The sequence below is a fragment of the Asticcacaulis sp. YBE204 genome (assembly GCF_000495855.1).
GTDB lineage: Bacteria > Pseudomonadota > Alphaproteobacteria > Caulobacterales > Caulobacteraceae > Asticcacaulis.
This window is the reverse complement of the sequence record NZ_AWGF01000017.1, coordinates 1-54,612: the sequence shown is the minus strand read 5'-3', so window position 1 is coordinate 54,612 and position 54,612 is coordinate 1. Positions and strand designations below refer to the sequence as shown.

Annotated in this window: 59 protein-coding genes, 1 pseudogene and 1 riboswitch (1 of these 61 only partly in view); of the genes and pseudogenes, 29 read left to right on the top strand and 31 right to left on the bottom strand. The window is 60.6% G+C overall.

The features are described from left to right. On the top strand, positions 1-316 hold the 3' portion of the coding sequence (locus AEYBE204_RS37280) for a hypothetical protein (protein ID WP_023463762.1). It extends 107 nt beyond the left edge of the window; 316 of the gene's 423 nt are visible here — the last part of the coding sequence; the start codon falls outside the window, past its left edge; the stop codon is at positions 314-316. Between the two features lie 512 nt (positions 317-828). On the opposite strand, the gene rnhA is transcribed toward AEYBE204_RS37280, so the two are convergent. Together rnhA and ispH are read right to left on the bottom strand one after the other, a co-directional pair. Beyond that, positions 829-1,266 (bottom strand): ribonuclease HI, encoded by a 438-nt coding sequence (rnhA, locus tag AEYBE204_RS37275; RefSeq protein WP_023463761.1) that lies wholly within the window; start codon positions 1,264-1,266, stop codon positions 829-831. 1 nt (position 1,267) lies between these two features. Beyond that, positions 1,268-2,221, bottom strand: coding sequence for a 4-hydroxy-3-methylbut-2-enyl diphosphate reductase (gene ispH / locus AEYBE204_RS37270; protein ID WP_031231471.1), 954 nt, complete (start codon positions 2,219-2,221; stop codon positions 1,268-1,270). A gap of 296 nt (positions 2,222-2,517) precedes the next feature. Here ispH and AEYBE204_RS37265 point away from each other — a divergent pair, with 296 nt between their 5' ends. Further along, the gene (locus AEYBE204_RS37265) at positions 2,518-3,183 is read left to right on the top strand and encodes a hypothetical protein (RefSeq protein WP_023463759.1); all 666 of its coding nucleotides are present in this window, start codon (positions 2,518-2,520) and stop codon (positions 3,181-3,183) included. A 112-nt stretch (positions 3,184-3,295) separates the two neighbouring features. Next, entirely contained in the window at positions 3,296-4,060 is a 765-nt protein-coding gene (locus tag AEYBE204_RS37260; RefSeq protein ID WP_023463758.1) for an NYN domain-containing protein, read from the top strand. On the opposite strand, the gene AEYBE204_RS37255 is transcribed toward AEYBE204_RS37260, so the two are convergent. Genes AEYBE204_RS37255 through AEYBE204_RS37245 form a run of 3 tightly spaced genes read right to left on the bottom strand, consistent with a single transcriptional unit; the run spans position 4,057 to position 5,739 of the window. Then, a complete protein-coding gene (locus AEYBE204_RS37255) occupies positions 4,057-4,500 on the bottom strand; it encodes a DUF488 family protein (protein WP_023463757.1) in 444 nt (147 codons plus the stop codon). The two genes, AEYBE204_RS37260 and AEYBE204_RS37255, sit on opposite strands and share 4 nt — an antisense overlap. Then, positions 4,500-5,084 (bottom strand): DUF488 family protein, encoded by a 585-nt coding sequence (locus AEYBE204_RS37250; RefSeq protein ID WP_023463756.1) that lies wholly within the window; start codon positions 5,082-5,084, stop codon positions 4,500-4,502. The genes AEYBE204_RS37255 and AEYBE204_RS37250 overlap by 1 nt, the downstream gene beginning before the upstream one ends. Further along, positions 5,077-5,739, bottom strand: a complete 663-nt coding sequence (locus AEYBE204_RS37245; protein WP_023463755.1) for a hypothetical protein — start codon at positions 5,737-5,739, stop codon at positions 5,077-5,079. Before AEYBE204_RS37245 ends, AEYBE204_RS37250 begins: the two co-directional genes overlap by 8 nt. A gap of 120 nt (positions 5,740-5,859) precedes the next feature. Beyond that, positions 5,860-5,950: riboswitch (glycine riboswitch) on the top strand. A 164-nt stretch (positions 5,951-6,114) separates the two neighbouring features. Here AEYBE204_RS37245 and gcvT point away from each other — a divergent pair. From gcvT to AEYBE204_RS37225, 4 genes are all read left to right on the top strand, one after another. Next, positions 6,115-7,227: a glycine cleavage system aminomethyltransferase GcvT gene (gene gcvT / locus AEYBE204_RS37240; RefSeq protein WP_023463754.1), complete on the top strand. Its 1,113-nt coding sequence runs from the start codon at positions 6,115-6,117 to the stop codon at positions 7,225-7,227. Between the two features lie 10 nt (positions 7,228-7,237). Beyond that, positions 7,238-7,606, top strand: a complete 369-nt coding sequence (gene gcvH, locus AEYBE204_RS37235; protein ID WP_023463753.1) for a glycine cleavage system protein GcvH — start codon at positions 7,238-7,240, stop codon at positions 7,604-7,606. Between the two features lie 157 nt (positions 7,607-7,763). Then, positions 7,764-10,601, top strand: a complete 2,838-nt coding sequence (gcvP, locus tag AEYBE204_RS37230; protein ID WP_023463752.1) for an aminomethyl-transferring glycine dehydrogenase — start codon at positions 7,764-7,766, stop codon at positions 10,599-10,601. Between the two features lie 265 nt (positions 10,602-10,866). Further along, positions 10,867-11,355: a PGPGW domain-containing protein gene (locus AEYBE204_RS37225; RefSeq protein ID WP_023463751.1), complete on the top strand. Its 489-nt coding sequence runs from the start codon at positions 10,867-10,869 to the stop codon at positions 11,353-11,355. A gap of 124 nt (positions 11,356-11,479) precedes the next feature. On the opposite strand, the gene AEYBE204_RS37220 is transcribed toward AEYBE204_RS37225, so the two are convergent. The 6 genes from AEYBE204_RS37220 to smc form a co-directional block, all read right to left on the bottom strand. After that, a complete protein-coding gene (locus tag AEYBE204_RS37220) occupies positions 11,480-11,986 on the bottom strand; it encodes an ATP synthase subunit B (protein ID WP_023463750.1) in 507 nt (168 codons plus the stop codon). A 10-nt stretch (positions 11,987-11,996) separates the two neighbouring features. Continuing rightward, the gene (locus AEYBE204_RS37215) at positions 11,997-12,647 is read right to left on the bottom strand and encodes an ATPase (protein WP_023463749.1); all 651 of its coding nucleotides are present in this window, start codon (positions 12,645-12,647) and stop codon (positions 11,997-11,999) included. A 130-nt stretch (positions 12,648-12,777) separates the two neighbouring features. Beyond that, a complete protein-coding gene (locus AEYBE204_RS37210) occupies positions 12,778-13,002 on the bottom strand; it encodes a F0F1 ATP synthase subunit C (protein ID WP_013478623.1) in 225 nt (74 codons plus the stop codon). Between the two features lie 50 nt (positions 13,003-13,052). Continuing rightward, entirely contained in the window at positions 13,053-13,814 is a 762-nt protein-coding gene (locus AEYBE204_RS37205) for a F0F1 ATP synthase subunit A (RefSeq protein ID WP_023463748.1), read from the bottom strand. A gap of 105 nt (positions 13,815-13,919) precedes the next feature. Continuing rightward, a complete protein-coding gene (locus tag AEYBE204_RS37200) occupies positions 13,920-14,213 on the bottom strand; it encodes an AtpZ/AtpI family protein (protein ID WP_023463747.1) in 294 nt (97 codons plus the stop codon). Positions 14,214-14,375: 162 nt separating this feature from the next. Then, on the bottom strand, positions 14,376-17,843 hold the full coding sequence (gene smc / locus AEYBE204_RS37195) for a chromosome segregation protein SMC (protein WP_023463746.1): 3,468 nt from the start codon (positions 17,841-17,843) through the stop codon (positions 14,376-14,378). Between the two features lie 143 nt (positions 17,844-17,986). On the opposite strand from smc, the gene AEYBE204_RS37190 reads away from it, so the two are divergent. Beyond that, complete coding sequence (locus tag AEYBE204_RS37190; RefSeq protein WP_023463745.1) at positions 17,987-18,901, top strand: TraB/GumN family protein; 915 nt, start codon at positions 17,987-17,989, stop codon at positions 18,899-18,901. Between the two features lie 21 nt (positions 18,902-18,922). After that, a complete protein-coding gene (locus AEYBE204_RS37185; protein WP_023463744.1) occupies positions 18,923-19,378 on the top strand; it encodes a hypothetical protein in 456 nt (151 codons plus the stop codon). Here the strand turns inward: AEYBE204_RS37185 and AEYBE204_RS37180 are convergent. The 4 genes from AEYBE204_RS37180 to AEYBE204_RS37170 all read right to left on the bottom strand — a co-directional run bounded on the left by AEYBE204_RS37180 (position 19,359) and on the right by AEYBE204_RS37170 (position 22,052). After that, positions 19,359-20,066, bottom strand: coding sequence for a thioredoxin domain-containing protein (locus AEYBE204_RS37180; RefSeq protein WP_023463743.1), 708 nt, complete (start codon positions 20,064-20,066; stop codon positions 19,359-19,361). The genes AEYBE204_RS37185 and AEYBE204_RS37180 overlap by 20 nt on opposite strands. Before the next feature lie 5 nt (positions 20,067-20,071). After that, complete coding sequence (locus tag AEYBE204_RS0120780; RefSeq protein ID WP_023463742.1) at positions 20,072-20,728, bottom strand: thioredoxin domain-containing protein; 657 nt, start codon at positions 20,726-20,728, stop codon at positions 20,072-20,074. Between the two features lie 4 nt (positions 20,729-20,732). Further along, positions 20,733-21,374, bottom strand: coding sequence for a DsbA family protein (locus tag AEYBE204_RS37175; RefSeq protein ID WP_023463741.1), 642 nt, complete (start codon positions 21,372-21,374; stop codon positions 20,733-20,735). 105 nt (positions 21,375-21,479) lie between these two features. Next, positions 21,480-22,052, bottom strand: coding sequence for a DUF721 domain-containing protein (locus AEYBE204_RS37170; RefSeq protein WP_023463740.1), 573 nt, complete (start codon positions 22,050-22,052; stop codon positions 21,480-21,482). Between AEYBE204_RS37170 and AEYBE204_RS37165 the strand changes: the two genes are divergently transcribed. Beyond that, complete coding sequence (locus tag AEYBE204_RS37165) at positions 22,051-23,166, top strand: A/G-specific adenine glycosylase (RefSeq protein ID WP_023463739.1); 1,116 nt, start codon at positions 22,051-22,053, stop codon at positions 23,164-23,166. The genes AEYBE204_RS37170 and AEYBE204_RS37165 overlap by 2 nt on opposite strands. A gap of 124 nt (positions 23,167-23,290) precedes the next feature. Here AEYBE204_RS37165 and AEYBE204_RS37160 read toward each other — a convergent pair whose 3' ends face one another. The 8 genes from AEYBE204_RS37160 to AEYBE204_RS37130 all read right to left on the bottom strand — a co-directional run bounded on the left by AEYBE204_RS37160 (position 23,291) and on the right by AEYBE204_RS37130 (position 29,969). Then, complete coding sequence (locus tag AEYBE204_RS37160; protein WP_023463738.1) at positions 23,291-24,703, bottom strand: hypothetical protein; 1,413 nt, start codon at positions 24,701-24,703, stop codon at positions 23,291-23,293. A 296-nt stretch (positions 24,704-24,999) separates the two neighbouring features. Beyond that, complete coding sequence (locus AEYBE204_RS37155; RefSeq protein ID WP_031231463.1) at positions 25,000-26,112, bottom strand: site-specific DNA-methyltransferase; 1,113 nt, start codon at positions 26,110-26,112, stop codon at positions 25,000-25,002. Between the two features lie 178 nt (positions 26,113-26,290). Continuing rightward, on the bottom strand, positions 26,291-26,674 hold the full coding sequence (locus AEYBE204_RS37150; RefSeq protein WP_023463736.1) for a VOC family protein: 384 nt from the start codon (positions 26,672-26,674) through the stop codon (positions 26,291-26,293). Then, positions 26,674-27,099 (bottom strand): NUDIX domain-containing protein, encoded by a 426-nt coding sequence (locus AEYBE204_RS37145; RefSeq protein WP_023463735.1) that lies wholly within the window; start codon positions 27,097-27,099, stop codon positions 26,674-26,676. The genes AEYBE204_RS37150 and AEYBE204_RS37145 overlap by 1 nt, the downstream gene beginning before the upstream one ends. Continuing rightward, positions 27,086-27,697, bottom strand: a complete 612-nt coding sequence (locus AEYBE204_RS37140) for a ribonuclease HII (protein ID WP_023463734.1) — start codon at positions 27,695-27,697, stop codon at positions 27,086-27,088. Before AEYBE204_RS37140 ends, AEYBE204_RS37145 begins: the two co-directional genes overlap by 14 nt. 31 nt (positions 27,698-27,728) lie before the next feature. Further along, entirely contained in the window at positions 27,729-28,547 is an 819-nt protein-coding gene (locus AEYBE204_RS37135) for a DUF805 domain-containing protein (RefSeq protein WP_023463733.1), read from the bottom strand. A gap of 55 nt (positions 28,548-28,602) precedes the next feature. After that, positions 28,603-29,127, bottom strand: coding sequence for a DUF805 domain-containing protein (locus AEYBE204_RS39715; RefSeq protein WP_023463732.1), 525 nt, complete (start codon positions 29,125-29,127; stop codon positions 28,603-28,605). Between the two features lie 17 nt (positions 29,128-29,144). Beyond that, on the bottom strand, positions 29,145-29,969 hold the full coding sequence (locus AEYBE204_RS37130; protein WP_023463731.1) for a folate-binding protein YgfZ: 825 nt from the start codon (positions 29,967-29,969) through the stop codon (positions 29,145-29,147). A 36-nt stretch (positions 29,970-30,005) separates the two neighbouring features. Between AEYBE204_RS37130 and AEYBE204_RS37125 the strand changes: the two genes are divergently transcribed. Continuing rightward, positions 30,006-30,971 carry a glycosyltransferase family 9 protein gene (locus AEYBE204_RS37125; protein ID WP_031231457.1) on the top strand — a complete coding sequence of 322 codons (966 nt, stop codon included), beginning with the start codon at positions 30,006-30,008 and terminating at the stop codon, positions 30,969-30,971. A gap of 120 nt (positions 30,972-31,091) precedes the next feature. Continuing rightward, complete coding sequence (locus AEYBE204_RS37120; protein WP_023463729.1) at positions 31,092-32,417, top strand: dihydroorotase; 1,326 nt, start codon at positions 31,092-31,094, stop codon at positions 32,415-32,417. Between the two features lie 175 nt (positions 32,418-32,592). Here the strand turns inward: AEYBE204_RS37120 and AEYBE204_RS37115 are convergent, their stop codons facing one another. Further along, a complete protein-coding gene (locus tag AEYBE204_RS37115) occupies positions 32,593-33,978 on the bottom strand; it encodes a hypothetical protein (RefSeq protein ID WP_023463728.1) in 1,386 nt (461 codons plus the stop codon). Between the two features lie 252 nt (positions 33,979-34,230). On the opposite strand from AEYBE204_RS37115, the gene AEYBE204_RS37110 reads away from it, so the two are divergent. The 6 genes from AEYBE204_RS37110 to AEYBE204_RS37080 all read left to right on the top strand — a co-directional run bounded on the left by AEYBE204_RS37110 (position 34,231) and on the right by AEYBE204_RS37080 (position 39,143). After that, the gene (locus tag AEYBE204_RS37110; protein ID WP_023463727.1) at positions 34,231-34,977 is read left to right on the top strand and encodes an enoyl-CoA hydratase-related protein; all 747 of its coding nucleotides are present in this window, start codon (positions 34,231-34,233) and stop codon (positions 34,975-34,977) included. A gap of 143 nt (positions 34,978-35,120) precedes the next feature. Then, positions 35,121-35,654: a GNAT family N-acetyltransferase gene (locus tag AEYBE204_RS37105; protein WP_023463726.1), complete on the top strand. Its 534-nt coding sequence runs from the start codon at positions 35,121-35,123 to the stop codon at positions 35,652-35,654. Continuing rightward, complete coding sequence (locus tag AEYBE204_RS37100; RefSeq protein ID WP_023463725.1) at positions 35,651-36,169, top strand: DUF1285 domain-containing protein; 519 nt, start codon at positions 35,651-35,653, stop codon at positions 36,167-36,169. The genes AEYBE204_RS37105 and AEYBE204_RS37100 overlap by 4 nt, the downstream gene beginning before the upstream one ends. A gap of 165 nt (positions 36,170-36,334) precedes the next feature. Then, positions 36,335-37,534 carry a CCA tRNA nucleotidyltransferase gene (locus AEYBE204_RS37095; protein ID WP_023463724.1) on the top strand — a complete coding sequence of 400 codons (1,200 nt, stop codon included), beginning with the start codon at positions 36,335-36,337 and terminating at the stop codon, positions 37,532-37,534. Positions 37,535-37,579: 45 nt separating this feature from the next. Further along, on the top strand, positions 37,580-38,290 hold the full coding sequence (locus AEYBE204_RS37090) for a type 1 glutamine amidotransferase (protein ID WP_023463723.1): 711 nt from the start codon (positions 37,580-37,582) through the stop codon (positions 38,288-38,290). Between the two features lie 448 nt (positions 38,291-38,738). Then, positions 38,739-39,143 (top strand): VOC family protein, encoded by a 405-nt coding sequence (locus tag AEYBE204_RS37080; RefSeq protein ID WP_023463721.1) that lies wholly within the window; start codon positions 38,739-38,741, stop codon positions 39,141-39,143. Here the strand turns inward: AEYBE204_RS37080 and hemF are convergent. Further along, the gene (gene hemF / locus AEYBE204_RS37075) at positions 39,130-40,017 is read right to left on the bottom strand and encodes an oxygen-dependent coproporphyrinogen oxidase (protein ID WP_023463720.1); all 888 of its coding nucleotides are present in this window, start codon (positions 40,015-40,017) and stop codon (positions 39,130-39,132) included. The genes AEYBE204_RS37080 and hemF overlap by 14 nt on opposite strands. Positions 40,018-40,026: 9 nt before the next feature. After that, positions 40,027-40,506, bottom strand: a complete 480-nt coding sequence (locus AEYBE204_RS37070) for a tRNA (cytidine(34)-2'-O)-methyltransferase (RefSeq protein ID WP_031231449.1) — start codon at positions 40,504-40,506, stop codon at positions 40,027-40,029. A gap of 261 nt (positions 40,507-40,767) precedes the next feature. Between AEYBE204_RS37070 and petA the strand changes: the two genes are divergently transcribed. The 9 genes and pseudogenes from petA to AEYBE204_RS37030 all read left to right on the top strand — a co-directional run bounded on the left by petA (position 40,768) and on the right by AEYBE204_RS37030 (position 47,091). Next, a complete protein-coding gene (gene petA, locus AEYBE204_RS37065) occupies positions 40,768-41,313 on the top strand; it encodes a ubiquinol-cytochrome c reductase iron-sulfur subunit (protein ID WP_023463718.1) in 546 nt (181 codons plus the stop codon). 10 nt (positions 41,314-41,323) lie between these two features. Beyond that, complete coding sequence (locus tag AEYBE204_RS37060; RefSeq protein ID WP_023463717.1) at positions 41,324-42,613, top strand: cytochrome b N-terminal domain-containing protein; 1,290 nt, start codon at positions 41,324-41,326, stop codon at positions 42,611-42,613. Between the two features lie 5 nt (positions 42,614-42,618). Next, a complete protein-coding gene (locus AEYBE204_RS37055) occupies positions 42,619-43,488 on the top strand; it encodes a cytochrome c1 (RefSeq protein ID WP_023463716.1) in 870 nt (289 codons plus the stop codon). Between the two features lie 239 nt (positions 43,489-43,727). Further along, positions 43,728-44,405 carry an HD domain-containing protein gene (locus AEYBE204_RS37050; protein WP_052019508.1) on the top strand — a complete coding sequence of 226 codons (678 nt, stop codon included), beginning with the start codon at positions 43,728-43,730 and terminating at the stop codon, positions 44,403-44,405. 233 nt (positions 44,406-44,638) lie between these two features. Next, positions 44,639-44,908: a hypothetical protein gene (locus AEYBE204_RS37045; RefSeq protein WP_023463714.1), complete on the top strand. Its 270-nt coding sequence runs from the start codon at positions 44,639-44,641 to the stop codon at positions 44,906-44,908. Between the two features lie 9 nt (positions 44,909-44,917). Then, a pseudogene (locus AEYBE204_RS41010) lies at positions 44,918-44,971 on the top strand (hypothetical protein); the annotation flags it as partial. Next, positions 44,963-46,063: an LGFP repeat-containing protein gene (locus AEYBE204_RS37040; RefSeq protein WP_023463713.1), complete on the top strand. Its 1,101-nt coding sequence runs from the start codon at positions 44,963-44,965 to the stop codon at positions 46,061-46,063. The pseudogene AEYBE204_RS41010 and the gene AEYBE204_RS37040, both read left to right, overlap by 9 nt. A 96-nt stretch (positions 46,064-46,159) precedes the next feature. Then, positions 46,160-46,642 carry a hypothetical protein gene (locus tag AEYBE204_RS37035; RefSeq protein ID WP_023463712.1) on the top strand — a complete coding sequence of 161 codons (483 nt, stop codon included), beginning with the start codon at positions 46,160-46,162 and terminating at the stop codon, positions 46,640-46,642. Further along, positions 46,642-47,091: a hypothetical protein gene (locus tag AEYBE204_RS37030; protein ID WP_023463711.1), complete on the top strand. Its 450-nt coding sequence runs from the start codon at positions 46,642-46,644 to the stop codon at positions 47,089-47,091. Before AEYBE204_RS37035 ends, AEYBE204_RS37030 begins: the two co-directional genes overlap by 1 nt. A gap of 54 nt (positions 47,092-47,145) precedes the next feature. Here AEYBE204_RS37030 and ychF read toward each other — a convergent pair whose 3' ends face one another. Next, on the bottom strand, positions 47,146-48,258 hold the full coding sequence (ychF, locus tag AEYBE204_RS37025; protein WP_023463710.1) for a redox-regulated ATPase YchF: 1,113 nt from the start codon (positions 48,256-48,258) through the stop codon (positions 47,146-47,148). Between the two features lie 121 nt (positions 48,259-48,379). On the opposite strand from ychF, the gene AEYBE204_RS37020 reads away from it, so the two are divergent. Next, on the top strand, positions 48,380-48,838 hold the full coding sequence (locus tag AEYBE204_RS37020) for a hypothetical protein (protein ID WP_023463709.1): 459 nt from the start codon (positions 48,380-48,382) through the stop codon (positions 48,836-48,838). 121 nt (positions 48,839-48,959) lie between these two features. After that, complete coding sequence (locus AEYBE204_RS37015; protein ID WP_023463708.1) at positions 48,960-50,480, top strand: serine hydrolase; 1,521 nt, start codon at positions 48,960-48,962, stop codon at positions 50,478-50,480. Here AEYBE204_RS37015 and AEYBE204_RS39710 read toward each other — a convergent pair. From AEYBE204_RS39710 to AEYBE204_RS40590, 4 genes are all read right to left on the bottom strand, one after another. Beyond that, entirely contained in the window at positions 50,477-51,766 is a 1,290-nt protein-coding gene (locus AEYBE204_RS39710; protein ID WP_023463707.1) for a glycosyltransferase, read from the bottom strand. The two genes, AEYBE204_RS37015 and AEYBE204_RS39710, sit on opposite strands and share 4 nt — an antisense overlap. Before the next feature lie 10 nt (positions 51,767-51,776). Further along, on the bottom strand, positions 51,777-52,385 hold the full coding sequence (gene pth / locus AEYBE204_RS37010; RefSeq protein ID WP_023463706.1) for an aminoacyl-tRNA hydrolase: 609 nt from the start codon (positions 52,383-52,385) through the stop codon (positions 51,777-51,779). Between the two features lie 199 nt (positions 52,386-52,584). Continuing rightward, the gene (locus AEYBE204_RS37005; protein WP_023463705.1) at positions 52,585-53,178 is read right to left on the bottom strand and encodes a 50S ribosomal protein L25/general stress protein Ctc; all 594 of its coding nucleotides are present in this window, start codon (positions 53,176-53,178) and stop codon (positions 52,585-52,587) included. 286 nt (positions 53,179-53,464) lie between these two features. After that, positions 53,465-54,612: hypothetical protein (locus AEYBE204_RS40590; protein ID WP_023463704.1), on the bottom strand; the 1,148-nt coding region annotated here is incomplete at its 5' end.

The following is a 54,612-nucleotide window of genomic DNA, read 5'->3' as shown; positions in this document are numbered from 1 at the left end:
TATGCTGCTCAAGGGCGTAGACATCCATGTTCTAGTGAAAGCGTATCAGGATACATACGATCTGCAATCGTACTACTCACCTGTTCAATACGTTGAGAACATGATGGTGCTGCACTTTTACAATCTGCGTTGCAAACAAAAATGCACTCAATTCGACTATTTCGTTTCGGGTGATGCCAGTCGCATTCAGCTTAATCACCTGAATATCGTCCTTGATGGAAAACGCTACAAATCAGAAGTGAAAGGCGACGAACTTTGCCAGATCACTAGAGACATTTTAGCTGGGAAAAAGGTTGAAAAAGTAGAGGGTGAATAATGACGAAATGCAACTTTACGCTCGAAGAGGTACGCTCAAGCTATTGCGCGTGATTGGAGAAAGCTTGATTCTATGGGGCATCATTCCCACATCAAAATGGCCTAGAAATTAGGTGAACCGATAGGGTGTGGAAGATCCTATCGGTTCTATTTTCAATAACCGTAATGATCGGAAAGGCCATTGAAAAATTCTGAGATTTTAAATGAAGCTATTCGTCTTGTTGACGAAATCTATGCAAGCACCCAGAGCGTTGAAGCCAGAATGGCAGCGGCAAATTTGCTAATGCCATATCGACAGAAATTGATGGCTAAATTGCAGAGTGCTTTGATTATCGAATCTACGTTACCAGCGTAATCTGCTAAAATTTAAATTGTTATGTTACCTTAGCTGCGAAGCAGCAAATTAGGCCCGCAAGGGGCAACGCGATAAGCAAGAGAGGGACGTTCAATGAACGTCCCTATTGTTTTGCAAGCGTTTGACTTTTATGCGTTATCGACTTTTGAAACAGTCTCTTAAGCCATCGCCTCGGTGATCGCCTTATTGGCCAGACCGTCGGCGCGTTCGTTCATCTCGTGTCCGGCGTGTCCCTTGACCCAGTGCCAGTGGATCTTGTGCCGCTGGCGGGCTTCGTCGAGGCGTTTCCACAGGTCGTCGTTCTTCACCGGCTTCTTGTCGGCGGTCTTCCAGCCACGCGCTTTCCATGAGTGAATCCACTCCTTGATGCCCTTGAGAACGTACTGGCTGTCGGCGTGAAGCTCGACCTCGCACGGCTCTTTCAGGGCCTCAAGCGCCATGATCACGGCCATCAGCTCCATGCGGTTATTGGTCGTCGCGGCCTCGTAACCGTAGAGTTCTTTCTCGTGCGGCCCAAAGGTGATGATCGCGCCCCAGCCGCCCTTGCCGGGATTGCCCTTGCAGGCCCCGTCGGTGAAAATCGTCACCTTTTTCATGCTATTCGGCAGCCTCGGTCAGGACGCGCGGCAGCTTGAAGGTCACGGTTTCCAGCACGCCATTGGCTTCGCTCATCGTCACGTCGAAACGTGCCTGAATGGCCGCGATCAGATCGGTGATCAGGTTCTCCGGCGCCGAGGCCCCGGCGGACAGGCCCATCGTGGTCACACCTTCGAACCAGGTCCAGTCGACCTCCGACGCGTCGTCGATCAGGTGCGCGACCTTCGCCCCGGCGCGCAAGGCAACCTCGACCAGGCGCTGAGAGTTCGAGGATTTCTTCGAGCCGATGACGAGGAACAGGTCGCAGTCTTCGGCCACCTGCTTGACGGCGTCCTGCCGGTTGGTCGTGGCGTAGCAGATGTCTTCCTTGTGCGGGACGGCGATCTGCGGAAAGCGCTGCTGCAATATGCCGACGATTTCCGACGTATCGTCGACCGATAGGGTGGTCTGCGTCACAAAGGCCAGATTGGCCGGATCGACGGGCTCAAAGGCGCGGGCGTCTTCGGCGGTTTCAATCAGCCGGACGACGCCGTCGGGCAGTTGCCCCATCGTGCCGATGACCTCGGGGTGACCCGCGTGGCCGATCAGGATAATCTCGCGGCCAGACGCGTGATGGCGCTCGGCCTCGACATGGACCTTGGAGACCAGCGGGCAGGTGGCGTCAAGGAAGAACATTTTGCGCTGCGTCGCATCGGCGGGGACCGATTTCGGCACGCCGTGCGCGGAGAAAACCACCGGGCGATCCGGCGGACACTGATCGAGGTCCTTGACGAACACCGCGCCAAGACCTTTCAACCGGTCGACCACGTGCTTGTTGTGGACGATTTCGTGGCGCACATAGACCGGCGCGCCGTAAAGCTCGATGGCGCGTTCGACGATTTGGATGGCGCGGTCGACGCCGGCGCAGAAGCCGCGCGGCGTGGCGAGATGCAGGGTGAGGGCAGGTCGGCTCATGTGTCGATACATAGGCCTATTCCCGGCGCATTTCCAGTTCCAGATCATTATGTTTTATAATGATCTGGATTTTTTAGTCCCTCGCCGGGCGGTGGCTCCGCCACCTTGGCCGCCGCCTCAATGGCGGCTTGAGCGGAATGAAATCATTCCGCTCTAACCCTGCATCATGCACAACACGGCTTCGCCTTGATCTGGCCTTTATGGCTATTTAAACCCTTTAAAAAATCCGGGCGAGGCGCTACTAAGTGGGGACGCGTCGTCGCGTTTCTCTCACTCCGCCTATCACAGGGGCCTCTATGTCTTCGAAATTGCGTGCGCTGGTGTTCGGTCTGTCGCTAGCTGTGGCCTCCGCCGCCGTACTGCCGGGAATCGCCTCGGCTCAGAACCGCGACCGCGACCGTCAGCAATCCGAAGACGGCGCCGAAGATCGCGCCAAAAAAGAAGAAGAATGGGAAACCAAGGATCTGCGCATTGCCAAACGCCGCGCTGATGGCCCGTGTCCGTTCGTCAAGGTGCTCTATGACGCCGCCCGTTATCAGGACTTCGAAGCGGGCAAGGAAGCTTCCGCCGAAGCCAAGTGGACCGGTCAGATCAACGGCGTGGCGTCCGATTGCGCCTATAAGGGTGGCGAGCCGATCGAGATCGAGATGATCGTCGGTTTCTCGCTGGGCAAGGGCCCCAAGGCGGGTGCCGATTCGAATACCTACCGCTACTGGGTGGCGGTGACCGACCGCGACGAGACCGTGCTGGCCAAGGAATATTTTGATCTGCCGGTGAATTTCAACGGCAAGACATCGGTCGACGTCGCGACCCGCATCGAAAACATCGTTATTCCGCGCGCTGCCGCCAGCGTGGCCGGCGATAATTTCGAAGTCCTGATCGGCTTCGACGTGACGCCGCAGATGGTCGAATTCAACCGTCAGGGCAAGCGCTTCCGTTTCGCCAAGGTGAAAGCTCAGTAGTTTTCGTTCGCGGGCTGACGGGAATTTTCAACTGTCACCGGAAAGATACTGACAAACGGCTTCACATGCGCTTAAGTGTTAATGAGGGTTAACGCTTGCGTTATTGGGGCCGATGTCAAACGCTGAAAAAGCTAAGAAAAATGGCGCGACATCCGGCAGCCCGAATAGGGGGCTGAGCGGTTTTGGCCTACCGTTTCTGCGCAAGCGCGCGGCCATCTATTACGACGGTTTCAACCTCTATCATTCGGTCGATGCCTATAAGCGGCCCTATCTAAAATGGCTGGACCTGCGCGCTTTGGCCGAGGCGCTGGCGCCGAAATCCGAGGTCGTCAAACGCGTCGTCTGGTGTTCGGCCTTCCGGCCGCAGTCAAAATCCAAACTCAAACGCCACGAAGACTATATGAATGCCCTTAAAGCGCGCGGCGTGACCTGCCGCATCGGGCATTTCGTTTCGGCCATCGACGGGTGTAACGCCTGCGGCCATCAGTGGCATCTGGCTATCGAGAAGCAGGGCGACGTCAATCTGGCGCTGTCGATTGCCGCCGACGCCGAGGATAACCTGTTCGACGTCTGTTACCTGGTCACCGCCGACGGCGACCACGCGGCGACCGCGCGCTATTTCAAGGAACGCTTCCCGAAGAAGCAACTGGTGCTGGTCTGCCCACCGGGACGTTATCCGAACAAGCATATCGTGCCGTTCGTCGACCGCGTGGTGGAAATCGAGCGCGAACATCTGGAGGCGTCGCTGCTGCCGCAGATGACGAAATACCGCACACGGTTCTTGGGCCCGCACAAGCTGATCGAGCGCCCGGAAGCCTACGACCCGCCCGAACTGCGCGAAAAGGGCCACCTGAAGGTCGTTGTGAATAACGGCTAGAGGTGCGTTACTTTCAATGTATGTCCCCATTTGTCGTTGAGGTATTCGCTCAACAGGCGGCGGTGGCAATGGTGCGGGGTGGCTTCTGAACAGAGCAGGCAGGCACCGTCGAAATCCTCGACCTTGAAACGCGTTTCGACCTTGCGGTCAGCCATCAGATTCAAAAAACGCGACTGAAACTGCCCCCAGTCGCCTTTTTCTTTCTTGAAGGCTTTCAGAATGTCGTCGGTGGGGGCCAGAACCGGGTGGTGAGAATAGTCGATTCCGCCCAGCGATTTCAGAAACCACGCCAGATCCTCCGATTTGGCGAAACCGGCCAGTTGCGAACTGTTGTGCAGGCGGATGTCGATCACGCGCTTGACCCCGACATTTTTCAGGCGGGTAAAGAAATGCACGGCGGTGGTTTGGGTAAAGCCGATCGTATAGAGCGAAACACCCATCAGGCGGCTTCCGAAAAGGCGACCTTGCGGGCGCGCTGCGCGTAGGCATGAGCGAGGAGGGTGTCGGCGTCGGCGAACAGGTCGTCCTGCGTCTTGTTGGCCATCAGCAGCAGTTGCGCCTCGATCTCGGTCTGGGTGATCTGCGCGCCATCTGGCAGAATGTGCCGCGTGTCCATGGCCTCACGCAGCAAGGCGCGCCCGACCAGCAGGCAGCGATGGCAATCGAGCGGATGCTGTTCGGAACACATCATGGCGACGCGATAGGTCTGGGCTCCGCCGATCAGGCGCTTCATGCCGGAATGGAAAGACTCTTCACGGGCCATGGCTTCGTAATCGGCCACGCCGTCGCACATCAGGCGGCGTTCGGGGCGTCCGCCGAGTTCCTTACCCAGATAGACATAGGCAATGTCTTCGCTTTTGAGTCGGGCCTTGAGGATATCAGAATTATAGTCGGCGGCATGACGCGAATAGGGCTGGGTGCGCACATCGGCGATGGCGGTGACATCGGCCTGTTTCAGCAGATCGATGAACTGCCCGATCTCATGATTGGAATGGCCGATGGAGAACAGGTTCATTTTACGCATAAACTCCATTCAGCATGACGAAGCACTTGTCGGGGTGGTCTTTAAAGGCGCGGGCCAGCCCCAACCGTAAATGCAGGCGAGGTGCGTCCGGCCACAGGGTATTTATAGCATCGACTCCGCGATTCCTCCACACCTCCCGCAAAGCGTGACTGCTGACCGGCAGGCTATAAACACGTTCGCCGTCATCGAGCCGGGCTTTCAGCCGCTCGGCGTCTTCGTAGAAGGTCAGTTGCGCCGGGGTCGTCGCAAGCCCGCTCAGGGAGGGCGCCTGACCGTCGTGCGGTACATAGACGTGGGCTTCGCTGTGCCACACGGAACTGATCCGGGTCTGATGCGCAAAGGCCTGAGCTACAGTCGAGGCTGCCGGTGGGGCAGCGACGGCCCAATCGATCGGCTGGGCCGATAACCTTTTTATTTTGAACGCATGAATCGGCGTATCTTCGTTTTTGTGCGGAAAATGCGTGGGTAGCGCCGGACCTTCGGGTGCAAAATAGTAGGTGTGACCGGGTTGAAAGCCGTGCCGCTTAAGCAGAGTGGGCGACCAGTGCAGTTGACCGGGCAGGGGGCGCACCATCCGTTTGCGGTGGATATCCCATCCGGCCACGCAAAAATGACCCAGCTTCATTTCCGTAATGTCTGTCAGCAGCACTTGCATGATCGGCCCCCGCCTCTCGATATATGCACAACATACGGGAATTGTGCCGGATTGCAATTTTTGACTGCATTGAGGCATTAACTCCCGTCTTGACTCTTTTCGCGTCCTCCCGCACAAGCGAAGAATCTTGCGGGAGAGTGCATGACCAGATCATGCCGCCGAAGGCGCAACCGCCCCGGAAACGCTCAGGCCCACGGACCGCAAGCCGAACTAAAACGCTGGAAAGTGGCGCGTCCGTAGGGATGAGCGCCTACCGACGGAGCAAAGCGTGGTTTTTGCCGCGCCTAAATCTCTCAGGTCAAAAGAAGACAGCGGGGGCAGGATGTTATCGAACCTTCTGCGTATCCCCGTGTCCGTCATTTTGCCGAGGCCCTCATGTCCGACGTCGCGTTGAAATCCACCCCGCTTGAAGACCGTCATGTAGCGCTTGGCGCGCGCATGGTGTCGTTCGCCGGTTACAACATGCCGGTGCAATACGAAGGCGTCATGGCCGAGCACAAATGGACGCGGTCCGAGGCCGGTCTGTTCGATGTGTCGCATATGGGGCAGGCGCGTCTGACTGGGACGGGCGCGGTGGCGACTCTGGAGGCTCTGACCCCGACCGATTTCGCGGCGCTCAAGCCCGGCAAGCAGAAATATTCGCTGCTGCTCAACGAGCAGGGCGGTATCCTCGACGATTGGATGGTGTCGCGTCCGACCGCCGAAGGTTTCATGCTGGTGGTCAATGCCGCGTGCAAGCATCAGGACTTCGCTATCATCGGCGAAAATCTGAAAGACGACACCAAGTTCGATATCCTTGGCGACCGCGCGCTGCTGGCGCTGCAAGGCCCCAAGGCCAAGATCGTCATGGCGCAGGTCTGCGCGCCCGCCTGTGAGATGTACTTCATGGACTGCGGCACGTTCGAGCTTCTGGGCGAGACGGTGTTTATCTCACGTTCCGGCTATACCGGCGAGGACGGTTTCGAGATCAGCATCCCCAATGCCCGCGTCGGTGAACTTTGGGACCTGCTGCTGACGTTCTCAGAGGTGAAGCCCATCGGTCTGGGGGCGCGCGACAGTCTGCGCTTAGAGGCCGGGATGCCGCTCTACGGGCACGAAATGGACGAGACCTATGGCGTGGTCGAAGCCGGCCTGAGCTTCGGCATGTCGAAGTCGCGTCTGGAGCGCGGGGATATCCGCGGCATAGATCGCATCCGCTCTGAGCGCGAGAACCCGCAACGGACCCGCGTCGCTTTGCGCGTCCTCGAAGGCCCGCCCGCGCGTGACGGCGCGAAAATTCTCGCTTCGGACGGTGAAGAAATCGGCATCGTCACCTCCGGCGTACCGTCGCCGTCGCTCGGTTATTCCATCGCCATGGGTTATGTCCCGGCCACCCAATCCGCGGTCGGCACCAAGCTCAAGCTGGAAGTGCGCGGCAAGGCCTATGCGGCCGAAATCGTCTCCATCCCGTTCGTCGCGAACGGCTATCATCGCAAACCCAAAGCATAAGGGCATCGTCATGAAATTCACCAAGGAACACGAGTGGGTCAAGGATCAGGGCGACGGCACGGCCTTCGTCGGCATTTCGGCCTATGCTGCCGACGCGCTGGGCGATGTGGTCTTCGTTGACGTGCCTGCCGCCGGGACCGTGCTGAAAAAGGGCGACAGTTTCGCCGTGGTCGAGTCGGTCAAGGCCGCCTCGGACGTCTACGCGCCGGTCGATGGCGAAGTCGTCGAAGGCAATCCGGAGCTTGGCAACGCGCCGGAAACCGTCAACGCTGTACCGGAAGCCGGTGGCTGGTTTGCCAAGATCAAGCTGACCGATCCGTCGCAATTGGACGCCCTGATGGACCGCGAGGCCTACGAGGCGTTTTTGGCGACGTTGTAATAGAATCCCCTCTCCCTTGAGGGAGAGCCGGGCGGCCGGTGCCCGTGGCCTGAAAGCCGGGTGAGGGGGTGCTGGTGTCACACCCTCACTATTTTGAAATATTTCCCCCTCACCCCAGCCCTCTCCCTCAGGGAGAGGGGGTTAAGTAGTGATATCCATGTCCCGTTCAAATCAGTCCACGCCCGGTCCCTTCGTTCGCCGCCATATCGGCCCGTCGGAAGGCGAAATCGCCGCCATGCTCGACACGCTCAAGGTGGGCGATATCGACGCGTTGATCGACCAGACCATCCCCGTCGCCATCCGTGAGCGCACGCCCATCGGCATCGGCGCGGGCCTGACCGAGGTCGAGGTGCTGGCGAAGCTGCGCGATATCGCCGATCAGAACACGCCGCTGATCTCGCTGATCGGGCAGGGCTATTACGGGACACTGCTGCCGGGGGTCATTCAGCGCAATATCCTCGAAAACCCGGCCTGGTATACGGCCTATACGCCGTATCAGCCGGAAATCAGCCAGGGCCGTCTCGAAGCCCTGCTCAACTATCAGACGCTGCTGTGCGACCTGACCGGGCTTGATGTGGCCAATGCCTCGCTGCTCGATGAGGCGACCGCCGCCGCCGAAGCCATGGCGCTAGCCCGCCGCTCGTCGCGCGTCAAGGCCGACCGATTCTTCGTCGACGCCGACACGCACCCGCAGACCCTCGCGGTCATCCGCACCCGCGCCGAGCCGCTCGGCTGGGAGGTCGTCGTCGGCGATCCAGCCACCGCCGAGGGCGACTATTTCGGCCTGCTGCTGCAATATCCCGGCACGTCGGGCGAGGTGCGCGACTTCCGCGCCGTCATCGCCGACTTCAAGGCCAAGGGCGCTATCGTCTCCATGGCCGCCGATCCGCTGGCCCTGACGTTGCTGACCTCACCCGCTGAACTGGGTGCCGAGATCGCCATCGGTTCCATGCAACGCTACGGCGTGCCGATGGGTTACGGCGGTCCGCATGCGGCCTATATGGTCGTCAAAGACGCGCTCAAGCGCTCTATGCCGGGCCGTCTGGTGGGCGTCTCGGTCGACAGCCGCGGTGAGCCCGCTTACCGTCTGGCGCTGCAAACGCGCGAACAGCATATCCGCCGCGAAAAGGCGACCTCGAACATCTGTACGGCGCAGGTTCTGCTGGCGGTTATCGCCTCGATGTACGCCGTCTATCACGGTCCGGACGGTCTGAAAGCCATCGCGCAAACCATTCACGGTCACACCGATACGCTGGCCAAACGCCTGAGCGGGCTGGGCTATGAGGTCGTGACGAAGGCCGCCTTCGATACGATCACGGTCAAAGCCGCCGATGTCGCCGCGCTGCACGTCCGCGCTGTCGAAGCCGGGTTCAATTTCCGCCGCATCAACGACCAGCATGTGGGTGTTTCGCTGGACGAAAGCATCACCGCCGTCGTGCTGGACCGCATTGTCGCCGTCTTCGCCGATGGCAAGACCGAAGGCGCAACGGGTGAGGGCGTCGCCCTGCCGGACAGCCTGCTGCGTCACGACGACATCCTGACCCATCCGGTCTTCCATTTGCACCGGTCGGAAACCGAAATGCTGCGCTATATGCGTCGCCTGTCGGACAAGGATCTGGCGCTCGACCGCACCATGATCCCGCTGGGCTCCTGCACCATGAAGCTCAACGCCACGACCGAGATGATCCCGATCACCTGGCCGGAATTCTCCAACATGCACCCTTATGCCCCCGCTGATCAGGCGCAGGGTTACGCCGCCATGTTCGAGACGCTCGAAGCTTATCTGTGCGCCATTTCGGGTTATGACTCGGTCTCGTTGCAGCCCAATTCCGGCGCGCAGGGCGAATATGCCGGTCTGCTGGCCATCCGAGGTTACCACCTGTCGCGTGGCGACGCGCACCGCGACATCTGTCTGATCCCGGCCTCGGCGCACGGTACCAACCCGGCCTCGGCCCAGATGGTCGGCATGAAGACCGTTGTCGTCGCCTGCGACACCGACGGCAATGTCGATTTCGAGGATTTCAAGGTCAAGGTGGCTCAGCACGCGGCGAACCTCGCCTGCATCATGATCACCTATCCGTCGACCCACGGCGTGTTCGAAGAGCACATCACCGACATCTGCGATCTGGTCCACGAGGCCGGCGGGCAGGTCTATCTCGACGGCGCCAACCTCAATGCGCAGGTCGGTCTGTCGCGTCCCGGCCACTACGGTTCGGACGTCAGCCACTTCAACCTGCACAAGACCTTCTGCATACCACACGGCGGCGGCGGTCCCGGCATGGGCCCGATCGGCGTCAAGTCGCACCTGACGCCCTTCCTGCCGACCGATCCGCAGACCGGCGAGGCGGGGGCGGTCTCGGCGGCGCATTACGGTTCGGCCTCTATCCTGCCGATCTCGTTCGCCTACATGTTGCTGATGGGTGATGAGGGCCTGCGTCAGGCGACCGAGGTGGCTATCCTCAACGCCAACTACATCGCCGAGCGCCTAGAAGGGCACTATCCGGTGCTCTATCGCGGTGAGAACGGTCGTGTGGCCCACGAATGCATCATCGACGTCCGCCCGATCAAGGACGCGACGGGTGTGACGGTCGACGATATCGCCAAACGTCTGATCGACCACGGTTTCCACGCCCCGACCATGAGTTTCCCGGTCGCCGGGACCCTGATGATCGAACCGACCGAATCGGAAGCCAAGACTGAGCTGGACCGCTTCTGCGACGCCATGATCGACATCAAGCGCGAGATCGATGACGTGGCCAATGGCCGCTTCACGCATGAGACCAGCCCGCTGCGCCACGCGCCGCACACGGTGTTCGATCTGGCGGGCGATTGGGACCGCGCCTATAGCCGTCAGGAGGGCTGTTTCCCGACGAAAGCCTCGATGGCCAACAAGTATTGGTCGCCGGTGGGGCGTATCGACAACGTCTATGGCGACCGCAATCTGATCTGCTCGTGCCCGCCGATCGAAAGCTATATGGACGAAGGCGCCGAATAGAGTGCTCCCATTCTGAAAAAAAGCCCCGCAGGTAACACCCTGCGGGGCTTTTTTACACACCGTGATCGGCATTAAGGCAACAGTGCCGTAATTCGGTTGCATCACCCCTTTATAAAAGGCGCAGCGATTCCTATATCGCCGGTGTGAGCGGGCGTTTACCTTGAATACCGACCAAATAGTAAACCTTACCGTGTTATCCGATTTCAACTGACAGATTTGGGCCGCCGATCCTTATAGATCGCGATAACCCATTCGAGGATCGATCATGAGCCGCCTTTCAGGCTTCTTTGCTGGCATTTTGAAGCCTTCTGAAAAGAAGGTCTCGGTGTCGCGCGCCCTGAAGGTCGTGAAGGTCCGCAAGAAGAAAAACCCGGTCCATCGTGGCGTCAGCCGGATATGGCGCGCTGGGCTGATCGTTCTGGGGTCATTGCTGGTCTTGCTCGGTATCTTGATCGCGCCCTTGCCAGGGCCGATGGGTATGCCGGTATCGATCGCTGGCCTGATCATCGTTTTGAAGAATTCCTACTGGGCCAAGCGTCAGTTCATCAAGGTCCAGCGCAAGCATCCGAAATGGCTGGGACCCCTGCGGCGTCTGCTCCGCCCGCGGGCCAAGGTGGTTTCGATTGTCTGGCAGCAGATGCTGAAGACCGAGAAGATGGTGCTCAAGGCGCCCGGTCGGATGCTTGGCGGTTTCCGGCGCCGGTTTCTCAGGAAGTCCAAGAAAAACATCTTCCATACCCAAAGCGCGAAATAACCCTTCGGTCAGATGATCGGAGGGTTTTTGTTATCGTATTCCTCCCGCGCAAGTCAGAGAGGCTAGAGCATGAAAAAGCCCCGTGGCGGAACCACGGGGCTTTTTCATTAGCGTGTACAATCGCTTACGACAGGCGCGAACCCACTTGAGCGATGGCCTGATCGACCAGCGGATCGGCTTGCAGGTTGGCCACACGTTCCAGCAGGATCGTTTCGGCCAGACCGGCAGCCAGATCGGCGGCCGCAGCTTTCACTTCGGCGGTCGCCTTGGCTTCGGCCTGAGCGATCTTGGCTTCGGCCTGAGCCTGACGGCGCTTGATCGACTCGTCGAGGTTGACCTTGGCTTCAGCGGCAAGGCGCTGGGCCTCTTCCTCGGCAAAGGCGATCAGGTCCTTGGCCTTTTGCTCGGCAGCCTGACGTTCGGCCTTGATCTGGTTGAGCAGGGCCTGCGCTTCCTGACGGATGCGGACGGCTTCGTCCAGTTCCGCGCGGACGGCGTTGCCGGTGTCGGCCAGCGATGCCCACAGCTTTTGCGGCACCTTCATGACGATCAGCAGCAGGAAAAAGCACCCAAGGCCGATGCGGACCCAGGTTTCGGGATTGGCCCAGAAGGACGGTTCTGCGTGTTCCATCTAGGTCTCCTTACGCTTTCTTCAGAGCGGCGGTGAGCGCCGTCTTGGTCGGGGCCTTGCCGGTCAGCTTTTCGATCAGGGCCGACGCGGTGTCGGTGGCGATCTCGGTGACGTGAGACAAAGCTTCGTCGCGCTTGGCGCGGATCGAAGCTTCCGATTCGGCCAGAACCGCGTTCAGGCGGGCATCTTCCTTGGCTTGGGCAGCGGCCTGTTCGGCAGCGGCCTTGGCCTTGGCGTCGGCCGCCAGCTTGCGCGCGGCGACGTGAGCGGCGGCGGTTTCAGCCGCAGCGTCTTTCGCCTGAGCTTCGGCCTCGTCGCGGATGGCGCGGGCATTGGCCAGATCTTCGGCGATCGTTGCGCCGCGCGTGTCGATGACCTTGCGCAGACGGGGGGCGAACACCTTGGCGATCAGGACGAACAGGACGAGGAAGATGATGACCAGCCACACCATCTGACCGGCCCAGTGTTCCGTCTGGAACTGCGGCAGGCCGCCCGACGCATGCTCTTCGGCATGGGCGGTGGTGGTGTGGGTGTCGCCGTGGGCCGCCTCGGCGGAGGCTTGCGCTTCCGCGACAGGCTCAAGGGTCGCGACCGTGGTCACCGGCGCGTCTGCGCTGGTGTCGGTTGCGGTCGTGGCCTCCGGGCTTGAGGTAACGCTCATGGTTTGATCCTTTTGCCTCACACGCTCAAAAACGCGGGAAGCGTGGTCTGTAACAAACGGGCGGATCAGACTCGTTTGCCAAGCCTGATCCGTCGTTGAGTAGTTCTAAAAGTCCTCAGAAGAGAACTAATTAGCCGTTCAGGATCATGATGGCGATAACGAACGCCAGAATGCCGAGGGCTTCGGTCAGCGCCATGCCGATGAACAGGTTGGTCTGTTGCGACTTGGCGGCCGACGGGTTGCGCAGCGCGCCCTGGAAGAAGTTGCCGAACAGAAGGCCGAGGCCGATACCGGCGCCGATCATACCCAGCATGGCCAGGCCCGCGCCGAGGAACTTGTAAGCAGAAGCGTCCATAGACTTTTAACTCCGTAGGAAGAAAGAGAGAAACTTAAAGAAAGAAGTACTTAGTGGTGATGCAGGTTCACCACGTCGTTGAGGTAGACACAGGCCAGAACCGCGAACACGAAGGCTTGCAGATAGGCCACCAGGAACTCCAGCGCCGTCAGGGCGACGACCGCGGTGAGCGACACGAAGCCGCCCAGATACCCCGCCACGCCCGCCGAAGCCAGTGCGACGATGAAGCCCGCGAACACCTTCATCACGATGTGGCCGCCGACCATGTTGCCGAACAAACGCAGCGTCAGGGTGATGGGGCGCATCAGGAAGGAGATGATTTCAATAGGGATGAGGATCGGCAGGATCAGCAGGGGCACGCCCGACGGGCAGAACAGCTTGAAGAAGCCCAGACCGTTGCGCAGGATGCCGACTACGATCACCGTGCCGATGGTCAGGATGGCCAGCATCGCCGTGACCGCCAGTTGCGACGTCGCGGTGAAGTAGGTCGTCATGCCGACGAGGTTACAGCTCAGGATGAATAGGAAGAGCGTAAAGACGAAGGGGAAGAAGGCGCGACCGTCGTGGCCGATGATCGATTCGGCCAGATCGTCGATCAGGCCGAACAGGCCCTCGGCCATGACCTGAAAGCGACCCGGAATGATCGAGGCGCGGGCGGTCGTCAGGCTGAAAAACAGAATGACCGAGCCGACGCCGATCAGCATGGCCAGAACCGAATTGGTGATCGAGAGATCGACGGGCACACCAGCGACGTCAATAACCGGCAGGTCGACGACCTTCTGGATCTGGAACTGGTGCAACGGATCGGCCATAAGCCCTACCTCATCAATTAAATCTGCGGTGCCGGGAAACCGGCGAAAGAATTCTTTGGCGCCTCACGTGAATCCGAAAAGTGGTGTCCACTTTTCGGCGCGAGGCTACTTTTGTCCAGTGCGGGCGACCGCATAAACCCCGGCCACCAGTCCCAGTATCGCGCCGATAATGATCCCGAAGGGGCGCGTATGCAGGTACTCGTCGCTTAGCCAGCCCGCCCCAAGACCGATGAAAATCCCGCCGAGAAGTTCGCCCAGAGCCTGATAGCCCTTTCCGGCGCCCGCTTCGCTTTCGCCGTGATCGACCTCGGTCTTGCGCTTTTTCCGCTCGATGGCGTCAAGGCGCTTGTCCAGATCGTCAAGCTTGGTCGAAGTCTCTTTATCGGGTTCGTCAGTCATGTTCGGCCCTTTCAGGGGAGGCACGCACCCCTTCCGGACGGCGCGGAACCTAATCGGACAGACCCGAAAGGTCAAGCAATCCGATGACAGAAAGTTGATCTTATTGCGCCTTATTATGCGGTGCAGCATCCCTATATCGGAAAATCGCCTTTTTGTATCCACTTATACCGTGATCAGAGCTTCCGCCGCGGTCAGATCGACGCTGACCAGTTGCGAGACGCCGCGCTCGGCCATGGTGACGCCGAACAGGCGGTCCATGCGCGCCATGGTCACCGGATTGTGGGTGATGGCGATGAAGCGCGTATTGGTCCGCGTGCGCATTTCGGCCAGCAGACGGCAATAGCGATCGACATTGGCGTCATCGAGCGGCGCGTCCACCTCGTCCAGCACGCAGACCGGGGCCGGATTGGCGAGAAACACGCCGAAAATCAGGGCGGTGGCCGTCAGAGCCTGTTCCCCGCCCGACATCAGGCTCATGGTCGACAGGCGCTTGCCCGGCGGACAGGCGTAGATTTCGAGACCGGCCTCCAGCGGATCATCCGATTCGACCAGCCGCAGTTCCGCCGAGCCGCCGCCGAACAGGGCGACGAAAAGGGTCTTGAAGTGTTCGTTGATGACTTCAAAAGCCGCCAACAATCGCTCGCGACCCTCACTGTTCAGTTCGTCGATCCCTTCGCGCAGACGGGCGATGGCGGTCGTCAGGTCGAGGCGTTCGCGGCTGATGTTTTCCAGCCGGTCCTGATATTCTGTCGCCTCTTCCTCAGCCCGTAAGTTTACCGCGCCCAGTTGGTCGCGTTCGCGTTCAAGGCCCGACAGCAGCGCCTCGGCCCCGGCGGCATCGGCGGGGGTGGCGATGGCCTCTTCCTTGAGGCGACGACCCAGCGCGTCGGGTGTGTCCTGCGTCTGATCGAGAATCTGCGACTCGATCTCGTCTTTCTTGGCGGTCGCGGCCTCAAGACGGGCCAAGGCCCCGGCGCGGTGTTCGCGGGCTTCGGACGCTTCGTGTTCGCGGGCTTTTTCCGCCGCGTCGGCTTCGCGTTTGGCGGTTTCGGCGAAGGCGAGCGCATCGCGCGCCGCCGACAGACGCGTTTCGGCCAAAGTCAGCGAATCGAGCAAGGTCAGGCGTTTGGCCTCGAAGGTTTCCGGTGCAGCCTCGGCTTTGGCGAGCGCCGCGACGGTCGTTTCCTGTTCGCGGGTCAGTTTGTCGACGCGGCCGCCCGATTCGCCGTGTCGCCGCGTCCAGTCGCTCAGGTCGCGGCCGAGGTTGCGCTCGCGGGCTTCGCGCTGCTGACGGTTGCGGCTGTCCTCATCGAGCGCCGAGCGGGCGGCCAGCACGGCCTGACGCTTGGCATTGGCGTGGTTGCGCGCCTCGACCAAGGCATCGTTCAGGTCGTCCTGCGCTTCGGGTGTCGATTGTTCGTCGGCGAGGGCTTCATAGGCGGTCTTGGCCTCCGAGAGATCGCCGCGCAGACGCTTGATCGTCCCGTCGAGCGCTTCGAGGCGCGACTCGTACTGCGTCTGTTTGCGGCTCAGATCGTCGGCCAGCCCGGTTCTGGCGCGCAGATCGCGTTCCAATTCCGGTAGTCTGATGCGCGCCAGACGCAGACGCTCCTCGAAGCCGCGCAAGGCATTGGCGGCCTCGGTCAGGGTCGCCTGCGCGGCATTCAGTTGCGGCTTGAGCGCGTCGATGTCGTTTTCCAGTTCCTCGAACCGCGTCCGTTGCGCCAGCCGCACGGCGGCGGGTTTCGGGGCTCTGGCGCGGACGATCAGCCCGTCCCAGCGCCACAGATCGCCCTCGACCGAGACCAGTCGCGCGCCCATCGGTAATTGCGTTTGCAAGCGGTCGCCGTCGGCCTGCGCCACGACGCCGATGGCTTGCAGGCGCAGGGCGAGGGCTGGGGGCGCTTTCACCACCTCGGCCAAGGGTTTGACGCCTAAAGCTGCCAGACCGTCGATGGCCGTGGCCGATTCGAAATCTTCGGCCCAGAAGGCCAGTGCATCCAGCGCGCCGCGTTTGGACAGGCTGAGGTTCAGATCGTCGCCCAAGGCGGCGGCGAGCGCCAGCTCGTAGCCCTTGTCGGCGCGCACGGCGTCGAGGACCGGGCTTTTTGCCTTGCCGCTATTGGCGTTCAGCACCTGCGCCAGACCGCGTGATTCGGCGGTCAGCCGCCCCAGCCGGTCCTCGATATCGCGGACGGCCTTGCGCGCCTGCGCCTCGGCATTGACATGGCCGACGCGCTCGCCTTCCAGCGCCTCAGTCGCGGTGCGGGCCTCATCCAAAGCCGTTTGCAGGCCGGTCGCCGCCTCGCGCGCGGCTTTCAATGCGGCGTGATCGAACGCCCCCAAAGCCTGTTTTTCGCGCTCGGCCTGATTGGTCTGGGCCAGCAGCCGTTCGAACCGCGTCTGTGCTTCTTTCAGCCGCGTCGCCTCCAGCCGCTGCCGTTCGGTCAGGGCGGCCAGTTCGGCGGCCAGTTCCTCGATGCGCTGATCGGCCTCGACGCGCTCGCTTTCCGACATCAGGACGGCGGCCTTCAGTTCCGGTTCGCGAGACGGGGCCTCCTTGATCTCAGCCCGGACGCGCTCCAGCATCTCGGTCAGGCGCTCGATCTGCGATTCGCCGTCGCGGGCCAGTTCCAGTTCGCGCGCGTGGTCGGCCTGTTGGCGGCGCAGGTCGGATTTCAGGCGCTCGATCTCGGCCAGAGCCTGCTTCTCTTCGAGGTCGAGGCGTTCCTTCTCGATGGTCAGGCGGTGATTGACGGTCGCCGCCACGGCCTCTTCGTCGCGCAGGGCGGGGATTCTTTCGGCGGCGGTCAGCGCCTCGGTTTGCGCGGTAGCGGCGGCGCGGGCGGTGTCCTCGACACGGCGGGAAAGCGTCTGCATGTCGCCGGTCGCGGCCTGAAATACGGCCACGGCCTCCAGCCATCTGGCGTGCAGGATCGCCTTTTGCAGGGCGCGGATCTCGGCGGAAATCTTCTTGTACTTGTCGGCCTGACGCGCCTCGCGTTTCAAACGCGACAGGGCGCTGTCGAGTTCGCGCGAAATATCGTCCAGCCGCGCCATATTGGCTTCGGCGGCGCGCAGACGCAGTTCGGCCTCGTGACGACGGGTGTGCAGGCCCGACACCCCGGCGGCCTCTTCAAGGACACGGCGGCGGTTCTGCGGCTTGGCGGCGATCAGTTCGGAAATCTGCCCCTGCCGGACCAGCGCCGGGGAATTGGCCCCGGTCGAAGCGTCAGCGAACAGAAGCTGCACGTCGCGGGCGCGGACCTCCTTGCCGTTGACGCGGTAAGTCGAGCCCTGACCGCGATCGATGCGCCGGGCGATATCAAGCACGGGCTGATCGGTGAAGGGTTGCGGCGCCAGACGCGAGGCGTTGTCGATGGTGAGCGTCACTTCGGCCCAGTTGCGCGACGGGCGCTTGTCGGACCCGGCGAAGATGACGTCTTCCATGCCCGCGCCGCGCATCGCCTTGGCCGAGGTCGCGCCCATGACCCAGCGCAGGGCCTCCAGCAGGTTCGACTTGCCGCAGCCGTTCGGCCCCACGATCCCCGTCAGGCCGGGTTCGATGCGGAATTCGGTCGCATCGACGAAGGACTTGAAGCCCGAAAGTTTCAGCCGTTGAAACTGCAAGGAGAACCTGAGGGTGAAAAGCGTTGAACCCTTGCTTGTAAGGCGTGAGAGACGGTTAAGGCAAGCCGTCCTGTGGATAAGGCGGTTTGCCTCAATCCCGCCATTTGGCTGCGGTAGCCAAAAGAGGCGAAGAGGGGGCTTTCATGCTTAGAGCGGTTATTGTCAGCCTGTCCTTGCTGGCGGCGGTGCCTGCCTGCGCACAAACGGACGCCGACTGGGATCTGACCGAGGTTTCGGTCGCCAAGCAACTGCCCGGTCCGGCGCTATGGCGCGTAACCAAGGGCGATAAGATTGTCTGGATTATAGGCACGACGACCATTCAGAGCAAGGTCGCCTGGGACAGCGCCCGTATCGACCGTATCCTGAGCGATGCCGAAACGCTTTATCTGCCGCCCGCGGCGGTCGGCGGCGTGTCGATCATCTATCGCGTGATGAAAGACAAGGACTTGCCCGGCAAGACGCGGCTGAAAGACGTGGTGTCTGAGGTCGAATATGCGCGTTTCCGGGAAACGGCGCAAAAGCACGGCATCAAGACATCCGACATGGAAAAGGATAAGCCGCTGTGGGCCGGGATGCGGCTGTCGATGGCGGTCAATAACAAATACGGTTATGCGTCATCGCCGATTGAAAAGCAGCTGACCAGGACCGCCAGGAAGCACAAGGTAAAAATCCAACGCGTGGCGACCTACGAGGTCAAGCCGCTGCTGGTGCAGGTCAATGGGATCGACGTTGCCGAGTCCCGCCGTTGCCTGATCGCCTCGCTGAACGGCATCGACTATGCGACCAAGACCACGCCGGGGATTACAACCGCCTGGGTCAGCGGTGATGTGGCACGTTTAAAACCCCTCCTGCGCGGGCAGCCAAAAGACGCATGCCTCGACGCTCTGGGCGAAGACCTGACCTCACGCTCGACCGCCGACACGGTTGGTGCGATCGAAAAAGCCATGACCGGGGCGCGGCGGAGCGTGCTGATTATGCCGCTAGGCGCTTTGCTGAGTAACGATAAGCTGATTGGCGAATTGCGCCAGCGGGGCTTTACGGTACGCGAACCGCGTTGAGCCGTTTGAGGAGGGGCCGAAATGAAAGCATGGATAGGATGGGTCGCCGGGGGTGCGTTACTGGCCGCCGGGACGGCGTGGGCGTGCCAGCCTTGTCAGGAAAGGCTCCCTCTTGCCGACAGCATCGCCCGCGCCGACCTGATCGCCGTCGTTGAGGCGACGTCTAACGTCCCCGATAATCCTCAGGGCGAAGACAAATACATTACGGTGGCCGTCGAACGGTCCCTGAAAGGCAAGTCCGGGAGCAAAACGATCAGCGTCAGAAGCTGGCACGGCATGTGCCCCTACGGCCTGTTCATGACCAAAGGCAGTCGTGCCGTGGTTCTGCTGACGGGATCGGGGTCCGGTTACGAATCGCTGTCGGCCGTTTGCGGCGCCGGTGGGTTTGGTATCTCGGATGGCAAGGTCACGGTCGAAGGCGAGGCCCTGACCGTCGATGCCTTCGCCACAAAATATATTACTTCGCCGCAGCCTTGATGGCGGCTTCGATCGAGGCATAGTCGCTCTGGACGCGCTTGCCGTTGACGAAGAAGGTCGGAGTCGAGTCGACATCGTCCGTCGTCATCTGGGTCTGCATACGCGCCGAGACGGCCTTGTACAGAGCATCGTTCTTCACGCAGGCATCCATTTCGCTTTCGCTCAGGCCGCTTTTCTTCGACAGGTCTTTCAGCACCGGCAGGACATCGCCGGTCTCATAGACCTTGGACTGCGCCGACAGGAAACCATCGATGACGGTGAAATAGGCCTTGCTGCCGCCTTTCTGACCGATCCAGTTGCTCTTGTTCGCCGCGCAATGCCCCAGCATATAGACGCCGAAGGCCATCGGCGCCGGGCTTGTCGCCACTTCGCGATAGACGTATTTCACCTTGCCCGTCTTTACGTAGTCGCGCTCGAACTTCGCCCAGTTGCTGGCGTACCATGCCGCGCAGTGCGTGCAGGTGACCGAGGCGTATTCGGTGACCACCACCTTGGCATTGGCGGGCCCCTTGCTCATTTCCTTGAGCAGCGGCACCGGCTTGGCGGCGGGCTTGGTTTGCGCGTCCGCCGTCAGGGTGAAGGCGGTGGTCGCCACAACGGCGACAGCAAACACCGCCACCGCCTGCTGCCAGAAGGGGGCTTTGATGACCGTGTCGATGAACTTCCGGGCAGAGGCGGTGAGAGACATGCAGATTATTTCCTGAGAAGCGCCTGATCTAACGCGGTGGTGACTTGTTCTAGGTCCGTAGAATCGCCAGTGTACTTTTGACCGTTGATGATAAGGGTTGGCACGTCTTCGATATTATCCAGTGCTACCCATTTTGCCGTATTGGTATTTATGCGATCCACGGCAGCCTGATCTGTGATGCAGGCCGTAAAAGCTTCATGAAATAAGCCTTCTGAGCGCGCTATATTTTCCAGTGTGCTTTTACCCTTACCCGCGAAAATGTCGGGTTGAGCCCGTATTATTTTTTCGACGACCGGAAAGTATCTCTTCTCCCCAGCACAACGAGCAATGAGGAATCCTGCTGTTGAGACATCTAACGGAGATGTTGGAAGCTCGCGAAGCACGTAGTGAACTTTTCCGGAGCGAATATACCTCTTCTGTATCGTCGGAAAAATATCCCCGTAGAATGCGGCGCTATGGGTACTGGTAACCGAAACATATACGACGAGAGTCACTGGCGCGTTCGGTTTGCCAAGGCTCATGTCTTCGAATGCCACGGGTAGCGTCCGGGCAAGAGCGGGGGCATTAGTATCAAGCAGCAGGCCGGCAACGAAAAGAAGCCACAAACCCTTTCGCATTAGCAGGGTAGTGTGAAGCGTCTTAATGTCACCGGCCAGGGGCATTCCGTTACTTCTTTTCAGCGGGCTTGGCGTTGTTGAGCGCGGCGGTGAATTCCTCGACCTTGGTATAGTCGCCGGTGAATTTCTCGCCGTTGATGATCAGGGTCGGCGTGCCGGTGATGTCGTCTTCCTTGACGTACTTTTCGATGTTCTTGTTGATACGCTCAAGACCCTTGGTGTCGCTGACGCAGGTCTGGAATTGCGCATCCGACATGCCGGCGGAGCTGGCGACGCGCTTAAGCACGCCCTTGCCGTCGCCCGTGGTGAAGATTTCCTTTTGTGAACGCATGATGGCGTCGATGACCTGGAAATACTTGTCCTTTCCGGCACAGCGCGCGATCAGAATACCCGCGGCGGAAACGTCCGTCGGACCGGTCAGGAATTCGCGGTAGATATAGTGGACCTTGCCGGTGTCGATATAGTCCTTCTTGACGGTCGGAAAGACCTTCTCGTTGAAGTCGGCGCAGTGGACGCAGGTCACCGAGGCGTATTCGATCAGGGTGATCGGCGCATCGACCTTGCCGAGCGTCATGTCGTCGTTGCTGGCGGCGCTGCCGTCAGTGCCACCGCAACCGGCCAGGGCGAGCGCACCCAGGGCGGCGGCGGCCAGCAGGGTGTTCCGGACGAAGGATTTACGGGTCGGGTGCATGGAAGCGGCCTCGTGAAGTGATCGGGGTGGGAACTCTGAGGTTTTGAGTCCGTGATGGCCCTTTCCTAAGGCCAGACTAGGGCTTTTGGCAAGGGAGAGTTTCGGTTAGCGAGGGTTCTTGTCCTTGAGCAGGACGGCGCGGCCCAGCTTGAGGAGTTCGCGTTTAAGCCGCTCATCGGTCACGTCTTTCAGGCTCTCCTGAAGACCGAGATCTTCGATAGCGCTAAGCGGTCGTTTGGGCGCAGGCGGGGCGGTTTTAGCCGTGCGCTGGATAGGCCCCTGGCTGAGGCGCAGGCGTTCGACGGTTCCCGCACCAAGGAAGAGGTTGACGCGGTCGATGATGACGCGGTTCTGGTGCTGGATGACGGCGGCATAGGCGCCTTCGACGCGAAGCTCCAGAGTTCCCCCATTTTTACTTTCGGGCGTCTTGCTGCCCGGTTTGCCGCGCACGACCTTGAGCGGTTCGGTGATCCGCGCCACCGTGTCACCGACGATTTCCGCCCAGCGGCTTTTCAGACGGCCCGCGCCTGTGTCGTAAGCTTCAAATCGCTCATTGAGCGTTTTCAAAAGGGGCGCTATCTGTCGGTTGACGGGCGGCGGCGGTTTCGGCGCCCGTCGCGTGCGGGTCGTACGCAGGATGCGTACCGCTTCGTCGAGGGATGGCAGGTTGTCTTTCATGGTTCTCAGTATAACGGACTCCTCTGCTGATGTCTCGCCTTTGCGCGCCGCCTTACTGAACTGGTACGACGCCAATGCGAGGGTGCTGCCGTGGCGGCAAGGTCCGGGTAGTGACGGGGCTGCTGATCCTTACCGCATCTGGGTCTCAGAGGTCATGTTGCAGCAGACGACCGTGCCGCACGCCTTGCCCTATTTCGAAAAGTTCATGGCGCTATGGCCGACGGTGCGCGATCTCGCCGCCGCGCCCGATGAGCGGGTTATGGCCGAATGGGCGGGACTTGGGTATTATTCTCGGGCGCGCAACCTGCTGAAATGCGCGCGGGTGGTTGTCAGCGAGCATGGCGGCGTGTTTCCGGCTGACGAAGTGGCCTTGCTGATGTTGCCGAGTTTCGGACCCTATACCGCCGCCGCCGTGATGAGCTTTGCGTTCGGCAAGGCGGCGAACGTCGTGGACGGCAATATCGAACGTATTATGAGCCGGTTATACGCCGTCAAAACACCTATGCCGGCGGCGAAACCGGTCCTGCGCGAACTGGCCGGACGCTGGGTGAGAGACGATCGGGCGCGGGACTGGCCACAGGCGCTGATGGATCTGGCCAGTGCCGTGTGCCGCCCGAAATCGCCCCTGTGTATGTTGTGTCCTTTGCGGGAAGCCTGCGCGGGTTTTGCCGAGGGTAATCCGGACATCTATCCGTTGAAAACGGCCAGGGCACCCAAGCCTGTGCGCTATGGCGTAGCATTTCTGATCGTCTCTGAAGACAGTTTTATCGTCGAACGCCGCCCTGACAAGGGTTTGCTGGGCGGGATGCTGGGTTTGCCGCATCTGGACTGGCGGGATGAGGTGTGGAGTGAAGACGAAATTGTTACTCCCCTTTCCCCCTCACCCGATGCTTCGCATCACCCTCTCCCTCAGGGAGAGGGGAGGTGGGTTTCAGTCGGCACCTACGATCACGTATTTACGCATTTCGCTCTGAAACAGCAGGTGTGGCAACTGGAGTTGAGCGCTCAGGAGGTGTCGGCATTCCTTCGACAGCACAATCAGTATCAGCTCCTGCCGTGGGCCGACAAAAAAGCCTTGCCGACGGTATTCGGCAAGGCTTTGAGGCTGGTTTAACCGTCACTTAGGTTCAAGCCACAATGGCCGAACCCGCATCCGCGGTACGTTACGGGTTAAGGGGGTTTAGATTGTCGCGCATTCCGAAAACCGCTGAGCCCTTTTCGGAATGCGCTTTGGCCCCTTAACCTTCCTTGTTCGAACCGTTACCCGCGATCGTGCACTTTTCCGGCACGCCGGGGTTGGTGGCGGCGATGTGGCACGGCACGGCGGGGTTCAGGGCGGTGCGGGCCTTGTTGAGGACCGCGATATAGCCGCGCTTGTTGACGCAGGCGATTTCCATGACCACCTGGCCGTTGTTTTCAAAGGCGTAGCGGGCTTCACCTATAACGCAGTCGGCCTTGATCGACTTATGACCGACGGTCAGCTTTTGCAGGTTGGCCTTGAGCTGATCCTTGCTGACATAGGCGCAGTCTGTCTTTTGCGTGGCGGCAGCGAAGCAGTCGAAGGTGTCCAGCTTCCCGCCCGAACCGGCGTCGGGGATCAGGGCGATCAGGCCGTTCGGCATTTCAGCACACTTGAATTCGGCCAGGTCGCGCTTGCTGGCGTCATCGCGGCCGATGCGACGGAAGTCTTCGATGGTGCAGGTCACGCTCCCGGCGGTCAGGGCGGTGGCATAGGCGTCCTTGTATTTCGCCTTGGCTTCCTCGGCCTTGGCCTTGCCGGCAGCGGCCAGAGCGGCATTGTCGGTGAATTTGCAGCCGCCGATGGCCGCTGCCTTGTCGCAGCCTACGGCGCCCTTGAACTCACCGGCCAGGTCGGTGACCAGAACGAACCCGGCCTTACCCGTGCAGCCGATTTCGTAATATTCGGCATCCTTGCTTGCACCGACGAAACGGGCGTTCGACAGCGTGCAGTCCGGAGCGTTTTTCTTGAGCAGGGCAGCAACGGTTTGCGGCGCGACTTCCGGCGTGGTCAGTTCGCATTTGAGCGGCGTTTCGGCCACCTTGAGGCAGTTGAAGAAGGTTACGGACTTATCTGCCGCCTTGTAGGTAGGGACGACGAAAACGCCGCCGGCGGTGTTTTTGCAGCCGATTTCGTAGGTTTCGGTATTGGCTTTCATGTCGGCGCGAATAAAGCGCGCGCCGGAAAGGGCGCAGGCCGGGATTTTCGACTTGGCCGTCTCGCCCAGCCAGTAATGGGCCGCGCGATTGCCTTTCAGCTTGCAGACCTGGCTCCCGGGCTGGGCCTTGGCGATGGCGGCAGCTTGCAGGCAGCCCAGAGGATCACCGAAGGGCGCATTCTTGGCTCTATAGAGCAAGTACCCGCGCTGATCCTTGCAGACGATTTCGAAGGCTTCGACGATGGTTTTCTTACCATCGACCGTAGCTTCACCGGGCACCGGGTTCGAGGCTTCGGTGACTTCGCAGGGCAGGCCGTATTGCTGCACCAGCTTGCTGACGTTCTTGACGTTTTCGGCGGCGGCTTCCGCGGCCAGCATGGCCTTGCGGTCCTGTGCCTGAGCGGGCGACAGCACCGCCATTCCGGCAACAAGGGTAAAGGCCAGCGCGATCAGGCGCAGGATGGGCATTTTCATGGACGTTCCCCAAATTTATAGGTGATATTTTGGGGACAGTTTAAACACGCGGTTATGGGCGAAATCAAGCACCATCGTTTGTGACTACGACTTTGGTCTATCGTATGGCCGCTTCGGAGGAAGCGGCCATACGATAGGATTTTTGCTTGAGCGCATTTCTTGGCGGCGAACCGGTTCCCACTTCGCCGGAAATGCTTGTAAAAAAGACCCGGTGTTTCTACCGGGCCTCACTTAATTATCATTATGGACGCTACAACCTGCGGCGGTACGTTCAGGGTGCAGGGGCTGAGCCCCTGCTAGTGACCCTGCCTGATCCGCGAGCGCAGGTCGTCGATCGGCTTGAACCCGGCATCGGACTTGAAGCGCCAGTAGGTCCAGCCGTTGCAGGCCGGGGCCTGCTCCAGCATAGCGCCCAGCTTGTGGATCGAACCGCTTAGCTCGCCGTGGACCAGCGAGCCGTCGGCGCGAACGCGGGCGGTCTTAAGGCCCTTGGGGCAGTACAGCGTGTCGCCGGGTTGCAGCAGACCGGCCTCGACCAGCGCGCCGAAGGGGACGCGCGGCTCGGATTTCTTGGAGCCCATGACGGCGAGATCGGATTCGCTGACGCGGATGACCTTTTCGATGCGCTCCATCGCGGCCTTGGCGTAGGTCGGATCGCGCTCGATGCCGATGAAGTGGCGGCCCAGACGTTTTGCGGCCGCGCCGGTGGTGCCGGTGCCGAAGAAGGGGTCGAGGACGACGTGGCCGGGCTTCGAGCAGGCCAGCAGGACGCGATAGAGCAGGCTTTCGGGCTTCTGGGTCGGGTGGACCTTGTTGCCGGCCTCGTCTTTCAGGCGTTCTTCGCCGGTACACAGCGGTATGGCCCAGTCCGAGCGCATCTGGGTGTCTTCGTTGAAGGCCTTGAGGGCGTCGTAATTAAAGGTATAGCGCTTCTGGCCCTTGTTCTTCGTGGCCCAGATCAGGGTTTCGTGGGCATTGGTGAAGCGGGTGCCCTTGAAGTTGGGCATGGGGTTGGCCTTGCGCCAGATGACGTCGTTCATGACCCAGAAACCGAGGTCCTGCAAGGCGACACCGAGGCGGAAGACGTTGTGGTACGAGCCGATGACCCAGATGGCGCCGTCGTCCTTGAGCACGCGCTGGCATTCGCGCATCCAGTCGCGCGTGAAGCGGTCATAGGCTTCGAACGAGGCGAACTGGTCCCAGGCGTCGTCGACGGCATCGACCTTGGAATTGTCCGGTCGCAGCAGGTCGCCGCCGAGCTGGAGGTTATAGGGCGGGTCGGCAAAGACGAGATCGACCGATTTGTCGGGCAGGGATTTGAGGACATCCACGCACTCGCCCAGATGGATGGTATCGAGTTCGAGTGCGGTATTTTGCGCGATGGCTTTCTGCGGCATGTGGCGTGTCATAAAAACCCCTTGGACGTGAGCGCGGCCCTTCTGGGCGCGCGGTCTGAACCCACAGCATTCAATCCTTTGCGGTAAACAAAGGTTTAATTTTGATTCGCAAGGAATCGTCGGCGGGAGGTTTTTTTGCGGTGAGTCTTTTTGGACTCAGATTTGGATTCGTTTTGTTCTGGTGAGGCGCTTATCTCACCGTCATATCGCGGATTTCCTGACCAAACGCGATCAGATTGCCATCCGGCCCCAGCACCAGCAATTCGCGCTGGGCGTAGACCTTATCGGCGGGGCCGTGTACGTCACCTTCGGGCAAGGTGTCGAGTTTCGGCTTCAGTTCGGCATAGAGCGCATCGACGTCCTCTACATCGATATAGTGGGCGAAGCGACGGGTGCCGGGCGGGGCGTCGCAGGCTTCCAGAATACGAAAGGCCGCCGTCTCGCGCCAGACATAGGCATAATCCGGATGGGGCAGGGGCCAGCGCTGAAAGCCGAGGATATCGGTGAAGAAGGTGACCGCGGTCTCCAGATCCGGCACGTGGATGAACGGCGTGATACGGATGAAGTTGCCCATCAGTCTATGGCTCCCAGAAGCGCGCCCTGACCCGACTGTAGCACATGGCCCTGCGTCAGAGGTATCCAGAAAAACTCCAGTCGTGTCGGCGGCGCGGTGCCGTCATGGGCTTCCTCGGCGAACCAGCGCGCCGGCAAGGGCGCGGTCGGCCGGGCAAGATAGAAATGACGGTTCTGGATTTCAGCACGATACGGCGTGATGTCGTAGGTGTCGCTCCCCAACTCGCGTTCGATGACGAAGGTGTCGTGTCCGGTTTCCTCGCACAGTTCGCGCAAAGCGGCGGCTTCGGGTGTTTCGCCGGAGCGAACGCTGCCGCCAGGGACTTGAATCCCGACCTCTTCGAAGCTGTAATCGACATGGCGGAAAACGAGCAGGCGACCGGCTTCAACGCAATAGACCAAAGCCTTGTCCTTATGCGCCTTCATAATCGACTTCGGTCAGGGTGCGGATCGTCGCCCACGACATACGGTGGATCGGCGAGGGGCCGTGGATGCGCAGGGCCTCGATATGGCTTTGGGCCTGATAGCCCTTGTGACCCTTGAAGCCGTACATCGGATAGAGGCCGTCCATCTCGATCATGATGCGATCGCGGGCCGTCTTGGCGAGGATAGAGGCCGCGGCGATCGACAGGCACTTGTCGTCACCCTTGACGACGGCGGTCGCGGGGATGGCCAGGGGCGGACAGCGATTGCCGTCGATCAGGGCATGGACGGGCAGGGTGCCCAAGGCTTCAACGGCCTGAGTCATGCCCATCATGGTCGCCTTGAGGATATTGTGGCAGTCGATGTCGGCGGCGGACATCTCGATCACCGACCAGGCGATGGCGGCAGCCTTGATTTCGGGTTCCAGCTCGAAGCGCAGCTTTTCGGTCAGCTTCTTGGAATCGGCTATACCGGCAGGAATACGCGCCGGGTCGAGGATAACGGCGGCCACGCACAATGGCCCGGCGCAGGGACCGCGTCCCGCTTCGTCCACCCCGCAAACGAGGCCGTCGATGTTCGATTCGTAGCTGAAATCCGGCATTTGATCGCTCTACACGGATTCAGCTGTTTCCTCAACGCTTCCCGAACGGCTTGGACGGGCGGATGCCGGGGTCGTAGGCCGGGGCCTGCCATGCCGGTGGGGCGGGCCGTTCCGGTTCGGGCGCCGCATCGCGGCCATAGGTGTTTATCATCGGACCGGACGAGCCGGGACCGAAGTCGAAGATCGGCTTGTGCGGCGGGCGGGCGGCATCGGACTCCGCTTTTGCGCGGGCAATGGCGTCGTCGATGCGGGCGGTATTGGCGGCGCTGCGGTCGTCGGAAAAGACGCTGATGTCCGGGCCGGGATTTTTGGGGTCGTCGCCGAAACGGTTGGCGCCGCGGTTGCCGGGCCAGCACATGAAGACGAACAGCACGATCTGAGTAATCGTGCCCACAAAACCCCACATCGAGCCGCGCATCAGATGGCCGAGGGCCGCCGGATCGGGCGCGCCTTGGTAGCGCGCGGACTGCGCGAGCAGCATGACACCTTCCCAGGAACTGAAGACGCTGAGGACGCAAGGTGCCAGCAACAGAATCCACCAGCCGCTGCGCCCGGAATCGTGCAAACGCCGGAAGACGAGGGCGTAGTTCGGAATGATACAGGCGGCCGCAAAAGCGAAGATGCCGACCGTCGAGATCAGCCCGCCGACAGCCGCCGTGCCGATCTTGCCGGACGTGACCGACAACATCAAAAAGACGATCAGAACGATATAGACGATCAGCTGAAACAGCCCGAACATGAAGTATTCAAGGCGGCGGGCGCGGCCTTTGAAGTCGGCATAACGGGCAAAGGGACGCAACATCAAATTCATGGTGATGGCCTGTGGCTGGGGCATGTTTTCCCAAGCCATAACCGGAATCCTTGAATTTGAGACTAAAGGACGTGGTTAACGCCGTTATGCGAACTCAGTTTGGGGAACGACCGTACCGATTTTCACCAGCATTGCCGGGCAGGGCGGCGACCAACAGCATGATCAGCTGCGCCACGACAAACGGCAGGACGACGTACATGACCAGACCGGCCATCACCTCGATCATCACGGAGAGCAGGGTATAGATGCCCAGAAGATCGAAGGGCGGAGCGTCGGCGGGGTTTGGGCCCTTGGGGCGGAAGGACAGGTTAAACGCCGCCACCCCCGCGCTCGAGACGACCCACGGCGCACCGACCCACAGGCCGCTGAGATTTAGGTCGTGCAGCCGTCTGACGCACAGGGCCAGATTGGGGGTCAGAAGCAGCAGCCACAGCACCCACAACAGCGGATGTGAAAAGACTTCGCCGGTCCTGAGCCGCGCGCCGAAATCGCTGAGCAGCGTAATGAGCCCGGCGTAGATCGCAGTCTGTGCGCCAATGAAGGCCCAGAACTCCGCCCGCCCCGAACGGCCACGAAACCGCCCGTAGTGCCGCAACGGCTTCAGCAATAAGGCTTTCATCGATCCCCCCGATCCGCCTACTCAGTCCACACCAGATAAGGCCTGAGCCAGTCCGGTGGGGCCAGTTCGACCGTTTCCGCGTCGACTGTCAAGAGCGCGCCGTCCAGTCGGTCGAGTCGCATCAGGGCCAAAGAGCGCCCGTTGCGCGAGGCCAGAACTTCACCGGCGCGCCTGTCGCCCAGCAGAACCTCGGCACCGAATGCGAAGGTGCTCGTATGGATCAGCGGGATCAGCCGGTTCTTGATCTTGCCGCGCCGCTTCATGCGCGAGGTCGTTTCCTGACCGACGAAACAGCCCTTCTTGAAGTCGATGGCGTCGATCAGGTCGAGATTGATGTCGATGGGGTAGAGGTAGTCCTTCGGGAAGTCGAAGCCCGGATCGGCCAGCCCGTGCGTCAGACGGAAATCGACGTAATCGGCGATATCCCCGGTCGCGTCGTCGTCGCCATAGTGCCGGAACAGGTCCGCCTGACGCGGATCGGGCAGGTCACCGGCACCTATGGACGCGAACACTGTGGCGTCCGGTTTCGACAGAGCGACCTTCGCGCGCAACTTGAACATATTGAGGCGATTGAACAGATCGTCGCGCCCATCGGCGGCGATTTCGATCCACACCTCTTCCGGCCCGCGCGGGTGAAGGAAAAAATCTGCCGACAGCTTGCCTTGCGGAGTGAGAAACGCGCCATAATATAAGGGCTTATGCGTGCCATCGGCCACGGCGGCGAAGATGGCCTCGGCATTGATCGTCGTCTGACCGCCCAAAAAGACACCCCAGTCCGGACCGGTCAGGCCGATCAGGGCGCGGTGGGGCAGGGCGATAAGCGGGGATGGATTTTCAGTCATTTGGCGGTCAATCAAATTCGGGATACTGTGTGTAACATGAGCCGACCTTTTCCGATTCTGGTTATTGCGCTTGACGCACCGAAAAAGGCGCTTGCCTTAGGTGGGGTTTTGTCGCGCCTGCTGCAAGAAGTACCGAACGCGTCGGTGACGCTTGTGACGCGCAGCGAGTCCGCGCCCTTGTTCGCCGATTACCCTCAGATCGAGACGGTGTTTCCTTTTGACGGTGAGGTCGCCTCATGGGCCGGTCTGAAACTGTGGTGGTCGTTGCGCAAACGCGTTTGGGGCTTGTTGCTCGATACCGGGCCAAGCCTGTGGTCGCGGTTTTTGCTGGCCAAAACCCGCGCCATCGCCTCGCCCTATCACGAAGACGAGCATCCGGTCGTGCTGGCGTCGCGCTTGCTGAAACTGGAAGCGCCGGAACTCCCGTGGCTTCAAGTGTCCGAGGCGCGCGCGGCCGGTGCCGCCATGTTCCTCGACGGGGACGAAGAGACACCGCTGCTGGCCATCGCGCCCGGTGCCCCGTGGCAAGGGGCGCAATGGCCGGCGGAGCGTTTTTCGGTGCTGGCCTCGCGCTTGATGAACGAGGACGGGCCGCTAAAAGGCGCGCGGCTGCTGATTCTGGGCGGGGAGGGCGATCGCGAAGCCGCGACAGCCCTGCGCATGGCCGCGCCCAAGGCCCGTGTGATAGAGTTGACAGGTAAGCTCGATCCGTTGACGGCCTATGCCTGTTTGCGGCATTGCCATGCCTTCGTCGGCAATGACGATATATGGCTGCATCTGGCCGCCGCGGCCAATGTGCCGAGTTTCGGGCTCTATGGCCCGTCGGACGATGCGGTTGAAGCGCCCTTGGGCCGCAATGTTCACGTCCTGCGCACGCCGCGCCGGTTCGAGGAAATTCGCGCCATGGACCCGAATCTTGATCAGGCCATGTGTCATATGCTCGACCTGTCGCTCAACAGGGTATATGAGGCGGTGAAAACGACCTTAGCTGTCGAATCCTAAAGCCCCCTCTCCCCTTGGGGAGAGGGCTGGGGTGAGGGGGCTGCGACGGTTGCCCCCTCATCCGGCCTTTCAGGCCACCTTCTCCCCAAAGGGGCGAAGGGAAGAAAGGAGCCTCTTCCCATGCCTACCTACGATCTGATCATCCGCAACGCCGACATCATCAACCATGCTGGGCGCGGCACCGGCGATATCGGCATCCGCAACGGCAAGTTCGCAGCCTTCGGCGATCTGTCTCAGGCCGACGCGGGCGAAGTATTCGACGCCACGGGGCTGCTGGCCATGCCGGGGGTCATCGACACGCAGGTCCACTTCCGCGAGCCGGGCCTTGAGTGGAAAGAAGACTTGGAGACCGGTTCTCAGGCGGCGGTTCTGGGCGGTGTCGTAGCCGTGTTCGAAATGCCGAACACCAACCCCAACACCATCGACGTGGCGACCTTCGAGGACAAGCTAAAGCGCGCCGGGCACCGCATGCACTGCGACCACGCCTTCTATGTCGGCGGCACGCACGAAAACGTCACGCAACTGGGCGAGCTGGAGCGCTTGCCGGGCTGTTGCGGCGTCAAGGTGTTCATGGGGGCCTCGACCGGCACGCTGCTGATCGCCGACGACGAGGGCGTGTTCAATGTGCTGAAAAACGTCAAGCGCCGCGCCACCTTCCACAGCGAAGATGAATACCGTCTGGCCGAGCGCCGCGTTCTGGCGCGCGAAGGCGACTGGACCAGCCACGACTATGTGCGCGATGCGCAGTCGGCGATCCAGTCGACCCATCGTCTCGTCAAGCTGGCTCGCGAATGCGGCAAGCGCATCCACGTCCTGCACGTCACCACCGCCGAGGAAATCGATTTTCTGGCGCAGAACAAGGACATCGCCACCGTCGAGATCACGCCGCAGCACCTGACGCTGGTGGCGCCGGAGGCCTATCAGCGCCTCAAGGGCTATGCCCAGATGAACCCGCCGATCCGCGATCAGTACCACGTCGATGGTCTGTGGCACGGTATCAACGGCGGTATCGCCGACGTGCTGGGCTCGGACCACGCCCCGCATACCATCGAGGAAAAGGCGAAGGCCTATCCGGCCTCGCCGTCGGGTATGCCGGGTGTGCAAACCCTTCTGCCGGTCATGCTGACCCACGTCGCCCATGGTCGTCTGTCGCTGGAGCGGCTGGTCGATTTGACCTCGGCCGGGGCGCAGCGCGTCTTCGGTCTGGCGGGCAAGGGCCGCATGGCGGAAGGCTACGACGCCGACATCACTCTGGTCGATCTTAACCATAAGCGCGTCATCACCCACGACCAGATGCGCTCGCGTTGCGGCTGGACGCCGTTCGACGGTTTCGAGGCCCACGGCTGGCCCAAGGCGACCATCGTGCGCGGCAAGATCGTCATGCGCGACGATGAGATTGTGGCACCTTCCCTTGGTGAGGCCTGCCGCTTCGTGGAAACCCTGTAAATCCCCATCCTCGGCCGACTAATACGCAGTCTGCGCTAGCGGGTACCAACGTACCCGCGTCGCTTGTCGGCTATTATTCGACTCAAGGCTGGAAATTTACGATCCGGAGTAAGTTCCTTAATAAAAAAGCCCGCCGGTGTTCCGGCGGGCTTTTCGTTTGGCGATCGATCCGGCCTTAGTCGTTGGTCGCACCGGCGGGCGGCACATAGGTGCCGTTGCCGGGGATTTCGCACTGGATCGGGTATTTGCGGCCCTTGGCGATGTTACAGGCCACCACGTCGTCGAAGGCGATCCGCGACTTGGCGATGGCGCCGACATAGCCGCGCTTATTGGTGCAGGCCACCTCGACGAGGATGCTTTCGGCTTCACCACGACCCAGATAGTTGACCTGCTGGACGTCGCAATCCTTCTTGGCGCCCTTGATCAGCACATCGACCTGCTGGTCCAGCGCGGCCTTGGTGACGAAGCCGCAGGCCTGACGGCGGGCGACGAGGGTGAAGCAGTCCATGACCTCGGCCTTGGCGGTGGTGCCTTCGGTCGGCAGGAAGACCGCCAGACCGAACTTTTGCTCAGGACACTTGTATTCGACCAGTTCGCGCTTGAGGCCTGTCGATTCCATGCCGAGCACGCTGTAATCGCTGACCGTGCAGGGTACGCCGACGGCCTTAAGGCGCGCGGCGTACGTCTCACGGGTGCCCGCAGCGGCAGCGGCGGCGTCGGTAAACTGACAACCGCCGATATTCTTGGCCTGAGCGCAGTCATAGGTCGCCTGATAGGTCAGCTTGGCATCGGTCTGCACCACAAAGCCCGGTTGACCGGCGCAGCCAATTTCATAGAAGTCGGCATTCTTGCCAGCGTCGCGGGCGAGGAAACGCGCCTTTTCGACGACGCAGGTGGCCTTGGCTTGCTTGGCCACCGGTTGAAGGCGCTGGGCGGCCTGTTCCGGCGTCGTATAGGTGCAGGTCGAATTACCCTTGGCGATCAGGCAGTTGATGAAGATCGGCGCATTGGTGTTCGGAGCGTAGGGCACATCGATGATGCCGCCCGCAGACCCCTGACAACCGTATTCATAGCGATTGGTCTTCTGGTCGGCGATCTGACCCAGCCAGCGCGCCTTGTCGACGGTGCAGTTCGCATCGCTGGTTTTCACCAGCGGCGTCAGCCAGGTATAGTGCTTCTGGTTGCCGGGCAAGATGCACTGGATATCCTTGGGGTTGGCCATTTTTTGCGAATAGGCCTGAGTGCAGTTGCGCTGATCCACGTTTCCGGCGGACAGATTCTTGTCGAGAATATAGCCGATGCCCTGCTTGCAGGTGACTTCGACGACCTGAACCTTTGCCGACTTGCCCGTCGAGTCCTTGCGGGTCGATTCGCCGACATAGTAGGCGTCGGACGGATCGCAGGCGATTCCGGCGGTTTTGATCATGGCCGGTGCGTCGGCTATGCCGCGCGTGCGCTGCTTTTCATTCAGCTTGGGCGCTTCCTGAGCCGAAGCCGCACCGGCGCTCAGGGCAAGGGCGGTGACGAAGGCGACACCCTTGAAGAAAGTAGAAAGGGACATCAGGTGCTTTTTCCTTGAATACATACCTGTGGAACGGATGCTGCGCCGTTTTCGAGCCTCTTGGAAACTGTTGGGAGGCCGCTCTTTATGGGTTACGAGTGTCTCTACAAGATGTGGCGCCTTGAAGGCAATGGGGCCGCGAATTTTAACAACCGCGCTCGGTAAAAAAGGGATACGGATTATTCGCGACTTGCCTGACCTTGCGGAATCTATGCGAAGTTCCTGGCAATTATATGAAGGCAGGGAATTTCCATGAGCGAACCGGTTCTGATCACCTCATCGAAGGGCGTGTTGCACCTGACGCTCAATCGCCCGCACAAGAAAAACGCGCTGAATCACGCCATGTACGCGGCGCTGGCCGACGCGATCGACGGCGCGACGGCGAATGATGATCATCGCGTCGTCCTGATCGATGCGGCGGGCGACGATTTCTGCGCGGGCAACGACATCGCCGATTTCGTGGCCCTGGCCCAGTCCGCCGGATCGGTGGCCGAGCGACCCGTCTTTCGCTTCCTCAAGGCCCTGACCTATTGCGCACGGCCTCTGGTCTTCGCGGTGCAGGGACAGGCTGTGGGTGTCGGTACGACCATGCTGTTGCATGGGGATCTGGTCTATCTGTCCGACGATGCGCGTCTGAGCCTGCCGTTCCTGAAGCTCGGCCTGACGCCTGAGGGCGGATCGAGCCATCTTCTGCCCGCCCGTATCGGCCATGCGCGCGCCTTTGAATGGCTGGCTTTCGGGCAGGCGCTACCTGCCGCCGACGCGTTGAATATGGGGGTTTGCAATGCCGTGACGCCGCGCGACGATCTGAGTAATCGCGCCCAACTGGCGGCCGAGCGGCTGGCGGCCCTGTCGCCCGAGGCGTTAAGGCAGGCCAAGGGTCTGATGCGCGATCCCGACGCCTTATGGGCTCAGATCGTGCGCGAAGGCGAGATTTTCCGCGCCCGCCTCAACAGCCCCGAGGCCGCCCAGGCGTTTGCGGCCTTCCTCAAGCCGTGATATAGATGAGCGGATCAGGGGCGGGGGCTGTTACAATCCTTGCCCTAAATTTATTTGACCCCTCAAGGGTTTGTATCTATTCCAGCCGTCGCTGGTCGTGACGCAAGCGTATTTTATCATAGTATTTCGGGTGTAGCTGAGCCGTGGATACCTATCCGTTCGAACGTTTGATTACCGTGGAGGGGGCTGCGGACCGCGACGCCGCCGAAGCGCTGGTCAATCGCGTGTTCGGTCCGGGACGCTACATCAAGACTGCCGAACGCCTGCGCGAAAACAATGCCCCGATTGATGGCCTGAGCTTCGTCATGCGTCAGATTACCCGCGGCAAGGCCCGCGAGCAGGGGCTGACCGGTTCGGTGCGCCTGTGGCCGATCAAGGTCTACGATCCTGAGCATGAGCCGCTGGGCGAACTGGCCTTTCTGGGGCCGATCGCCGTAGATCCCGATCACCAGAACCACGGCATCGGTCGCGCCCTGATCGAAGTGGCGATACGAGCGGCGTTCGCCAGGGGCGTGACGGGTATCCTGCTGGTTGGTACCCCGGCCTATTTCGAGAAGTTCGGCTTTGTCCGCGCCGAAGGCCTGACCCTGCCGGGCCCGGTCGATTATCGCCGCCTGATGATCCGCTACAACGACGCCTATACCGGCGAGCCCCTGACCGGCGCCGTCGATAAATGACCTCCGGCGAAGGCTTTCTCAGCGAAGCCGCGCGGTTCCCCGACAAGACATATCCCGTAGACAGCTGGAATCCGACTCTATGCGGCGAGATGGATATTGTCATTCGCAAGGATGGGGCGTGGCTTCACGAAGGTCGCCCCATAACGCGCCCGGCGCTGGTGCGGCTGTTTGCCAAACTGTTGCGGTGCGAGGGCAACGACTATTTCCTGGTAACGCCGGCCGAGAAGCTGAAAATTACCGTCGAGGACTTGCCGTTGCGAATCGTCGATTTCGAGGGCCCGGTATTTATGACCGATCAGGACGAACGCGTGACCCTTGGTGCGGATCATCTGCTGGTGTTTGATCGTATCGGCGACGCGTATCTGCCGCGATTGCGGGTGAGGGGTAATTTGTGGGGCCGTCTGACGCGGGCCTGTACCTATCGGTTGTTCGAGATGGCGGAGATTGTGGACGATGGGTGCGTACGGGTAAGTCTGAGCGATCAGACGTTTGATGTTCCCGTAATTTCTGGATAGGGTTGCCATTAAATCCCCTCTCCCTTGAGGGAGAAGGTGGCCGAAGGCCGGGTGAGGGGGAAATGCCTCATCGTGCAATGGCTAACTGTTACCCCTCACCCCGACCCTCTCCCTCAAGGGAGAGGGGGAAGAAATGAATTGGCTTCAGTCCTCCTCCCGCCCATTATGCTCCGTCTCGCCGTCCGGCAGGTCTTCGCCGCGCTCGAAGCGCGCGGCGGGGAAGGGTGCGTACGCTTCGTCGGCGGCTGCGTGCGCAATGTCGTCATGGGGCGCGAACCCACCGACCTCGATCTGTCGACTCAACTGACGCCAGATGAGACCGAGGCGGCGCTGACGGCGGCGCATATCCGTCACGTTCCGACCGGCAAGGCCTTCGGTACCATATCGTCAATCATTGACGGCGAGGCTTTCGAGATCACCTCCCTGCGCGAAGACGTCGAAACCGATGGCCGCCGCGCGGTGGTCAGCTTCACCACCGACTGGGCGAAGGATGCGCAGCGGCGCGATTTTTATCTCAACGCGCTCTATGCCGATATTCGCGGCGAGGTCTTCGATCCAACCGGCAACGGGCTGACCGACGCGCACGAAGGGCGCGTGCGATTCATCGGCGATGCCGAGACGCGCATCCGCGAGGACTATCTGCGTATCCTGCGTTTCTTCCGCTTTACCGCCAGCCACGGTCAGGCGATGGATGCAGAGTCGTTCGCGGCCTGCACGCGTCTGAAAAGCGGGATCGATACCTTGTCGGGCGAGCGGATCAGTCAGGAACTGTTCAAGCTGTTGGGCGTGGCCGATCCGGTCGCCATAATTGAATCCATGATTGATAGTGGCGTGATGGCGCATGTCCTGACCGGCATTGCGACGACACCGATCGCCCTGAAAGTTATGTGCGGGCTGACGGAAGACGTCGAACTACGGCTTCTTGGATTGCTCTACCCCGACGGCCTGAGCCCATCGGCGCTGAATCGTCTGCCGTCACGGTTGCGCCTGTCCAATCGCATCGCAGACCGTATTCGCCACGCCGCCCGGCTATGGCCTGAGGTGGATATAGAGGCCGATGATGCGGTGTGGCTGAGAACCGCCTATCGTACAGGCAAGGCCGCGCTGCATGACGCCCTGATGCTGCGCGCCGCCGTATCGGGTCGCTCGCGCACCGAATGGCCGGAGACCGAAGCTCGGATAGAGCGGCTCGATTTGCCGGTTTTTCCTTTGAAATCTGCACAATTGGTCGCCGCGGGCCTCCCACCCGGCCCGCAACTCGGACAGGCGATGAAGGGCATCGAAGCCGATTGGGTCGCACACGATTTCTCGCAAAACGTGATTGACGCTGCCATTGACGAAATCCGCAAACGGACAAAAATATAAGGGACTTGTAAACCGTTCCCCCTGCCTTTCATTACCTGTGCTTTCATGTCTTATATCGCCATTCTGGAAACCGGCGTCCCGCCCGATAACCTAAGCGACACCTACGGCACCTATGCCGATATGTTCGCGCAGCATCTGGCCGCGCCGAACCGTCAGTTTCGGGTTTTCCGCACCCTCGAAGGCGAACTCCCTGATCCCGCCGATCACCTGACGGGGGTCGTCATTACCGGGTCACCGGCAGGCGTTTACGAAGATCATCCGTGGATCACCTCGCTGATCGACTGGCTCAAAGGCGTCGATGTTGCCGTGCCGGTGGTCGGTATCTGCTTCGGTCATCAGGTCATGGCGCAGGCCTGGGGCGGCCACGTCGAGAAGTCCAAAAAGGGCTGGGGCGTCGGCCTGCACGAATATACCATCCATGATAATGCCTTATGGCGTGAACTGGCCGAAACGGATCTGCCGGCCCTGCATGTGGCCGTGACCCATCAGGATCAGGTGGTCAAAAAGCCCGATGCGGCCATCATTCTGGCGGGGTCGGAGTTCACGCCGCATGGCGCGCTCTACTATACCGACCGCAAGGCGATCTCGTTCCAGTGCCACCCGGAATTCTGTCAGGATTTTGCCGGTGATTTGCTGCTCAGCCGTCGCGGCACGCGTATCAGCGAGCATCTGGTCGATCAGGCGCTGGAAAGCCTCAAATCGACCTCCAGCCGCGATCAGGTGCTGGGCGCGATCTCAAAGTTTCTGGCGGCGTAATCTGTGGAGAATGCTTGGCTCTGGGGTGCTTTCGGCTTGGGAATTGCGTTTCTCGTTCCTTTGCTATTGGTGTGGGTAGGGCTGAGATCGCAACTTATCGATGCCTATTTGGCGCATGATAATTTTGTGCGCCTTCCCCATGTACCTGAAGTCCACAGAGGCGCCCCGCCATCTCACGACACGCTGGCGTGGTTGATGATCGAATGGGAGATTTATCGGACGCCTATCGCTGAAAACATGGAGTCGTCTCTCCAGTCTTTGATGCGTGTTCAGCGATGGTGGGTGAGGCTGATTTATCTGCCCTGCGCCGTTCTCCTCGCCCTGTCTTTAGGGCGTTGGTTAATAAAAGCAGTTATAGAAATGGCTACGGGCCAGTAGCATTATTAAATCCCTGCCGATTTTTTGCACGGTTCCGGCCTAGGGTCTCTGCGTCAGAAGGAGACCTCGCATGGAATATCACACCGGACGACTGATCGATCACGTGCATCTGGTCGTCAAAGACCTCGACGCCAGCAAGCGCTTCTACAAGGCTGCCATTTCCGCCGTGAAGCCCGATGTGCGCATCAACGAAAGCGACCGTCATCTGCAAATCGATGAACTCTACATCTCGCAGGGTGAACCGCTGTCACACATCCACCTGTCGTTTCAGGCAAAGGACCGGGACGCGGTGACGGCCTTCTATGATGCCGCTATGGCGGCGGGTGGTCGCGACAACGGCGCGCCGGGTGAGCGCGATTATCACCCCGGCTATTACGGCGCGTTTGTCTATGATCCCGACGGCAACAACATAGAGGCGACCTTCCACGGCCCATCGACGCGCTCAGCAGAAGCGGTGGTGATTACGGCCACTTAACCAGCGGCGGCATCGATGACAGGATGGCCTCGACATTGCCGCCGGTCTTCAGACCGAACATGGTTCCCCGGTCGTAGAGCAGGTTAAACTCGACATACCGCCCCCGTTGAACAAGCTGCCGGTCCCTGTCTTCCGGTGACCAGACCTGTCTCATTCGTTGTTTTACAAGGGATGGATATGTAGACAGAAAGGTCTGCCCCACGGCTTTTGTAAAAGAAAAGTCTGTCTCGTGCGCCCCCGAATTGAGATGATCGTAGAAGATGCCGCCGGTACCGCGCGGCTCGTTCCGGTGCGGCAGGAAGAAGTATTCGTCGCACCATTTTTTGAAACGATCATAATAGGACGGATCGAACCGGTCGCAGGTTTCACGGAACGCCTCATGAAAGGCTACGGTCTGCGGCGCATCGGGCGACCGGTCGGCATCGAGCAGAGGCGTCAGATCAGCACCGCCACCGAACCAGCTCTGTGTCGTGGCGATGAAGCGGGTGTTCATGTGGACGGCTGGCACATGCGGATTGGTCATGTGCGAGATCAGACTGATGCCGCAGGCGAAGAAGCGCGGATCATCAGTGGCACCCGGCACAGTCTTGGCGAAGTCGGGCGAAAAAGTGCCGTGAACGGTCGAGATATGGACGCCGACCTTTTCGAACAGCCGCCCATGCATCATCGACATTTCGCCGCCGCCACCTTCGGCACGGGTCCACGGCGTGCGGACGAATCGCCCGGGCGTGTCACCATAAAGCTCGGCGGGGGCTTCGTCTTCCAGCGCCTCGAAGGCGGCGCAGATCGAATCGCGCAAGCTGCGGAACCACGCCGCAGCGGCTTCGCGGCGTTCAGTCAGGATTTCGGTGGGGAGGGGGGCGGAGTCTGTCATGATACGTCCTTAGGTGTCCGCATTGGCTTTCGCAAACCCTTGTGTCTGCCGAAGCGCTTCGCCGAGCGCCATAGCGGCGGAATTGATCACATTGATCGAGCGCATCCCCGGCTGCATCGGGATGAACAGGCGGGCATCTGCATAGGCGTGTACCTCGTCCGGCACACCGGCGCTTTCGCGACCCATCAGCAGGATATCGTCGAGCGTAAAGGCGAAGTCGCAATAGGGTTGTGCGGATTTCGTGGTGAAGAGGATGACACGGCTCCCCTGTGACGTTTGGTCGCGCCATGCGGTGAATTTCGCCCACGAATCGTGCCGTGTCACACGGGCGGCGTCGCCATAATCCATGGCCGTGCGTTTGACCGCTTTGTCGCTCAAAGGAAAGCCGCACGGTTCGATGATGTCGAGTTCGACCCCCAGACAGGCTGACAATCGGATCGCACTGCCGAGATTTTGTGGGATATCCGGTTGAAAAAGGACTAAACGCATTTTATTGCCATATTTTTGAGAGGGGTGGTTTGTATCCATCCCTCAATTGTGGTTATAGACGAACAGGACTCCGTGCGACATGGAGTCGCGCATGCCTTTAGCGCGCCGATTCGCGAACGCAAACCGCATTCGACGCGCCGGGGTATGTGCAAAACATAAAATTAAGGACCGGCCGTCGAGAATCGGACCTGTCTGCATTGAGGTTAACATCCGGTCCTGTCCGACAGGGTGGCGCGCGCGCGCAAGAGAAGAGGTGCTAAGGTGAGCGAACCTGAGAAGGATCATGGCACGGTTGTGGGCGAAGACCCGAACCGCCGCGATTTCATTTACATTGCCGCCGGCGCGGCTGCCGTGGGCGCGGTCGGCGTCATTGCCGCACCTTTGGTGTCGCAGATGAACCCCGCCGCCGATACCCTGGCCATGGCCTCGGCCGAGTTCGATCTCGGCAAGGTGCAGGAAGGCATGCAGGTCGTCATCAAATGGCGCGGCAAGCCCCTGTTCGTGCGTTACCGTACGCCCAAGGAAATCAAGGAAGCCGAAGATGTCAAGCTGTCGGACCTCAAGGATCCGCAGACCGACGCCGACCGCGTCAAAAAGGGCAAGGAACAGTATCTGATCCTCGTTGGTTCGTGTACGCACCTCGGCTGCGTGCCGACCTTCGGCGCCGGTGATTTCGGCGGTTGGTTCTGCCCGTGCCACGGGTCGCACTACGACACGTCGGGTCGTATCCGTAAGGGCCCCGCGCCGCTGAACCTCGCCGTGCCGGAATATACATACCTGTCCGACACCAAAGTGAAGATCGGGTAAGGGGGACATCATGAGCGACCATCCTTCAACCTATGAGCCGAAGACCGGCGTCGAGAAGTGGCTGGACCAGCGCCTTCCGATCGTCCGTCTGGCCTACGATTCGTTCGTCGACTACCCGACGCCGCGCAATCTGAACTACTGGTGGACCTTCGGCGGCATTCTGTCGGTCTGCCTGATGATCCAGATCATCACCGGCATCATTCTGGTCATGCACTATGTGCCGCATGTCGACATGGCCTTCAATTCGGTCGAGCGCATCATGCGCGACGTCAATTACGGCTGGCTGATCCGCTACGTCCACGCCAACGGCGCGTCGATGTTCTTCTTCGCCGTCTTCGTCCACATGTTCCGCGGTCTTTATTATGGGTCTTACAAGGCCCCGCGCGAAGTGCTGTGGATCCTCGGCTGCATCATCTTCTTCCTGATGATCGCTACGGCCTTCATGGGCTACGTCCTGCCCTGGGGTCAGATGTCCTTCCACGGCGCGGTCGTCATCACCAACCTGATCGGCGCCATCCCCGTCATCGGCGGTCCGATCCTGACCTGGTTGCAGGGCGGCTTCGCCGTCGACCAGCCAACGCTGAACCGCTTCTTCTCGCTGCACTATCTGCTGCCGTTCGTCATCGCCGGTGTGGTCATCCTCCATATCTGGGCGCTGCACGTGACGGGGCAGAACAACCCGGCCGGTGTCGAGATCAAGTCTAAGGAAGACACCGTACCCTTCACGCCGTATGCGACGGTGAAGGACGGCCTCGGCATCATCCTCTTCCTGATGTTGTTCTCGCTATTCGTCTTCTTCATGCCGAACGCACTGGGCCACGCCGACAACTATATCCCGGCCAACCCGCTGGTCACCCCGGCGCATATCGTGCCCGAATGGTACATGTTGCCGTTCTACGCCATCCTGCGCGCCGTGCCGGACAAGTTCCTCGGTGTCGTTGCCATGTTCGGCGCCATCGCGGTGATCTTCGTCCTGCCGTGGCTCGATACGTCGAAGGTGCGCTCGATGCGTTACCGTCCGGTTATGCGCTGGTTCTTCGTGATCTTCGTCGTCGTCTGCCTCGGCCTCGGCTGGTGCGGCGGGCAACTGCCCGATGACATGGTCTTCTCGATCGGTACCAACTCGGACGGCAACCCGATCGGCCTGAACTATGTCTGGCTGACCCGCGGCCTGACCTTCTACTACTTCGCGTTCTTCCTGATCATAATGCCGTGGATCGGCCTGAAGGAAGATCCCCTGCCGGTTCCGGCCTCCATCAGCGAGGCCATCCTCGCCGACCACGCCAAGAAGAAGGGCTGAGTCAGATGTCTGCTTTTATGACGAAAACCCTCAAAACCTTCGGTTTGATGGCGGCTGCGGCCACACTCGTGGTCTCGGCTCCGGCCCTGGCTTCGGGCGGCGCGGCCCACCCGCACGCCCCCAAGGAAGGCTTTTCCTTCGAAGGGCCGTTCGGCACTTTCGACCAGGGCCAGCTGCAACGCGGCTACAAGGTCTTCCGCGAAGTCTGCTCGAACTGCCATGCGGCGACGCTTCTGTCCTTCCGTAACCTCGGCCAGAAGGGCGGTCCCTTCTACGACGAGAAGTACAAGAACCCGAACGACAATCCCTATGTGAAGCAGATCGCTTCGGAATTCGAAGTGCCGGATATCGACACCGACACGGGTGACGCCATCACCCGTCCGGCGACGACGTCCGACCACTTCCCGAAGAAGTTTGCCAACGAATATGCGGCGCGTGCGTCGAACGGTGGGGCCCTGCCGCCCGACCTGTCGGTGATCACCAAGGCCCGCCACGGCGGTGCCCGCTACGTCTATTCGCTGCTGACCGGTTATCATACGCCGCCCAAGGGGCTACACGTCGCCGAAGGCCAGCACTACAACCCCTATATGGCCGGCGCTCTGGCGACCCAGTGGTCGGGTGATCCGCACCACGTCCCGGTCGGTGGCGTTCTGGCCATGGCCCCGCCGCTGAAGGATGATCTCGTCACCTTCGACGATGGTACCAAGGCGACGACGCACCAGATGGCCGCCGACGTGGCCACCTTCCTGGAATGGGCTGGCGATCCGCACGCTACACTTCGCAAGAAGACCGGTGTCGCGGTGCTGATCTACCTCCTGCTGTTTGCGGGCCTGACCTATGCGGCATACCGCAAGGTCTGGGGCAACAAACACTAGCCGGAACGTCCTGACGGGCTGCAAAGTGCCGTCTTTCTGCGATCCGATGCTCACGTACTTAAGTACGCTGCGCTTCGGGTCTCGAAAGCCAACACCTTTCGCCGCGTCATGCCGTCCCTCTAACTAAGCATTCAGGCCCCCTGAGTTCGCTCAGGGGGTTTTTCGCATCTGGAGGGAAAACGCGACGTCTCGCGGTTTTAAGCTTTCTCGGCGGCCATAAATTTTCTATAAATGTGATCATGGCCTATGACTCACCTTCCTTAGCCGCATTGGCGCGTCAGGCGCTTGCCTTCGCTCCCCATTTGGCGCTGGCTAAGGCCCTGTTGCCGCATCTCCCGGCGACTGATGACGGGTCGCACGACGTCTCGCATCTTCAGCGCGTGTTCAAGGTCGCTATGGCCCTGCATGAGCGGGAAGGGGGCGATGCCGAGGTCATAGCTGCTGCTGTCTTGTTGCACGATGTCGTGGCGATCGAAAAGAACTCGCCCCTGCGCAAGGAGGCCTCGCGTCTCTCGTCCGAGCGGGCGCAGGCGCTGCTGATCGACATGGGATGGGAGGTGCCGCGCGCCGAAGCCGTCGCCCATGCCATCCACGCCCACGCTTTTTCGGCCAATATCGTGCCGGAAACGATCGAAGCGAAAATAGTACAGGACGCCGACCGCCTCGACGCCATCGGGTTTGTCGGCGTCGCGCGCTGTTTCTACACGGCGGGCCGGATGAACAGCGCGCTGTACGATCCCGTCGACCCCAAGGCCGAGGATCGCGAACTCGACGATCTCAGCTTTGCGCTCGACCATTTCGAGATCAAGCTGCTCAAGCTGAAATCCGGCTTCAAGACTGCTGCTGGCAAGGACATGGCCGATCTGCGCCACGCACGCATGACGGCCTTCGTCGAATATCTCCACGAAGAGATATAAAAACGCCTTTCAGGCGAATTATTAATCACGTTGTTATCTGGACAATCGGCGCAATCGGTTGCAATTTGCAGACGCCGGTATGTGACCCCATGCGGGGATGACCGGCGCGCTTTTCTGGCCTGAGCGTAGCGTTCCCGCTTTTCTTACATGCGACGATTTTCAACTGCCTCTACAGGCGGTCGTGAACCTGTGTGTCTTCACCTTTTCCTTTTAACATTCAAAGGAGTTCAGCCATGCGTATTTTGGGGGCCATAGCCGCTGCGGCGGTTTGCCTGATGTTCAGCGCGCCCGCCGAGGCCGCCTATAACTGTGCCAAGCCGACCGCCGGACAGGCCCATACCGACGAAGACAAGGTCGCCATCTTTGCCATTCAGAAAAAGATTCAGGACGCCAAGGCGGTCAACGGCAAGGACTATCTGGGGCCGCAGGACGGCATCATGTGCGACGCGCCCGACGGTAAGGGCAAGTTCTGGCACTTCGCCAATGCCTCGATCTACTGGTAACCCAATACGGGGGCGCACGTCGTCGCCGGTCTGATCCGGGCGAAATGGGCCGAGATGAACTGGGAGCAGGGGGTGCTCGGTTATCCGATGAGCGACGAGATCGATACCTATGACGGTCTGGCCAAGGTTAGCAAGTTCGAGGGCGGGCAACTGACATGGCGGCCGTGGACCAATAAGGTGACGGCGGCGCTGACTACCGATCTTCAGGTCGATCTGCCGTTCTCCAGCGGCGAAAAATGGCGCGTGGTTCAGGCCAACGGCTATATTCTCGACGACCCCAAGACCACGGCCAACGAAGGCGACAGCCACCAGGCGAAGTGGGTCTATTGCTACGATCTGGTGGCGGTGTCGCCGACCGTGACCAAGGGGGCGAAGTTCACGGCTTCGGCCACCGGCACCATCGTTCTGGCTATTCAGGGCAACGCCAATGACGATTCGGTCAATGCCAATGTCGTGGTGCAGTCGCTGGGGCTGGGCCGTTATGCCTCGTCGCTGCATGTGCAGCAGAACAGCTACAGCAATACCTTCGGCAACGGCAAACCCGCTTTGACGGTGGCAACGCCGTGGCTTGACCGCCCGGTGGCCAAAAGCGGCGATGCCATTGCGACGGTCGGGCGCACCGGCACCGGCGGCGAGCATATCCACTATTGCGTCACGACGACGCCGGACAATGCCGCCTATGCGCCGTTCGAATCGGTGCCGTTTGCTTTCCGCAACTATGAGGTCGCCACCAACGACACGGGTACGACGTGGAAAAGCGTCGCGGTCGGGCGGCCCATCCGCGGTTCGATCCTGCGCAAGGGTACGGCGACGCCGACGGGCCTGCCCAAGGTCAAGCTCAGCGCGGCCAAGGATCTGCTGCATTTTGGCGATGTGTCGGGGACGGTGACGCTTCCGGCGGGCAAAACGCTCAGCACCGGCAAGGTCAAGGTGACGGCGTTCAGCAGTTGGGGCGAACCGCTGGAGGCCGTCTATGCGACCGGTACGGGGGCAGGACCGTTTACCTATAAGCTCAATGCGCCGAACTATACCAATGTGCGGATCGAGGTCAGCGTGGTGGACACGACCGATGCAGCGCTCAAGGCGCTCAAAGGGGCGAAGGTCCTGACCATCGTCGCCAACACCAATACCAAGGTGGATGTGGTGGTGAAATAACGGTTATTACAAATATCGTAAGGCGGTCGTGGTCCCCCTGTTCGGGGGCTGCGACCGTTTCGGTACCGGACTAGCGTGGCTCCCATTGGAGGGACCATGCGCTATTTTTCGATCAGCCTGTTGCTTTCGTTTGTTGCCGTCACTGTGCATACCCCGGTACAGGCCATGACGGCGGATGAAGCGCGGACTACCTTACGCAAGATATCCGGGATCGAATGGGCTTGTGACGGCTATCAGTCGAATATCGCCCAGTCGAGCCGGGTTATCATGGATTTCGATATCGATTTCGCCGGTAAGGTAACCGGCAAGCTGACGGGCTTTGCGGCGCTCTATAATCGGGAATACCGCGTGGTGGCGCGCCTGGACGGCAAGGTTCACGCCAATGACGGGCAGGCCAATATCCGCATCGACAAATACACCATCGAAACCGCCGACGCTTTGCCGGCCAATGCCTCGTGGGGCACGTGGGCGACCTTCGACCTGACTGTGAAGACTGAAGCAGGTAAGCTGGTTATGACCGGTGTCGAGCACGGCCAGCATGGTGAGGTACATTATACCTGCAAGCCCTACGGTACATAATGATGATGCGTAGGGCCGTGTTTTTCAGTCTGATCCTGGTGTCATCCCCGGTCTGCGCCGAGGAACCGTGGCCGGAGCCCGTTATATCGAAAGACCCGGCCAAGATCCGGCAGTGTCAGGCCTTGAGTCTGGCGCTCGACAGCCACGACGAGGCCCTGACCCGCTTGTACCGTGACACCGGCGAGGCCGGAAACCGCGCGGGCATGCCTTCCTCCGACATCAATAGGGCGTTGCGCGAGGTCGATCAGTTGCGCATGGACGCCACGGTGATGAGCTTCGATCTGCAACTGTGGTACGACCGGCCCGCCGGGACGGCGCAGGGACAGGCCGAACTGAACGCCTTGCCTATCCCCGTGCTGCTGGCCTATGCCGAAACCTGCTTCACGTGGCCCGATGGCAGGAAGCCCCCGCGAACCATGGCCAAGGGCGCGCCGTTTTTGAACGAGTAAAACGCAGCCTCAGCCATCTTCTCCAAATTATGGGTGCAGGGGCCACGCCCCTGCCTACACGTTGAAGCGGAAGTTCAGGATGTCGCCGTCCTTGACGAGGTATTCCTTGCCTTCCTGACGGAACTTGCCGTTTTCCTTGCAGCCGGCTTCGCCGTTGAACTTGACGTAATCGTCATAGGCCATGGTTTCGGCGCGGATGAAGCCCTTCTCAAAATCCGTATGGATGACACCGGCGGCTTGCGGGGCGGTGTCGCCGACGTGGATCGTCCAGGCGCGGGCTTCCTTGGGACCGACGGTGAAGTAGGAGGCCAGACCCAGCAGCTTATAGGCTTCGCGGATCAGGCGGTTGAGGCCGGGTTCTTCGAGGCCGAGGGTTTCGAGGAACTCCGAACGCTCATCGGCGTCGAGCAGGGCGATTTCCGACTCGATCTGCGCTGAGATGACCACCGACTTGGCGTGGTCGGCGGCGGCGCGCTTGGCGACCGCATCGGACAGGTCGTTGCCCTTGTCGGCGGCGGATTCCTCGACGTTACAGACGTAAAGCGCAGGCTTCGAGGTCAGGAGTTGCAGCATCTCCCACGCCTTGGTGTCTTCCTTCGACACCTTGCCCTTTTCAAAGGCGATGCGGGCGGGACGGCCTTCGCGCAGTTCGGCGAGAGCCGCATTGATCAGCGAAACGGTGAGCGCCGCGTCCTTGTCGCCGCCGGTCTTGGCGCGCTTTTCGAGGTTCGGCAGGCGCTTTTCCAGCGATTCGAGGTCGGCCAGCATCAACTCGGTCTCGATGATTTCGAGGTCCGACAGCGGATCGATACGGCCTTCGACGTGGGTGATGTCGGTATCGACGAAGCAGCGCGCCACGAAGGCGATGGCATCGCAGTCACGGATATTGGCGAGGAACTGGTTGCCGAGCCCTTCACCCTTCGACGCGCCGCGGACGAGGCCTGCAATATCGACGAAGTTGATGCGGGCGGGGATGATTTCCTTCGAGCCCATGATCTTGGCCAGCACGTCGAGGCGCGGTTCCGGCACGGCGACGTCGCCGGTGTTCGGCTCGATGGTGCAGAACGGATAGTTGGCCGCCTGCGCCGAAGCGGTCTGGGTCAGGGCGTTGAACAGGGTGGATTTGCCGACGTTGGGCAGACCGACGATTGCGACTTTGAGGGCCATTGGGATTCCAAAGGTAAGAACGTGTAATTGGCGGTGTGCGTAACCGATTTTGGCGCATGACACCAGAGATTTACGGGCTTTGTAACGTGGTTCTTCGAGCGGGCCGCGCTAGTCTCGCTGTATGAAACAGATACTGACCACGCTTTTGCTGACCGCCATGACCGCTGCCTCGGCTCAGGCCTATTGCGGCGACGCTCATGACAAGGCCTTCAACCAGACGGTCAAACGTACCTTCAAGGCGATCAAAGAGCAGGACAGCGGCACCCTGCTGTTTATCTTCAACCGCGACAAGGTGACGATCGGGCCGGAACGGACGGCGGTCGCCTATGCCGACTTGCAGCGGCAATTCGCCGACAAGAGCGGCGACTATTACTGTGACATCTTCGTTTGTCAGGCGCAGCCGGGGCTGATGAACCGCCTGTTCAACGGCATTAGCGTGTCAAAATCCATGTCCTACAATTTCGGCAAGGCCGAGGGGATCGTGCGCATCAGCAACGGGTCGGTCGCTTCGGAAATCGAGTTGCGCTACAGCCTCAATGGGGCGTGCGAATGGCAACTGGATTCTTTGTATCATCGCTGAGCAGAGCATTGGCAATCCTCGCGGAGATGGATAGGCTGGTCGCAAATGTAACCGCCTGAGGCCGCCCATGACCCGCTTTAACCGTCGTTCCTTTTTTGCTTTGACCGGAGGAGCGGCCGCTATGGCCGCGACTCCGGGGTGGTCGCAAGAGGCCGACGACAGCACGAAGATCGACGCGATCGTCGAGCCGTTTCTGGCCAGGTTCGGTGTCCCGGGTGCGGCGGTGGCGATCATTCGTCCCGGCAAGCCAGACTACGTCAAGGGGTACGGTGTACGTACGCTGGGCAAGCCGGGAACCGTCGACGTTCATACACAGTTCGGTGTGGCGTCTAACACCAAGGCCTTCACCACAGCGGCTCTGGCGCTTTTGGTGGAAGCAAAAAAGATCGGCTGGGACGAACCAGTAATTACTTATATTCCGGAATTTAAGATGTATGACTCGCGCCTGACGCCTTTGGTGACAGTGCGCGATCTGGTCAGCCATCGCGCCGGGCTGGGGCTGGGGCAGGGCGACCTGATGCTTTTCCCCGCGTCCGACCACAGCCGCGCTGACCAGTTGAAAGGCGTGCAGTATCTCAAACCTGCTTATGGATTCCGCTCGGGTTTCGCCTATAATAATGTCATGTTCACCATGGCGGGCCTCGTCATCGAGCGCGTGTCGGGGCAGAGCTACGAGGCCTTCATCACGCAGCGCCTGCTCAAGCCGCTGGGCATGACAGAGGCGGTCATCGGCTGGCCCAACGTCAAATCATCAAATGTCGTCGGGCGTCACGCGCGACTGGGGCCATCCCTGCGAGGAATCGGCGAGGTGAGTGTGGTTCTGCCCGAAGAGACCGCCAGTTTTGCTCCCGCGGCCGGTCTGGTGACCAGTGTCACCGACATCCTGCCGTGGCTGCACACCCAGTTGAACAAGGGCAAGATGCCGAATGGCGAGCGCCTGTGGTCGGAAGCCTCAAGCAACGAGATGTGGAAACCCGCCAACATCGCCGGTTCGGGCGCGGGACCGACACCGGAAACGCCGTCGGCGGCGATGTTTCGCACCTATGGTTTGGGCTGGTTCGTACAGGATTATCGCGGCCTGAGGCTCGTCTCGCATTCCGGCGGTCTGGTGGGGCAGGTGACGCAACATGCGCTGTTGCCGGAAAAGGGTATCGCGGTGGCTGTCTATACCAATACCGAAGACGGGATCAGCGGCACGATCCGCAATGCCTTGCTCGATTACCTGATCGGCAAACAGGGATTCGACTGGATGGGGTCGGCGGAGAACGGCCTGAAAAAGCGTAACGAAAAGGCCATTGCCGATACTCCGAAAGTGGAGGCGGGCGGGCCGTCTCTGCCGCTGGCTGCCTATGCGGGGACCTATCGCGACGCATGGTACGGCGATGTGAAGATTTCAACCATGGGCAAGGGCGCGATCGCGCACCTGATGGTGGATTTCACGCGCACCGACAGGCTCAAGGGCGCGATGCAGGTCTTCGGTCCGGACAAGTTCCTGACGCGTTTTCCGAAGGACTGGGGCGAGGACGCGGTGCTGACCTTCGAGGTGAAGGACGGCAAGGTGCTGGGCTTCAAGGCCAAAGCATGGTCGCCGCTGGCCGATTTCAGCTTCGACTATCACGATCTGGATTTAAAGAAGATTTAGGCAGGCACCCGCACGCTGGCCAGAATGCGTTCGGCGGCGCGGACGGCGCCGTCTTCCTTCGCCACCACCGTGGCGGCCTCGGTGGCCTTTTGCGCGAAAGACGGTTCGGTCAGCAGGCGATCAAGCAGACGGATGGCCGAGGCCTTGGTCCATTTGTCGAAAGTGATGTCGAGGCCTGCGCCCAGACGCTCGATGCGCCGGGCATTGTCGAACTGATCGCCAAAGACCGGGGTAATGATCTGGGGCCGCCCGGCGCGCAGGGCCTGAGCCGAAGACCCGATGCCCCCGTGATGGATATTGACCTTGGCGCGCGGCATGAGCAGCGAGTGCGGCGCATAGGGTACGCAAAGGATATCCGGGCCGAAATCGTCGTTGAGCAGGGGACTTTGGGCGCCCACCAGCAAGACAGCGCGTTGGCGCAGCGCGCGGGCGGCCTTGGCGGCGTCGCGGTAATAGGATTCGCCGTCATAGACGGCGGTCGAACCGAGGCTGAAGACCAGCGGCGCCTCACCGGCGCTGAGGAAGGCTTCCAGTTGCGGCGGCAGTTCGCTGCGGCGGCCGTCTTCCGAATCGTAGAAGGGGAAGCCGACGATCTCGCTATGCGGCGGGAAGTCCGGCGCCACATCGCCCATCAGGGGTGAATAGAGGCCGAGCGTCAGTCGGTCGGAATGGACGCCGCCCAGATTGACGTCCATGTCGACGCCGTATTTCGTGTAGATAGCGCGGATAGGCGCCAGCGAGCCCCACAGCTTTTTTTCGCCCAGCCAGAAGATGGCGCGGTTATATTGGCGGCCCAGTTCGGTGCGCGGTGACAGCATCAGCGGCGCGGCCTTGAGCTTGGGCGGGTCGTAGATCGACAGCATGACGGCGGGTTGCAGGGCCACGGTGGCAAACGGGCAGTTTTCCAACAGCGCCGCCAGATGCGCCGTATAGGCGTAGGACGATGAAACCACCAGATCGGCACCGCTGACCAGCGGGCGCAGTTCGCTCAGGCCCTGTTCGATATAGGGCGCGACCAGATGCTTGAGCATGAAGCCGTGGTCCTGCGAGAAGTGGCGGATGATTTCCGCCGGGTCCTTACCCAGGTTCTCGCGATAGGTATCCATGCTGGGGCCGCAAGCGCTGAAGGCAATGCCGGCGGCCTCAACCTTGTCGCGGTAATCGGGATGCGAGACCAGAACGACGTCCGCCCCCCGTGCTTTCAACGCCAGGGCCAGAGCCATGAAAGGGTGCAGGTCCCCAAGGGAACCGAAGGTCGACAATACGATCTTAGGCACAACCGGCATCGTCAATAACCTACTCGGCAATCTTTTTGGGATCGAACTTGGGCGCCGGGCTGAGGCGCATCACTTCGGTCATATATTTCTCGGCCTCCCCCATCAATGCCAAAGGCAACGCCTTGACGCAGGCGTCACACAGGCGATCCACCCAGTCCTCGGCCTTATAGAAATCGGAAAGAACCCAACTATGTACCAATTCTTTTTGCCCCGGATGTCCAATCCCCATTCGCCCGCGAATGAAGTTGGGTCCCAAATGCCCCATGATGGATCGTAAACCATTATGTCCCGCATGACCACCACCCATTTTCAGGCGGAAGCGTCCGGGCGCCAGATCCAGTTCGTCATGAAAAACAAGGATATGGTCGGGTTTGACCTTATAGAAGGACGCCGCTTCCAGCACGGAATTACCCGACAGGTTCATATAGGTCTGCGGCTTCAGGGTTAATATCTTGACCGGTCCTTTGGGGGTCTCGACCGTGCCGTCGGACACCTCGGCCTGAAACTTCTTGCGGGTCGGGCCAAAGCTGCCCGATTCTACAAGGCGGTCGATGAACATGAAGCCGATATTGTGACGGTTCTTCGCATATTGTGCGCCCGGATTACCGAGACCTACGACGAGAAACACTGGGGGCTCCGTGACATCAATAACCCTGTCTGTACCCGTACTCAGGCGGGAATCAGAGCATGAGGCGCGATCTAATCAAAAAAATGGCAAGGCGAATATGCCAAAACTGTGTGTGTGAGGCGGAAACCTGTAAATTCGCACAGAAAAAAGCCCCGTCCTTACGGAAAGGACAGGGCTTTTTACATGTTCGAAAAGCCGATTAGGCTTCGGCCGAGGCTTCTTCGCTCTGGCTGGCGCCCGAGGCGGTGATCGAGGCGATCACGACGTCCTTGCCCTGAACGGCGGTAACGTCCGACGGCAGGGTCAGGTCGCCGACGTGAACCGAGGCACCGATTTCCAGACCCGACAGGTCGACGATGACGTCTTCCGGGATGTGGTCGGCAGGCACCGAGATTTCCAGTTCGTGGAAGGCTACCGTCAGGGCGCCGCCCTTCTTGAGGCCCGGCGAGGCTTCGTGGTTCTTGAAGTGGACCGGCACGTTGATCTTGATCGACTGGTGCTCGTCGACGCGGTACAGGTCGAAGTGCAGCGGCACGTCGGTGACCGGATGGAAGTCGATGGCCTTGGCGATGACCTTCTGGGTCTCTTCACCGTACTTCAGCGTGACCAGGTGACCGGCCAGTTTGCCCGTATAGAGGGCCTTCTTGAACGCGTTCAGGCTGACGGCGATCGGCACAGGGGCCTTGTCGCCACCGTACAGGATGCCCGGTACCTTGCCTTCATTGCGGGCAGCACGCGCGCCACCGGTACCGGTGCGCTCACGAACTTCAACGTCTAAAACGATCTCGGCCATCAGCCAGTTCCTCAAACAATATAGCGCCGCGAAACACATGCCCCGCCCTGTGACCCTCCGGGATTGGAGGTGCGGGCAAACGCAATTATCGCGGCGTGGGTAACCCCGAAAATCTTAAGAGGCGCGTAGATACACGCTAAAGCCTGAATAGGCAACCGTCGAAAACGGGGAATTTCGCGGTTTTTTTGACCGTATCCGGCTTAAAAAGCCGAAAATCCTCCGAGGCGCGACAGAGAACGCTTCGGAGGATTTTCCAATACTCAAAAACAGCAGCTATGGTCTGTTGTCAGCTTTTTTTCTTCGCCGCCGTGGTCTTGGCCGGCGTTTTGGCGGTAGTCTTCGCCGTCGTCTTCTTGACCGGTGCCGGGGTGATGTAGGGCTTGGCGTTGACGTACTTCATCTGCTCGGTGCCGTCGGCATTATAAGCCACCTGACGCTTGGGCGTCAGGTCGAGCGCGTTGGACGATAGTTCACCGATACAGTTGCCGGTATCCATCAGGATGTGCTGACCGATGCAGAAGACGTCATCGAAGTGGAAGCGCGAGGCGGCCAGACACTGATTCAGCATCAGCTTCGATTCGCCGAGGCAGCGCGGGCTTTCGCCATCGTTGAGAAGGGCGGTGACGGCGTCCTCGTTCGACCCGGTGCCTTCGCCGAGGATCGATATGGCGGCGATGGCCAGAGCGCGGTTGACGCCCGAAGTATAAGGCTGGTTGAACAGGGTTTCCCGGTCGAAATTGGCGGGCATGATCGCCTTTTCGTCGAGCGTTTGGGCCGAGCTGGCGTCGCTGGACGGGACGACATTGACGCCGATGGCGCCTTCGCCGGTCGAGCCGCCGGTAGACGCCTTGGTAACGAGGCCTTCGCCGGTCAGGGCGGCGACCAGAAGGCGCGAGCTTTCGTCGCTGACCACGCCGCGCGTCGTCGTGGAGGATAACTTGGTAGCGGTCAGGCGACCGGACGGGTCGTTGACGACGCCCTTCGACCAGGCTTGTTTCTGGATAGTGTAGGCGTTCTGCTTGACGGCAGAGCCGCGCGCATAAAGCATTTCACCGTCCGACGACAGGGCGAGGATCACGCGGCGGGCGGCGATATTGGCGCCGGGGATGGTCGCGGCATAGGCTGGGTTGGCGAGAATCTTGTTGACCATGTCGCGGCGGGCTGTTTCATCGGACGCATAGCCGCGCAGTTGCGAACGGAAGGCCGGTTCCTGCATGGCGACGATGGCGGCATAGGCGACTGCACCACGGCCCAGTTGCTTGGGTTCATAGGACGCGCCCTGTTGCAACTTGGCCTGCACCATGCTGCCGTCGGAGAAGCCGGTACCCATCTTGCGAGCGCTGTCGATATAGGCGACGTAGACCGAAGCGGCGTCGGATACGGCCGGCGCCAGCGAGACCGGCGGACCGGCAGGCGCCGGGGGCGGCGGTGCGG

Excerpts from the sequence above, each read along its gene's own strand:
- AEYBE204_RS37145 (WP_023463735.1), bottom strand. The coding sequence starts at position 27,099 with ATGAAGGCGCATAAGGACAAGGCTTTGGTCTATTGCGTTGAAGCCGGT.
- rnhA (WP_023463761.1), bottom strand. The coding sequence starts at position 1,266 with ATGAAAAAGGTGACGATTTTCACCGACGGGGCCTGCAAGGGCAATCCC.
- AEYBE204_RS37190 (WP_023463745.1), top strand. The coding sequence starts at position 17,987 with ATGCTTAGAGCGGTTATTGTCAGCCTGTCCTTGCTGGCGGCGGTGCCT.
- AEYBE204_RS39715 (WP_023463732.1), bottom strand. The coding sequence starts at position 29,127 with ATGAAAGCCTTATTGCTGAAGCCGTTGCGGCACTACGGGCGGTTTCGT.
- AEYBE204_RS37220 (WP_023463750.1), bottom strand. The coding sequence starts at position 11,986 with ATGGAACACGCAGAACCGTCCTTCTGGGCCAATCCCGAAACCTGGGTC.
- AEYBE204_RS37170 (WP_023463740.1), bottom strand. The coding sequence starts at position 22,052 with ATGAAAGACAACCTGCCATCCCTCGACGAAGCGGTACGCATCCTGCGT.
- ispH (WP_031231471.1), bottom strand. The coding sequence starts at position 2,221 with ATGAGCCGACCTGCCCTCACCCTGCATCTCGCCACGCCGCGCGGCTTC.
- AEYBE204_RS37245 (WP_023463755.1), bottom strand. The coding sequence starts at position 5,739 with ATGCAAGTGCTGCTGACAGACATTACGGAAATGAAGCTGGGTCATTTT.
- hemF (WP_023463720.1), bottom strand. The coding sequence starts at position 40,017 with ATGACAGACTCCGCCCCCCTCCCCACCGAAATCCTGACTGAACGCCGC.
- AEYBE204_RS37125 (WP_031231457.1), top strand. The coding sequence starts at position 30,006 with ATGAGCCGACCTTTTCCGATTCTGGTTATTGCGCTTGACGCACCGAAA.
- AEYBE204_RS37175 (WP_023463741.1), bottom strand. The coding sequence starts at position 21,374 with ATGCACCCGACCCGTAAATCCTTCGTCCGGAACACCCTGCTGGCCGCC.
- AEYBE204_RS37040 (WP_023463713.1), top strand. The coding sequence starts at position 44,963 with ATGAACTGGGAGCAGGGGGTGCTCGGTTATCCGATGAGCGACGAGATC.
- AEYBE204_RS37210 (WP_013478623.1), bottom strand. The coding sequence starts at position 13,002 with ATGGACGCTTCTGCTTACAAGTTCCTCGGCGCGGGCCTGGCCATGCTG.
- AEYBE204_RS37255 (WP_023463757.1), bottom strand. The coding sequence starts at position 4,500 with ATGGGTGTTTCGCTCTATACGATCGGCTTTACCCAAACCACCGCCGTG.
- AEYBE204_RS37095 (WP_023463724.1), top strand. The coding sequence starts at position 36,335 with ATGCTCCGTCTCGCCGTCCGGCAGGTCTTCGCCGCGCTCGAAGCGCGC.
- AEYBE204_RS37185 (WP_023463744.1), top strand. The coding sequence starts at position 18,923 with ATGAAAGCATGGATAGGATGGGTCGCCGGGGGTGCGTTACTGGCCGCC.
- AEYBE204_RS37115 (WP_023463728.1), bottom strand. The coding sequence starts at position 33,978 with ATGTCCCTTTCTACTTTCTTCAAGGGTGTCGCCTTCGTCACCGCCCTT.
- AEYBE204_RS37100 (WP_023463725.1), top strand. The coding sequence starts at position 35,651 with ATGACCTCCGGCGAAGGCTTTCTCAGCGAAGCCGCGCGGTTCCCCGAC.
- gcvH (WP_023463753.1), top strand. The coding sequence starts at position 7,238 with ATGAAATTCACCAAGGAACACGAGTGGGTCAAGGATCAGGGCGACGGC.
- AEYBE204_RS37165 (WP_023463739.1), top strand. The coding sequence starts at position 22,051 with ATGGTTCTCAGTATAACGGACTCCTCTGCTGATGTCTCGCCTTTGCGC.
- AEYBE204_RS37110 (WP_023463727.1), top strand. The coding sequence starts at position 34,231 with ATGAGCGAACCGGTTCTGATCACCTCATCGAAGGGCGTGTTGCACCTG.
- gcvT (WP_023463754.1), top strand. The coding sequence starts at position 6,115 with ATGTCCGACGTCGCGTTGAAATCCACCCCGCTTGAAGACCGTCATGTA.
- AEYBE204_RS37215 (WP_023463749.1), bottom strand. The coding sequence starts at position 12,647 with ATGAGCGTTACCTCAAGCCCGGAGGCCACGACCGCAACCGACACCAGC.
- AEYBE204_RS37130 (WP_023463731.1), bottom strand. The coding sequence starts at position 29,969 with ATGACTGAAAATCCATCCCCGCTTATCGCCCTGCCCCACCGCGCCCTG.
- AEYBE204_RS37080 (WP_023463721.1), top strand. The coding sequence starts at position 38,739 with ATGGAATATCACACCGGACGACTGATCGATCACGTGCATCTGGTCGTC.
- AEYBE204_RS37060 (WP_023463717.1), top strand. The coding sequence starts at position 41,324 with ATGAGCGACCATCCTTCAACCTATGAGCCGAAGACCGGCGTCGAGAAG.
- AEYBE204_RS37070 (WP_031231449.1), bottom strand. The coding sequence starts at position 40,506 with ATGCGTTTAGTCCTTTTTCAACCGGATATCCCACAAAATCTCGGCAGT.
- AEYBE204_RS37260 (WP_023463758.1), top strand. The coding sequence starts at position 3,296 with ATGTCAAACGCTGAAAAAGCTAAGAAAAATGGCGCGACATCCGGCAGC.
- AEYBE204_RS37035 (WP_023463712.1), top strand. The coding sequence starts at position 46,160 with ATGCGCTATTTTTCGATCAGCCTGTTGCTTTCGTTTGTTGCCGTCACT.
- AEYBE204_RS37045 (WP_023463714.1), top strand. The coding sequence starts at position 44,639 with ATGCGTATTTTGGGGGCCATAGCCGCTGCGGCGGTTTGCCTGATGTTC.
- ychF (WP_023463710.1), bottom strand. The coding sequence starts at position 48,258 with ATGGCCCTCAAAGTCGCAATCGTCGGTCTGCCCAACGTCGGCAAATCC.
- AEYBE204_RS37055 (WP_023463716.1), top strand. The coding sequence starts at position 42,619 with ATGTCTGCTTTTATGACGAAAACCCTCAAAACCTTCGGTTTGATGGCG.
- AEYBE204_RS37265 (WP_023463759.1), top strand. The coding sequence starts at position 2,518 with ATGTCTTCGAAATTGCGTGCGCTGGTGTTCGGTCTGTCGCTAGCTGTG.
- gcvP (WP_023463752.1), top strand. The coding sequence starts at position 7,764 with ATGTCCCGTTCAAATCAGTCCACGCCCGGTCCCTTCGTTCGCCGCCAT.
- AEYBE204_RS37020 (WP_023463709.1), top strand. The coding sequence starts at position 48,380 with ATGAAACAGATACTGACCACGCTTTTGCTGACCGCCATGACCGCTGCC.
- AEYBE204_RS37250 (WP_023463756.1), bottom strand. The coding sequence starts at position 5,084 with ATGCGTAAAATGAACCTGTTCTCCATCGGCCATTCCAATCATGAGATC.
- AEYBE204_RS37150 (WP_023463736.1), bottom strand. The coding sequence starts at position 26,674 with ATGGGCAACTTCATCCGTATCACGCCGTTCATCCACGTGCCGGATCTG.
- AEYBE204_RS39710 (WP_023463707.1), bottom strand. The coding sequence starts at position 51,766 with ATGCCGGTTGTGCCTAAGATCGTATTGTCGACCTTCGGTTCCCTTGGG.
- AEYBE204_RS37050 (WP_052019508.1), top strand. The coding sequence starts at position 43,728 with ATGGCCTATGACTCACCTTCCTTAGCCGCATTGGCGCGTCAGGCGCTT.
- AEYBE204_RS37205 (WP_023463748.1), bottom strand. The coding sequence starts at position 13,814 with ATGGCCGATCCGTTGCACCAGTTCCAGATCCAGAAGGTCGTCGACCTG.
- AEYBE204_RS37180 (WP_023463743.1), bottom strand. The coding sequence starts at position 20,066 with ATGTCTCTCACCGCCTCTGCCCGGAAGTTCATCGACACGGTCATCAAA.
- AEYBE204_RS37225 (WP_023463751.1), top strand. The coding sequence starts at position 10,867 with ATGAGCCGCCTTTCAGGCTTCTTTGCTGGCATTTTGAAGCCTTCTGAA.
- AEYBE204_RS37140 (WP_023463734.1), bottom strand. The coding sequence starts at position 27,697 with ATGCCGGATTTCAGCTACGAATCGAACATCGACGGCCTCGTTTGCGGG.
- AEYBE204_RS37005 (WP_023463705.1), bottom strand. The coding sequence starts at position 53,178 with ATGGCCGAGATCGTTTTAGACGTTGAAGTTCGTGAGCGCACCGGTACC.
- AEYBE204_RS0120780 (WP_023463742.1), bottom strand. The coding sequence starts at position 20,728 with ATGCCCCTGGCCGGTGACATTAAGACGCTTCACACTACCCTGCTAATG.
- AEYBE204_RS37015 (WP_023463708.1), top strand. The coding sequence starts at position 48,960 with ATGGCCGCGACTCCGGGGTGGTCGCAAGAGGCCGACGACAGCACGAAG.
- AEYBE204_RS37030 (WP_023463711.1), top strand. The coding sequence starts at position 46,642 with ATGATGATGCGTAGGGCCGTGTTTTTCAGTCTGATCCTGGTGTCATCC.
- AEYBE204_RS37200 (WP_023463747.1), bottom strand. The coding sequence starts at position 14,213 with ATGACTGACGAACCCGATAAAGAGACTTCGACCAAGCTTGACGATCTG.
- AEYBE204_RS37155 (WP_031231463.1), bottom strand. The coding sequence starts at position 26,112 with ATGACACGCCACATGCCGCAGAAAGCCATCGCGCAAAATACCGCACTC.
- AEYBE204_RS37120 (WP_023463729.1), top strand. The coding sequence starts at position 31,092 with ATGCCTACCTACGATCTGATCATCCGCAACGCCGACATCATCAACCAT.
- AEYBE204_RS37160 (WP_023463738.1), bottom strand. The coding sequence starts at position 24,703 with ATGAAAATGCCCATCCTGCGCCTGATCGCGCTGGCCTTTACCCTTGTT.
- AEYBE204_RS37090 (WP_023463723.1), top strand. The coding sequence starts at position 37,580 with ATGTCTTATATCGCCATTCTGGAAACCGGCGTCCCGCCCGATAACCTA.
- AEYBE204_RS37135 (WP_023463733.1), bottom strand. The coding sequence starts at position 28,547 with ATGGCTTGGGAAAACATGCCCCAGCCACAGGCCATCACCATGAATTTG.